Here is a 57,671-nt window from a genome sequence, read left to right on the forward strand (position 1 = left end):
AGGCTGAAAACGGACGACAACATTGTGGATGACCTACCGGATAAGACCGAGGTCATTCTCACGGTGGACATGACACCAGAGCAGGCGGCGCTGTACCGCGCCTACGTCAATAGCATGCAGGCCGCGCTCGAGGATGCCCAAGGTATGGCCAAGCGCGGGCTTGTGCTGTCCGCGTTGACCAAGATTAAACAGATCTGCAACCATCCGGCGCACTTCCTTGGCGACGACTCCCCAGTCACTCTCAAGGGGCGTCACCGTTCCGGCAAGGTTGCAGAACTCATGCGCCTCATCGGCGAGGCCCAGGACTCCGGGCAGCGCATGCTGATCTTTACCCAGTACCGTGCGTTCGGCGACATTCTCGCGCCGTTTTTGAGCGAGTATTTTGGCACCAAAATCCCGTTCCTGCACGGTGGCGTGAGCAAGGCAGGCCGCGACCGGATGGTGGAAGAGTTCCAGCGCGAGGACGGCCCGCCGGCGATGGTGCTGTCCCTCAAAGCGGGTGGAACTGGTCTGAACCTCACCGCCGCGTCCATAGTTGTGCACATGGACCGCTGGTGGAACCCCGCAGTGGAGAATCAAGCCACTGACCGTGCTTTCCGCATTGGCCAGCGCAAGGACGTCTCCGTGTACAAGATGATTACAGCGGGCACGATGGAGGAATCCATCCAAGACATCCTCGACGGCAAGACCCAGCTGGCATCCGCCGTTGTTGGTGAGGGCGAGGGCTGGATCACGGAGCTGTCCACGGAGGAACTGGCCATGCTGATGAGCTACCGCGGCAACCCTAGCGTGTAGGAAAGAAAGGAGAAGGCGAATGTCTGATAACAACGAATCCAAGCGGAAGCTTCGCACCCACACTCGTGACAATGTCATCTTCGCCAACTTTGGCAACAAAACCCGCGTGCGCGGGGCAGATTCTCCTTCCGCTTCTCCTGCAGGATCTGAAAGCGCATCTGGGCCGGCGTCGGTGGAAACGCGCGACCGCGGTTTCTCCCCGGCGGCGCAGCGCCTGCGTCAGTTTGTGCGGGAGAACACGGATGAAGGCCGCGTGAAGCGGGGCAGGGACTACTACCGCAATAAGCACGTGCTTAACCCGCGCATCGGGCACGGCTCTATTTCCGCTGACGTGGCGGGATCCCAGAACTTGCCGTTCCAGGTGTCCATCACGTTCCCCTACCGCAGCACAGATCAGCTGGCCGAGGTAACAAAAGAACTGGCAGAGACCACCGGTGGTGTGGCGCTTGCCCGCGCTGGCAACCTGAGTGAAGCCATGCTCGATAACCTCTTGGCGGATACGGCCAGCGACCTTCGCTTCCGGTGCGACTGCCCAGACCACTCCCACTGCTGTAAGCATGCGGTCGCTGTGGCCTACCACGCTGCGGATATGATGGGCGCCGATCCTGGGCTGGTCTTCGGTTTGCGGGGCCTGAACCTTGTCTCGCTGGAACACTCCGTCGCGATGCAGGCGCGCAAGATCTCCGCCGAACGAGCCAAGGGCAGCCATGAGGGTTTCTGGAACGGCGCTGATCTGCCTGACCTGCCGGAGCCAAAGAAGGCCCCGGCGCTGGAGGATTCTGATGAGATGCTGCTTCACAAGGCCATGCGCATGTGCTCCCTCACCAGTGTCGATGAACTCCGGGCGGTAGCTGATATCGAAGACATGTACGACTTCCTGGTTAACAAGAAGTAGTAGTTGCGCCCCGTGTGTCGGGTGCTCGTGCTATCAATGGCTGTATGACTGTCACATTCCTGCACACCTCCGATCTCCAGATTGGCATGACAAGGAAATTCCTTGACGCTGATGCCCAATCTCGTTTTGAGCAATCTCGCATTGACGCCATCCGAACGCTGGGGAAAGTTGCTGCAGAAAACAACTGTGACTTCATTGTCATGGCGGGTGATGTTTTTGAACACAATTCCCTAAGCCGCCGCACCTTTGGCCGTGCCTTGGAGGAACTCAAGCGTTTGCCGGTGCCGGTGTACATCCTTTCCGGCAACCATGACCCACTGGTGGCAGATTCGCAGCTTCTTCAGCTGGGGGACTCCGCAGGCGAGAATGTGGTGGTATTCAAGGATTCTCAGCCTCTGAGCTTGCGCACCCGTGCAGGTGAGCAGGTAGAGCTGGTGGGCGCGCCGCTGCTGGCCAAGTACGCCACTCATGACGTGGTGGCCGCAGCCTTGGACGGCCTCACTCCGGTAGACCATGTGAGAATCTGCGTGGGGCACGGCCAAGCGCAGGCTCGGCACAATGAGGTCAAACCGGACCTTATTAATCTTGACGTGGTCACGGAGGCCATTTCCCGCGGGGTTATTGATTACCTCGCGCTGGGGGATACCCACTCGACGCAGCAGGTGGATTCCGCAGGCCACGTATGGTTTAGTGGTGCGCCGGAAACAACGGATTTTGTGGAGCTATCCACCGGCGGCGGGGAGAACAACTCGGGCAATGCGCTGGTGGTCTCCATTACCAAGTCCGCGGGCGAAGCCGCAAGCGTGGAGGTTACCGAGGTGCCGGTGGGCACCTGGGTCTTTGAAGCCCCGGTGGTAGAGATCAACAGCATGGCGGACGCACAGGAGTTCGTGGCATCGCTGGAGGCATACGAGAGTAAGCACACCACAGTGATCAAGTACGCCTTGGTGGGCACCGTGGATGTTGCCACGGCGGAGTACCTCGAGCGCGAGGTTGCGCGCCTGCAGCCGGTATTTGGCGCTCTGTACGAGCGCGAGCGCCTCATGGACCTGCACCTGGAGCCTACAGACGATGACCTAGACAACCTTGGGCTCGGGGGATTCTTCAGCTCGGCGCTCGCAGAGCTGATTGACCATGCCACAACGGGGGAGCATGAAGCCGCCCGCAGCGTGGAGGACGTAGCCCATGACATCGCGGCCGCTCACGAGTCCAGCACCGCCGATGACGCAGCAGACGTGGATGAGGCAGCGCCGGAGCTGTCTGCAGCACAAAAACATCAGCGGGCCGCCCGCGATGCCATCAATCTGCTTTTCCGTCTGAGCAAGCAATCCTAAGAAGGCTGCGAGGTTACCCAACATGCGAATTCACTCACTTACTCTCAACAACTATCGCGGTGTTGAATCCCTGAGCCTTGACGGGCTCCCAGACACCGGCGTCATTGTCATCAGCGGCAATAACGAGCAAGGCAAGTCCACGGTATTGGAGGCCCTAGACAACGTGCTCCATGTCAAGCACAGCTCTACCAGCCAGTCCATCCGTGCCACTCAGCCACGTGGTAAGGACGTGGGGCCACAGGCATCCATCACGGCCACCATCGGCCCATACACCTTCACCCTCTCCAAGCAGTGGGTACGCAAGTCATCCTGCACTCTGGAGATCACGGCACCTAAATTTGAGCAGTTCACTGGCTCCCGGGCGGAAGACAAACTAGCCAGCATCATCGCGGAGCACCTAGACGCCGCCCTGCTGAAAACCCTCTTTGTGGAGCAAGGTGAACTAGACCCTATCTTTGATGCTGCTGGCATCCCCACCCTTGCTACGGCTTTGGATGCTACTGATGACGGCAGCGGATCCACGCAGGATGACACCGGCATTGTGGACAAGGTGGCCACGGAGTATCACCGCTACTTCACCAAGGCGGGGAAGAAGAATACTGCGTACAAGGAGGCCGAGAGTGCGGTGGACCGTGCCCGCGAGAAGCTGGCAGAGGCCACCCGCACCTACAACGAGGTCCAAAACTGGGTGAGTGAGATTGAGCAACTCACCGCCCGCCGTGATGACTACGCGCAGCGCCTCCCCGTCGCGCGAGCTGAGCTGGAGGAGGCCGCACAGGCCCTCACGGTGGCGGAATCCGCCAAGAAGCAGCTTGACGACGCCGAGCTCAAGGCCTCTGGGGCTAGGGCTGCTCTGGAACGCATTACCGAACGCATTGTTGATCGTGAAGCCATCAGCAAGGAGCTGGAGAAAATCCACGCAGCACACGCCACCGCGCTCAGCGCGGTGGAGGAAGCTCAGGTTGCAGCTACCGCAGAAGAACAAGACATCGCTGCTGCCACCGAGGCCATTAACTCGACCTTCGCCGCGGAAGAAACTGCAAGCGAGGAATTAAAGAAGGCACGCCTGAGTATTGACCGCGTTGCCGCTCACGAACAACTGGTGGACCTGAAAAACACCAAAGCTCAACTTGACGAGCTTGACGAAAAAACAGTGGTGGAGTCCGTCCCAGAGGTCACCAACGCCATGGTCTCCGCTGTCGAGGAAGCCACAACTGCGCTCACGGTCGCGACCAAAGTATTTGAGCAGTCCGCTACCGAAGTTTCGCTGCGTGCTAATTCCGCCCAGGACATCACTGTTAACCAGGCTACGGTGGCCGTGGGCACAGAGGAAACCTCCATGTACCTTGACGGTGAAACCACCATCACCATCAACGGGGTGGACGTGCGCATTACACCAGGTGGCTCCAGCGACCCGCGCCGCGATGTGCAGGAAGCGCAGAAAAAGCTAGAAGCGCTACTGTCTGAACTGGAATGTGAATCCCTAGCACAGGTGCGGGCGCGCCGGGATGCGTATGCGGAGCATGTTCGCGAACAAGAAGCGCTCAAGAAGGACCGAGCCCGCATTCTTGGCGAGCACACCGCCGAGTCCCTCAATGCAGCCATCGATGAACTCGAGGGGACGCTGGAGGGCGTCGATACAGCGACATTGCCCACCGCGGCGCAAGCCAAGGCTGCGGCGGAGCAAGCTCAGGCAGCAGTGGACGCCATCCGCCTCGAGCGTGAGCAGCTGCGCGCGAGAAACGCAGGGCTAATGGCAAAGCCAGCAGGGCAGAAGCTCACTCGTGCAGTGACTGAGCTGGAGTTTGTTTCTGACAACCTAGCGTCCGTGACGGCCAAGTTGGAGGCAGCAGAAGCCAAGGGTGCCCTATCTGAGCTGATTGCCCAACGCGAAAGTGCTGCCCAGGACGTCGACGATGCGGGCCTGCTCGTGGCTCAGGCAAAGGAACACTTCGCTGCCGCGGACTTTGACACCGCTGCGATGGTTCACGCCGGTGCTCGGGCAAACGTGGATAACCTGACTGCGGACTTGGATAAGGCCACGATCAGTCTCACCAAATTCGAATCCTACGTGGAAACCTCCGACGGCAGCGCCGAGGACCTCGAGCGCGCCAAGGTGGCTCTTTCCCACGCTGAGTATGCACTGGCATCCTTGGAGCGACGCGCCACGGCAGCGCAGCTTCTCTACACCACCTTAACTGCCCACCGTGATGCCGCCAGGCGCAAGTACTCGCAGCCATTTGCTGACCAGCTGGCTAGGCTTTCTCGCCCCGTGTTCGGCTCTGATGTCTCCTTCGAACTCAATGAGGACCTCAAGGTTTCTTCCCGCATTGCCGGCGGTACTGAAATCCAGGTCAGCGAGCTGTCCGGTGGTGCGCAAGAGCAGCTGGCGATCATTGCTCGGTTTGCCGTTGCCGGCCTGGTGCAAGAATCTGGCGCCATGCCAGTATTCATCGATGACGCGCTGGGATCCACCGATGCCTCTCGGCTGAAGGTCATGGGCTCTGTCTTTGCGGAGGCTGGCAAGCACTCGCAGGTGTTTGTCGTCACCTGCCTGCCGGAGCGTTACAACTACGTAGCCGGCAAACATGAGTACCGCATGGCGGATATCACAGGCTAAAAAGATTCCGACGGTAACGGTTCGTGGCCGCTACCTGCTCGAACGTAGCGTAGAACGGTGTGGCTAGGAATTGTCAGAATCTAAAACGATTCGGTAAAGTCCTTGCCATGTCAAATAGTGGTAGCAAGCCGCGCTGGCTTAATGAGGATGAGATGAACCTATGGCGGCTCATCCTCGCTGCCAACCGCCACCTCGATCGCGCCATGGATGATTCCCTCCAAGCGCACGACGGCATGTCCACCCCGGAGTATGCGGTGTTAGTGGCGTTATCTGATGCAGACACCCATCAGCTACGCCTGCGCGATCTGTGCGAGGAACTAGAGTGGGACCGCTCCCGCACGTCCCACCAGATCACGCGCATGGTTAAGCGCGGATTGGTCAAAAAAGTCCGCTGCGTAGGTGACGCCCGCGGCGTATTGGTGGAGATCACCCCAGAGGGGGAGGAGAAACTCCGCAGGGCGGTACCAGCGCACGTCGAGACGGTTCGAGAGGTCGTTTTTGACCACCTCAACTATGATGACATCCCGCAAATCACCAAGTTCTTCGAAGGCATATTGAGCACGAAGCGGTCGGGTGAAAAGTAACTGTCCCGGAATGACCGATCCGCGGTAATTCCGGTGAGCACCCGTTGACTCCTGCGTACCCTGTTGGTTTCTTCACACTTATCTGCTTTGCCTTGCAAAACTAAAATGGCGCGAGTAACGTCCTAAGTGCCTCACGGTGTTGGCGTCCCAGCCCACCGTTTCCTTAGTTCTCTTGAAAAGGTACTTTTGTGAAGAAGTTCATGAGTATCGTTGCCTCAGCAGTTATTGCTCTCACTGGCATGTTCTCAACACCCGCAATTCCCCAAGCGCAGGCTTGGGAAGGCTCCACAGTCCTGCTAGGGGACTCCGTTTTTGCCAACCCTGCTTACTCGCAGGTCAAAGGAAACGGAGTCACAAGCTCTAATCAGCTTTCCTCTCTACGGCACACCGCTTACTCAAAGCCAGGGAAGCCATCACCTCACGGTTGCACCCAAGGAGCGCACACCGTATCCACGCGTTTGGCATACGTTTACGGACATAAGACCGTTAATTACGCGTGCTCGGGCGCGTCAGGAATCGAACAAACCGGCAAGAGACACCTTAATTCTCAGGTAAACCATGCTATTAGTTCCGGAGCCCTCAATAGGGGAACGCGAAACGTCATGATCATGGTGGGCCTCAATGACTTTTTCATAACTATCAACCGAGCTGACAAGCGGACACGCTTCATCAGTGCAATGACCAAGAACGTTAATCGCGTGAAAGCGGCGGCTCCCAATGCCCGCATCACCTTCGTTAGCTACCCTGCGTTTTCCGCTTCCAACGGCGCGCTGTGTCCGGTACGTACGGGAACGATCAACCCTAACTCACTGGGAGTAAACCTGGTACCGCACTTCTTCAAGACTGTAGAAGATCAGGCGAACAATGCGATGTGGACTGTTTCTCAGAAAACCGGAACGCGTTTCTATAACTTGAGTGCTGACTCCTTGTCTCACAACATGTGTGCTCCTAATTCTCGTCGGTGGATTGCAGGAGTTGTTGAGTACTCTCAGCCTCACAACCTGTCTAACCACTTGACTCACGCGGGGGTCAACGGAGTAGCAGACCTTCTTCACCGCAAGGTTCTCTCATAAAACCGCGGCCTACCAACCCCTGACAATTAGTTGGGGGTTGTTTTCTGCAACCACGGCTAGCCACGTGGGTGACACTACCGCTAACGCGCGCACCTAACGATGGCGGCATAAAAGCCCTGATGCGTTCGCAGGCGCCACGCAGGGCTAGGGAACACCTCGCCGGGAATAGCTGATCGTGCGCAGGGTTTGCACTCATCGCACCCCGCAGTGCTAGAATTACACCGTTGTATTGTGCAGCTCGAAAACTAGTTTTGAACAGCGCAAATACTTCTGCCCTTGTAGCTCAGTGGATAGAGCGCTGGTTTCCGGTACCAAAGGTCGCAGGTTCGACTCCTGTCAGGGGCACCATTGTCATCAATCAATACTTGATGAATACACCGGCGGGTTCAAATGTGCTCTGAACCCGCCGGTTTCTTGGTATGTGGGTATTAGTGGTCAAACGGCCCTGGGGCTCAGGCACATCGTATAGGTGAGCGCTTACGGCGAAGCCCCAGCGCGCACGGGTGGTAACTCGTGCGCGCCGGGGCAGTAGAGGATCCGGGTCGTGGGGTGTTAGTCCACGATGATCACAATGAGGCGCCGAGGCCCATGGACGCCTTCAACGCGGTTGAGCTCGATGTCACTGGTAGCTGAAGGGCCAGAGATCATGGTGATCGGGCTGTGATTGCCGCCGTTGTGCGCAGGGTTGAGCTTTTTAATCATCTCCGGCACGCCGTACACCACCGTGTCCATGTCTACGATGCAGACGTGGCAGTCCGGGACCAAGGTGAGGGCGCGCCGCCCGCAGGCGGGGCCTGCCTGCAGGCAAATGGTGCCTGTCTGGGCGCTGGTCACGGTGGATGAGGTGACTACGGCGTCGACGTCGTTAAGCAAGCGCGGGTCGCGGTGGTTATCGTCAGCGGTGAACGTGGCCTCGCTTTCGCTGAACAACTCAGCGTGCAGGCCCGGCGCATAGGTAACATTGCGCGCGTCTTGTTCGGCCAGCGCCTCCGCGATGGCGTGCGCTTGGGTGTCTTTCGTGGCCGTTTTGACGATCGCCTTATAGTCCTCAAGGCGATCAATCAGAATCTCCTTGAGCTGCTCGCGGGAGTAATCGTGGGTGGTGTGGTACTCGCGCGTCACCGGGTAGCCGCTGTCAAGGATGTTTTTGTCCATCTGAGACAGCGCGTGAGCGTTTCGAATACGGTCGAGGATGTCCTGTTTGGCACTCATCGTTACTTCTCCTTGCGAGCAGCTGCTTCGTTGCGGGCGTTGCGCAGCAGTTCCTGAGCATCATCACTATCGAACCACGCGCGGAAGGACTTCTTTGGCGGTACGGCGGTATCGCGAACGTCAGTCCAGCCGGACAGGAAGCTTGGCAGGTGAGTGATCTTGCCATCAAAACCGCCGAGCAGGCGACCCATGAAGACCACGTTGGTGACGGCGTTCCACAACGTCGCGTTACCCCACGCCATCTGCATGGATGCCATGATGGCGCCTTCGATCTTTGGCTTGTGCTCTTTCACCTTCTGGTGGCGCAACTCCAGCAACGCATCCGTGATAGGGATCTTGACCGGGCATACCTCATTGCATCGCCCGCACAGGCTGGACGCGTAGGGGAGGTAGCCGTTCGGGTCATGGGAATCATTAATGCCCGTCAGCTGCGGAGTAAGGATCGCGCCAATAGGGCCTGGGTAGGTGGATCCGTAGGCGTGTCCGCCGGCGCGCTCATACACCGGGCACACGTTCAGGCAGGCGGAGCAGCGGATGCATTTGAGAGCCTCGCGGCCAATCTCGTTGGACAGAGCGGCGGTGCGGCCGTTATCAATGAGCACGATGTGGAAGTTTTGCGGGCCGTCACCTTCTGTCACACCAGTCCATAGGGAGGTGTACGGGTTCATGCGCTCGCCGGTAGATGAGCGGGGGAGAAGCTGCAGGAAAACCTCATAATCTTGGAAGGTTGGAAGGATCTTCTCAATGCCCATCACGGAGATGAGTGTTTCCGGCAGGGTGAGGCACATGCGGCCGTTGCCCTCTGATTCCACGATGGTGACGTGGCCTGTCTCAGCGATGCCAAAGTTAGCGCCGCAGATGGCAACCTTGGCCTTCATGAACTGTTCGCGCAGGAAGTTGCGGCTGGCCTCAGCAAGCTCTGCGGGTTCGCTGGACAACGTCTCGTCCGTGTTTGGCATCTCGCGGATGAAGATGTCGCGGATTTCTGCGCGGTTGCGGTGGATCGCCGGCACCAGAATGTGCGACGGCTTATCATGGCCAAGCTGCACAATCAGCTCAGCCAGGTCGGTCTCGCGGGCCGTGATGCCTACCTTCTCCAGCTGCTCATTCAGCGCGATTTCTTGGGTGGCCATGGACTTGATCTTGACCACGTCCTTCTCGCCGGTGTCCTGCACTAGCTTTGCGACGATCTCCCCAGCTTCCTTGCCGTCACGGGCCCAGTGCACGTGACCGCCGCGGGCGGTCACCGCCTTTTCGAACTGCTCGAGCAGTTCCGGTAGGCGTGCGAGCACGTCACGCTTGATGCCAGAACCCGCCTCGCGCAGGGCCTCCCAATCATCAATCTCATCAATGACGCGCTGGCGCTTGGCGCGAATGGTTGTGGTGGCTTTCAGCAAGTTTTTGCGCTGGGTGGCATTCTGCAGCCCATCCTGTGACGATGTAGGGAAAGGCTCAGTGCCACGCAGGTGGGAGAGGTCTGAGGCACGCGGCGGCATTGTTGGGGTACCAAGCATCGTGGTCATAGTGAAGCCTCCTTAGAGTAAGCAGCAGACGTAGGGGTCCAAGGATGCTCCTTTGTGGACGCCAAAATCTCGGCGATGTGGATCGCGCGCACGCCGCTGCGCTGGCGTGATAGTGAGCCCACAATATTCATCAGGCACGAGGAATCGCCGCCGGTGACGAACTCGGCGCCGGTGCTGACAATGTTGCGACACTTGTCGCTGACCATGGCCTGGCTAGTGGGGGCGTTCTTGAGCGAGAAGGTGCCACCAAAGCCGCAGCACTCCTCCTTGTTGGGGAGATCAACCAGTTCTAGTCCCTCTACCTTGCTGAGTAGCTGGTAGGGGCGATCGCCCAATTTGATGAAGCGGAGGCCGTGGCACGAGGGGTGGTAGGTGACCTTGTGCGGGAAGAATGCGCCTAGGTCATCTACGCCCGCGATGTCGATAAGAAATTCCGGCAGGTCATAAGACTTCTTCGCGGCGGTGCGCGCGCCGTCTTCTAGTGCCTTCGAGCCGTAACGGTGAGCGACGTGCTCGTGCTGCTCGCGGACCGCGCCGATACATGACCCGGACGGGGCTACCACGTAATCAATGCTTGGGTCACTAAACGCATCTACGTAGTTCTCAATCAGCGGAATGGCTTCCTTTTGGTAGCCGGTGTTGACGTGCATCTGCCCGCAGCAGGTCTGGGCTGTAGGGAACACGACCTCGTATCCCAATCGGGAGAGTATCAGCGCTGTAGCTTTGGATGCATCGGGGAACATGGCGTCCCCAATGCAGGTGGAAAAGAGCGCAACTTTCATGAGTTTCCTCCAAGTTGGCGGTAGGGGATTTCTATGAAGCTAATACCAAACACCGCTAATTGTATACAGACGGGAAAAGGCCTAGTTATGTTTTTGGGGAAGATTGTGGCCCGCTACCGCTACCATCCAAAGAAGTGCCTGCAAATTGTATACAACTGTGAGAAACGTCTCGCTTAATCGATTTGCGCTGGAGATATCTGACTTTGTTACGCTCAGCTCAGAGACCTGTGATCACGCGCAGCGGCCTTAACCCGCCACCTTGTGAGAAAAACTTGATAGCAAAATTGAATGATTGACATCAAAAAAACGGATGTAACCCTACGTAGCTGGCAGCGATGGATTGACACGCTGCCCATCAGGGCGGGTTATGTGCGATTACACAATCTCCTTTCGGTCTAGGTTGCATCATCGCCCTAGCCGCTGAACGTACAGGGGCTGATTCCTCCATGTCTTTTACACTGTCCACCACTGCCGTGGGATCCAGCGTAGGCCTGACATCGCTGTGCGCGGTTATGCCATTAGTCGCCTTCTTCGTGTTCCTCATGGTCTTTAAATGGAAGGCCCATTGGTGCGCGCTCGCGTCAGCACTCATCGCACTCGTGGTAGCCATTGGGCTCTTTGACATGCCCGCCACGTTAGCGGGCCTGTCCTTCACCCAAGGCGTGGCCTTCGGATTGTTCCCCATTGTCTACATCATCTGGATGGCGGTGTGGATCTACGACATCACCGTCGCATCAGGCCGCTTCGAAGACTTACGACGCATCTTCAACTCGCTCGGCAAAGGTGACCTGCGCGTCCAGGCCATGATCATCGCATTCGCCTTCGGTGGCCTGCTTGAAGCGCTCGCCGGTTTTGGTGCGCCCATCGCGATTATCTCCGCCATGCTCGTGGCCATTGGCGTCAAACCACTGCGCGCCGTCACGGTCACGGTTGTTGCCAACGCAACCCCCATCGCATTCGGAGCCATGGGCATCCCCGTTACCACATCCGCGCTGTTAACGGGCCTAGACGCACAAGCACTCGCCTCTACGGTAGGCAGGCAGCTAGGCATAGTCTCCCTCATCATCCCATTCTTGCTCGCCTTCATTTTGGATAAACGAAGGGGGCTGGCACAGCTGTGGCCCATGTGCCTAGTGCTCGGATTCTCCTTCGGACTGGGGCAGTTTGTTGCCTCCAATTACTTCTCCTACGTACTCACAGACGTCGTGGCCTGCCTGCTTGCTCTCGCCGCCGGCGTGGGTTTCCTCAAGATCTGGACCCCTTCCATCCCAGAGGAAATGCATGGCCACTCAGTCATGGGGGAGGGCGCAAGCAACCCAATTACCGGCCGTGCCGCCATCCTCGCCCTGTTCCCGTACCTGCTTATCGTTGGCGTATTCGCCTTCACCAGCCTCTGGCGCATTGGGATAGACGTACCTGCCTTGCTGGCCGGAACCTCTGTCCAGGTAGGCTGGCCTGGCCTTCATGGACACATCCTTGACGCGTCCGGTCAAGTAGTGAGCAGCACACTGTTCACCTTCAACTTCTTGTCCACTCCGGGAACCGTTCTCCTTGGCTGCGGCCTTGTAACCGCGCTGGTCTACCACTTGGCAGATACCACGGAGTATGAGGACCTTTCCTTCATGGACGCCATCCGCATCATGGGCAAAGGTGCTTACACGATGCGCTACTCAGCGCTGACAATCGCCGCTGTCATGGGCCTGGCGTACGTCATGAACCTGTCTGGCCAAACCGCCGCCATGGGTGCTTTCCTCGCGGGCGCCGGAACAATCTTCCCGTTGATTTCCCCAACGTTAGGCTGGCTAGGCACATGGGTCACTGGTTCCGCTACCTCAACTAACGCGCTCTTCGCCCAAATGCAGGCCAACACTGCCCACGCCATCAGCGTAGATCCACATCTATTAGTGGCAGCCAATTCATCCGGTGGCGGTATGGCCAAGATGCTCAGCCCACAGACTCTCACCATCGCAGCAACCAGCGTTGGCGCGCCCGGAACGGAAAACAAAATTATTCATAAGGTATGGGGCTATTCCTTTGGTTTGCTCATATTCGTCTGCCTGTTGGTATACCTGCAGTCCACCCCAGTTCTTGGTTTTATGGTTGTAGGGCTAAACTAACGAGCTATGACTCCAGCCGATCTTTCAGTTCTTATCAAAGACACCGCAACCAAAGTTTTAACCTCCCGCGATCTCGACGCTTCAGTGCTGCCTGCTGAGGTAGTAGTGGAGCGTCCGCGCAACCCCGAGCATGGTGACTACGCCACCAACGTTGCCCTCCAGGTGGCTAAGAAGGTTGGTATGAACCCTCGCGAGCTGGGCCAGGCTATCGCGGATGCGTTGGCTGAAGAATCCGGCGTTGAGTCCTGCGAGATCGCAGGCCCAGGTTTCATTAACATCCGCCTAGCTGCAGACGCGCAGGGACAAATCATTGCACAGGTGCTCGAGGCCGGTTCCGCTTTCGGCAACGTGGATATCTACGCGGGCCGTAAGGTAAACCTTGAATTTGTTTCGGCTAACCCAACCGGCCCCATTCACCTAGGCGGCACCCGCTGGGCTGCTGTGGGTGACTCACTCGGCCGTGTGCTCGAGGCAGCCGGTGCGGACGTGACTCGCGAGTACTACTTCAATGATCACGGACGCCAGATCGACCGTTTCTCCAACTCCCTGATGGCGGCCGCCAAAGGCGAGCCGACCCCAGAGGACGGTTACGGCGGAGATTACATTCAGGAGATCGCCCAGGCCGTCGTCGAGAAGCAGCCGGACGTTTTGTCCCAGGATCCTGAAACCATGCAGGAAACATTCCGCTCCATCGGTGTCGACATGATGTTCAGCCACATCAAGGAATCCCTCCACGAGTTCGGCACAGACTTTGACGTCTACTTCCACGAGAATTCCCTGTTCGAGTCCGGTGCAGTGGACAAGGCTATTCAAAAGCTCAAGGACAACGGCAACCTGTATGAGAACGAGGGTGCCTGGTGGCTGCGTTCCTCCAACTACGGCGACGATAAGGACCGCGTGGTCATTAAATCCGACGGCGACGCCGCCTACATCGCCGGTGACATCGCCTACGTTGCAGACAAGTTCGACCGCGGCCATGACCTGCTCATCTACATGCTCGGCGCGGACCACCACGGCTACATCTCACGCCTGCGCGCTTCCGCCGCGGCGCTGGGATACGAGTCCGACAATGTAGAGGTACTCATTGGCCAGATGGTGAACCTCGTTCGCGATGGCAAGGCCGTGCGCATGTCCAAGCGCGCCGGCACCGTCATCACCCTGGATGATCTGGTGGAGGCAATCGGCATCGATGGCGCCCGCTATTCCATGATCCGCTCCTCCGTGGACTCATCCCTAGACATTGACCTGGGCCTGTGGGCGTCCCAGTCCTCCGACAACCCTGTGTACTACGTCCAGTACGGCCACGCTCGCCTGTGCTCCATCGCGCGCAAGGCCGCTGAACTTGGCGTTACCTCCGAGGCCCCTGACTTCGGTCTGCTCACCCACGAGCGCGAGGGTGACCTCATTCGCACATTGGGCGAGTTCCCTGCAGTGGTCAAGGCCGCCGCAGAGCTGCGCGAGCCACACCGCGTGGCACGCTACGCCGAGGACCTTGCTGGTACTTTCCACCGTTTCTACGATCAGTGCCAGATCCTGCCTAAGGCAGGGGAGGCCGCCCAGCCAATTCACACCGCCCGTTTGGCGCTGGCTTCCGCTACCCGACAGGTGCTGGCCAACGCACTTGGACTCGTTGGCGTCACTGCCCCAGAACGCATGTAGGACATCATGACTGAAAAGAAGTTCGACTTCAACGGCCTGCCAGCACATGTCTGGCCACGCAACGCCGCGCGCGACGAGGACGGCGTGGTCTCCATAGCTGGCTGCGCACTGCCTGATCTGGCCACAGAATACGGCACCAATCTCATGGTGGTGGACGAGGATGATTTCCGTTCCCGTTGCCGTGACATGGCCGAAGCCTTCGGCGGAGGCGAGTATGTCCACTACGCCTCCAAAGCGTTTCTGACTTCCCGCATTGTGCGGTGGGTCAAGGAGGAAGGCCTGCACCTTGACGTGGCATCACACGGTGAGCTGCGCGTGGCACTCCACGCCGGCTTCCCCGCGTCTGATATCACAGCCCACGGCAATAACAAGAGTGACGCTTACCTTGACCTAGTCATCAACTCCGGTGTTGGTTGTCTGGTGCTGGACTCCCACCAGGAACTTGCCGACGCTTCCCGCGTGGCAGGGGAGCTGGGCAAAGTCCAGAACGTGATGGTTCGCGTAAAACCAGGTGTGGACGCCCACACCCACGAGTTCATCGCAACCAGCCATGAGGACCAGAAGTTCGGCTTCTCCCTCGCCTCCGGCTCCGCCTTCGAGGCTGCGCAGAAGGCAATTGCCGACGAAAACCTGAGCCTCATTGGCCTCCACTGCCACGTAGGTTCCCAGGTCTTTGACGCCGAGGGCTTTTCCCTCGCGGCCGAGCGCGTGCTCGGCCTGTGGGAGAAAATCCTAGAGGAAACCGACGCCGGCGAAGAGTTCTCCACCCTCGACCTTGGTGGTGGATACGGTATTGCTTACACAGAGGACGAGCAGCCGCTAGACGTTAAGGCTGTGGCCGCCGATCTTCTCAAGCGTGTGCGTTACCACGCCTCACTGCTGCGCCTTGACCCGCCGCGGGTGACCGTGGAACCAGGCCGCGCTATCGCAGGCCCAACCACTGTTACCGTCTACACCGTGGGCAACGTGAAGGATGTCCACGTCACCGATGATTCTTTGCGCCGCTACATCGCAGTGGATGGTGGTATTTCGGACAACATCCGCCCGATGTTGTACGAAGCTGAGTATGACTTCCGCGTAGTTAACCGCAAGGTACACGGCAAGGAAGTTGATTCCCGCGTGGTGGGCTCGCACTGCGAGTCCGGCGATATTCTGATTAATGACCGCAAGCTTCCTAATGACATTGCAGTAGGCGACCTCGTGGCAACCCCTGCCACCGGCGCATACTGCTACTCCATGAGCTCGCGCTACAACATGATGATGCGCCCTGCCGTGGTCTCCGTGAAGGATGGTAAGGCATCCTTGATGGTTCGCCGCGAGACCATTGAGGATTATCTCGCATTGGAAGCAGAGGATTAATCGCACTAGGCGCGCACCTGTAGCCGTAGCACCTTGTGGTGTTACGGCTGTTGTGTGTTGTGGGTGGGGGTTATCCGAAGATTTTTCTGCAGCCACCGAGCATGGCGAGCGGGTGCTGGTTTCTTCGATCCGGTAACCCATAAGCGGATACCCAGTACGCGAAGGGCCCGCGTTTTTCAATGTGACCGTGGATTGTGGTCCACCAGTCATCATCGTTGATCCCGTTGTGGTAGGCACACAGCGGCACCAAATTCTTGATGTTGGTGTCGCCACCGTTTTTCCATGCCACCACGTGGTGGAGTTGGCAGTCATCGAACGCCACCGTACAACCTGGTGCTACGCAGGTGGGGTTTTCCGCGAACGCCGCAAACCGTTGTTTCTGGTTGGCGAACCGTTGTGTGCGGAACATGTTGAGGGTGCCTTCTTCTTCATCCACCAAGGCAACCAGCCCGTAGTCTGCTAGTAGGCGTTCTAGGTATTCTTTATCGGATAGGACGGTGCCATCAGAACACACCACTTTGATGCCGTCACCTTTACCGCGGATGATCTTGGCGTGTTCTTCAACGGGAACAACCACCAGTGGTGTGTAACCACCCTGGGGCACGTGAGCGTCGCCGCGAAGGAGTTCGGCGAAGGCTTCACCCCGGGCCTGATTCTTCGTTTTGTCGGAGTCTTGTTCCATGATGGTGGCAACAGCGTTATCCAGTGAACGGTTGATGTCGGCGAGTTGTGCTTGGGGTGCGGTGAAATAGAGGGTGCCCATGCCGTCTGCACCCCGCACAATACGCATGGCGACCTTGCGTCTGGCGGGTGGTTGTGTCAGTTCTTTCACCCGCTTGAGGGCGAGTGTGTTGATCACCGCTGCGGGGCGTTTCTTGTTGGTGAGTTCGCGCCAGAGGACCCATTGTTCGCGTTCAGTAGAAAGTTTTTCTACGTGCCGGCGGATCATGGTGAGTACGGAGAGGGAGAACCCGTGTTCAATGGCTGCTTCGAGGGTGCGGCGTTGCTGGAGACGGTAGCGAGTGGTGCCGTAGAGCCAGGCGGCGGTACCAATCAACTCTTTTGCGTCGCGTGGGGCGATGGTGTCAAACTCCCAGTGTTTGCGGCCGTGGAATGCGCGCAGCAGGATGGCACCGCTTCCCATGGTGGTGAGGTAGTTGGTGAGTGCTGCGTGTTCATCGGTCATGCCACCAACGCTAAACACAAAATCAAGGGCTGAAAAGTAGACCCTCTAAAACCCTGTGGATAACCTAAACCGGAAGCGAAAGTTATCCACAGGGTTGTTTCTAGCTGGGGTTTTACTGGTGGAGGGGATGTGGCTTGGCAATGTCCTTGCGTCCGTGGACGAGGTAGTAGAGCACGCCGCTAAGAGCAACGAGGCCAGCCATGATCAAGTACATGGAGTTGTATCCAATGGCGGTGACGATCAGGCCCAAAACGATTGGCCCGAAGCCTACGCCAACGTCCAGAAGAAGGAACATAGTGGAGATGCCCACGCCCATCTGAGCTAGTGGCACCAAACGTACGCTGATTGCTTGGGATGCTGGCATGAGGGTGCCGTACCCGAGTCCGGTCAGGGCGCCGGAGACGATGACGTGCCATGTCTGGTGGGCGCTGGCAAGGAGGACGAGGGCGAGGATGAAGGAGACAACGCCAAGGGCGATCACGAGGTTATCGCCCTTCTTATCCTGAAGCCGGCCCAACACGAAGCGCATGATCAGCATGGTGATCGCGTAGGCGATGAAGAAGTAGGAAGCGCCGGTGGTGAGGTCAGCATCTTGGGCATAGGAGTTGAGGTAAGTAATGACGCTCGCGTAAGCCATGCCGATGAACATCATGAATATGCCGATGGGGATCACGTTAGGGTGCACAATCGCAGCCAGGCTGAAGCGCTGGCCATGTGGGCGCTGCTCCGGCGGGAAGGGGAGGAACAGTGCAATAACCATGCCAACTACTGCAAATCCCGCGGAGGTGGCGAACATGGTGGGGTAGCCGTAGCTCTGAGAAAGGGCGACACCCAATGCGGGGCCAATGGCGGTTGCTAGTGTTGGTCCCAGCGCGAAGTATCCGGTGCCTTCGGCGCGGCGATGAGCAGGGATGGAAGCTTGTGCCACTGCCATGACAGCAGTTGATGCGAACGCATAACCTGCGCCGTGAAGGAGACGAACCAGGATCAACAGGAAAAGTCCGTCTGCCACAAGGTAAGCGAAGGAGCTCACCACCACTATGACAAGTGAGAACAGCAGTGTTCGGCGTTTGCCCACTCGGTCAACTATGAAGCCAGCGCTGCAGCGAGCGATGGTGCCACCAATAACGAATGCACTTGAGGCGAGCCCGCCCATGGTTTCTGAAGCCTGAAATTGGGAGACGGCGTATAACGCCATCGTCGTGATCGACACGTAGAACGTGAGAAATTGGCTGAAGTTGATGAGCCAAGCCAGCGTAAAGGCCGGTGTGAGTAGCTTGTCAGGGTGTGACGTAGTAGAACACCTTCTTCATGAATTAGTGGAATGCACAAAACCAGCAGCCGGAGGGTGTCTGGCCACTGGTTGGTAGTACTGGGGAGTGAATGTGTATACAACCTTACGCTTGCGTTGTCCTGTTGCAGAAGTTTGCAGGCGAACGCGCTTGCCCGTCTCTAAGGAGAAAGGCGTGAATATATTGGGGATGATGTGCAATTTGGGGTCGCGTTGAGCTGGGGTTTTAGGTTACAATTACGGACTTGTATCCTCTTCGCGCTGCTATTTTCACCAGGCCACTAAGTATTGGGTGTTTTAGTACGCGGTGTGGTTGGGTATAAAGGAATAAAAATTAGACCAAAAACATGAGTTGCCATCGGTGCAGCCGCCAACAGCAGGGAGCAATATGACCACCTCCTCAACCAACGAGACCACCTTCAAGCCAGGTAAGGGCGCAGGCGAGCCAGTCGGTATTGCGATTCTTGGTTACGGCACCGTGGGCAGCCAGGTGCTGCGTCTTCTCACGGAGAACGCAGAGGCCTTTACTCACCGTGCTGGTGGGCCTCTGGAGGTCAAGGGCGTTGCGTGTTCCAACAAGGAAAAGCACGGGGATTCTCTCGCTGCTCAACTGGGAATCCTTACTGATGACGCCCGCAGCCTGATCGCTCGTGACGACGTGGACTTGGTAGTGGAGGTTATCGGCGGCATTGACTACCCGCGTGAACTAGTGCTGGGTGCGCTGCGCAACGGCAAGTCCGTGGTCACCGCCAACAAGGCTCTCGTTGCGGCGCATTCAGCGGAGCTTGCGGATGCCGCTGATGAAGCCGGCGTTGACCTGTACTTCGAAGCCGCAGTGGCTGCGGCAATTCCTGTCGTCGGCCCGCTGCGTCGCTCCCTGGCCGGTGACCAGGTGCAGTCCGTTGCCGGCATTGTCAACGGCACCACCAACTTCATCCTGGATGCTATGGACTCCACCGGTGCTTCCTACGAGGACATGCTCGCGGAGGCAACCCGCCTGGGTTACGCAGAGGCAGACCCAACCGCGGACGTCGAGGGCTATGACGCGGCCTCCAAGGCCGCGATTCTCGCGTCCTTGGCGTTCCACACTCGCGTCACCGCAGATGACGTTTACCGCGAGGGCATCTCATCGATCACCGCCGACGACATCAACGCAGCAAAGGCGTCCGGCTGCACCATCAAGTTGCTGGCCATCTGTGAGCGCCTGGTGGACGAGAACGGCAACGAGTCCGTTTCCGCGCGTGTCCATCCAACCCTGATCCCACGCTCCCACCCGCTGGCTTCCGTGGATAAGTCCTTCAACGCGGTATTCGTTGAGGCAGAGGCTGCAGGCCGGCTGATGTTCTATGGAAATGGTGCCGGCGGTAACCCAACGGCGTCGGCTGTTCTGGGCGACATCGTGGGTGCAGCCCGCAACAAGGTCTTCGGTGGCCGCGCTCCGGGTGAGTCCACCTACGCTAACCTGCCCATCGCTGATTTCGGCGACGTCCCTACCCAGTACCACATCGACATGGACGTAGAAGACCGCGCTGGCGTTCTGGCCACACTGACCAAGATCTTCGCAGAATCCACCATCTCCATCCGTACTGTGCGTCAGGAGAACCACGATGGCTCTGCACGCCTGATTGTGGTGACCCACGAGGCCAAGGAGCGTGACCTGTCCGCGACCGTTGAAAAGATCAAGGAGTTGGAGGCCGTCAAGCAGGTCAACTCTGTTATCCGTTTGGCAGGCGAGTAATCCATGTCGATTGAAATCCCAGTAGGCAAGAAGGTCAGTGTCACCGTTCCGGCATCCAGCGCTAACTTGGGTCCAGGTTTTGACACCTTGGGCTTGGCGTTGAGCCTGTACGACCGAGTTGAGGTAGAGGTCATCCCATCCGGCCTGGAGGTTGAAGTATTCGGCGAGGGCCAAGGCGAACTGCCCCTCGACGGCTCCCACCTAGTAGTCAAGGCCATCCGATCCGGCCTCAAGGCCGCTCACGTTCAGGTTCCTGGCCTGCGCGTGGTCTGCCACAACAATATTCCTCAATCACGTGGGCTCGGTTCTTCTGCGGCCGCTGCGGTAGCTGGTGTAGTAGCAGCTAACGGCCTTGCGGACAATGCATTGTCCGATGAGCAGGTGGTGCAGTTGTCTAGCGCCTTCGAAGGCCACCCAGATAACGCAGCAGCGTCTGTGCTCGGCTCTGCTGTGGTTTCTTGGACGGAAATCCCTGTAGACGGCCACACTGATCCGCAGTATAAGGCGGTTAGCATCCCGGTACACGAGTCCATTCGTGCGACCGCGCTGGTGCCTGATTTCCACGCATCTACAGAAGCCGTGCGTCGTGTGCTGCCGTCTGACGTGACCCACGTGGACGCACGTTTCAACGTATCGCGTGTGGCTGTCATGACCGTAGCTCTCCAGCAGCATCCAGAGCTGTTGTGGGAGGGCACACGTGACCGCCTGCACCAGCCGTACCGTGCGGATGTTCTTCCCATCACGGCTGAGTGGGTCAACCGCCTACGTAACCGAGGATTTGCCGCCTACCTGTCCGGCGCTGGCCCAACCATCATGGTGCTGTCTACCGAGCCTGTGGATGAGAAAATTCTTGATCAGGCGCGGGAAGAGGGGCTGCGCGTGATGGAGCTTAACGTAGCTGGCCCCGTCACGGTGGAGAAGGCCTAATCTTCTAGATGTGAGCAACAAAAAATCGCTGCCAGTCTAAAGAACTGGCAGCGATTTTTCCTTGTTCGGGTACTAGTCCTCTCGGTCGCCCGTGGCGCCGGAAGGCTCGGAGTTGCGAGAAGGGGGTGCTTGGTTATCATCGCTGTCTCGCTGGCCTGGGCCTTTGAGCGCGATAACCTCGAAGTCCCCGTCGGCTAGGTGCTTGCGTAGGTCGATCTTGTCGAACTTGCCCACGGAGGTTTTGTCAATGCTGCGCACGAATGTCCAGTACTCTGGCAACATCCATGCGGGGAATGTGTCGCGGAGTTTGTCGCGCAAGCGTTCGGCCGTAGTGGCGTCGGGGGTGATGCCGTCGGCGAGGACGGTGACTGCTAGAGGGCGCTCACCCCACTTTTTGTCTGGGTAACCAATCACAGCACACTCCACCACCACGGCAGCGGCCATGATCTCGTTTTCCAGGTAGGTGGAGTAGACCCACTCGCCGCCGGAGCGGATGACGTCACGTGCGCGGTCGCGAATGTTGAGGTATCCGTCGGCGGATACGGAGCCTACGTCACCGGTGCGGAGCCAGCCGTCTGCAGTGAAAAGCTCATGTGCGTCATCTACTTCCTCGTTGCGGAAGGTGTGTGCAACGCCACCTTCGTCTTCGGTGGCGGAATGGAAGTAGGAACCCGTAATCCATGGGCCACGGACCTGGATCTCGCCGTCGTTGCGGTCCGTAGACTGCTTGATCTGGCCATCCTTGACCACTCGGTATTCCACCGATGACGGGAAGCGGCCTTGGCTATCGCGATACGCCTTGCGGGCTTCACCGGAGGCTCCTGATGGTGGACGGGCAACCGTGACCACGGACAGGGTTTCCGTCATACCCCACACCTGGACGATGTCTACGCCGTATCGTTCCTCCCACAGCTGGGTGAGCACCGGCGGTACGGCAGAGCCGCCCACAAAGATTTCCTGCAGGCTCATTCGTTCTGGCGCGTTGCGCATGTAGTGAACCATCAGCTGGATCCAGATGGTTGGCACGCCGTGCGCTGCGCGTGGGTGCGACGTAGCAATGATCTTGGCCAACTGGGCGGCGGAGACGTCAGAAGAGGGGAACACCAGCGGTGTGCCTGACATGAACGCCGCAATAGGAACGCCCCAGCTGAGGACGTGGTAGATGGGAACGCAGCACAGGAAGGTCTCACCATGTGCGATGGCCAGGGAGTCTGTGGTGCGCAGTGACAGCGCGTGCATGTACATGGAGCGGTGGGAAAACGCCACGCCCTTGGGGGCGCCGGTGGTGCCGGTGGAGTAGACCAGTGCTGCGGCGGTTTTTTCATCCAGCTCTGGCCACGGGTATGCGGTGGAGCGCCCGTCTAGCAAGGATTCGTAGGAGTAGCACTCTAGCCCCTCTGGCATGAATGAGCGTGCCTCGGTGTGGGGGCCCAAGCCAATGAACACGACGGCGCGCACGCTTGGGCATCCGCCGGCCAGCACCTCGCCCAATTTTTGGGCGAGCCGGGGGTCTGCGATGATGACTTCGTCGGAAGCGTGATTAATGATGTGCCGGATCTGATCAGTCATCAGCTGCTTGTTGAGCGGATTAAACACGGCACCCATACAGGACACGGCGAACAGAGCCTCGAGGTGCTCGGCGCAGTTGTACATCAACGTGCCAACTCGCTGGTCGCTGGTTATTCCCAGCTCATCACGCAGTGCGAATGCCAAGGCTCCCGCGCGGGCGCCGATATCGCCGAACGTGGTCTCGTCGGGTTCGTCTGCCTCCCATGTGGTGATCTTGGTGTCGGCATGAACTTTGGAGCCGTATTTTAAGATTCGCGACAAGCTTAGGGGAACGTCCTGCATTGTAGACAGCATGCGTTCAAGCTTAATATCAATCGACCTCAGTGTGGTGCTCATGCTACTAGGGCGTCGCGTTTGGTGGCGCGACTGAAGAAAGGGCTAAAGAAAACAATCAATCCACGGCGCGCCCACGAGGGCAAAATTGGGCGAAGGCATGTTGTTTGCGCTAGAATGACAGCCGAGCTTTAGGCATGTGTTTGACTGTTAACACTTCTTCTCACGGAGCGGAACGCTTCTCACCTTTTAGCTTTTAAAGCGTGTGACATTCACAGCTTTCCCGCATCACTGCTTTTTGTACCATGTGCCGGCAGCAAGCCCGTGTGAGAATCGCATGCCGTACTAAAGCCAGCACCCTCGATGAATAACAATCTCTTGTCCATGCACGTTGATGGGCAGAAAGCCGCACCCGAGGCGGATGTGCGCTTGTGGCGCGCAGCTTTTTAGGCCTTGAGCGCTTTTTGTTAGCACTTCTCGCGTGGCCGTAATAAGAGCATCAATATGGTGGAAGACCCATTGTGAGAGTCTTCCTTTGCTTCATAAGCAATGAAAGGACATCTGTGGCTAATACAGATAACGGCGCACAGCGTAACCTTGCTGCCCTGCGCCTGCCGGAGCTGCGTAAGATCGCGTCCGAGATGGGCCTTCGTGGCACCTCCGGTTTGCGCAAAGGTGACTTGATCGCAGCTATCACCGGCCAAACAGGACAGGCGAGTGAAGCTCCTTCCGCGCCGAAGGCTCGTACCCGCCGTAACGCGCCTAGCGCGCAGAAAGCTGAGCAGGAGGAGGCAGCTGCATCGAAGTCTGAGGATGCTCAGCACGAAGCCGGTGCTGAGTCCGCTTCTAAACCTCGCCGCCGCCGTGCTGTGAAGACCGCAGCTATCACCCCTGAACACCATGAATCCTCTGATTCCGTTGATGCTGAGGCTACCGAGTCAGTTGCACAGGCCGCTAGCGAGAGCGATGAAGAGTCTGGCCGCCCATCCCGTCGTGCTCGTCGCGGATCCCGCGGTGGCGCGAAGCGCGGGGACAATGATGCGAAGGATAACTCCGACGAGTCTGCTGAGCAGTCTGACGCCCAGGCTTCATCTGAAGAAGACGGCGGTGAGGACGAGGAGCGTCGCTTCGAGTCCCGTTCCCAAGCTCGCCGTGCTCGCCGCAACCGCGCACGCCGCGAGCAGCGCGAGCAGCACGGCGATGACAACGAGGACAACAACTCGGCAGCCGAGGCCGGATCTGATTCCGAGTCCCATGAGTCTTCAGACGACCGTCATGACCGCCGCGAGCGTCGCAACCGTGGTGACCGCGAGCGCAACAATGAGTCCCACAATAATGAGTCCGCCGACAACACTAACGAGGACGAGTCTGGCGACAACAATGACCGTGGCCACCGCAACAACCGAGGTGACCGCGATGATCGTAATGACCGCGGTGGACGTCGTAACCGCCGCGGACGCCGCGGCCGTGACCGCGGAGATCGCGAGGGTCGTGAGAATAACGACAACAACCAGAACGACGGCGGCAAGGAGGAAGACCTCCAGCCAATCGCCGGCATCTTGGATGTCATTGATAACAACACCGCTTTTGTTCGCACCACCGGTTACCACGCGGGTCCTGCTGACGTATACGTAAACAACCAGATGATTCGCCGCTTTGGTCTGCGAGCAGGCGACGCCATTACCGGTATGGTTCGCATGCGTGGCGAAGGCGGCGGCAACAACTACCGCGGCAACCGCGGCAACCGCAACCGTCAGAAGTACAACCCGCTGGCTCGCGTTGAGAGCGTCAACGGCATGACGGTCGAGGAAGCTAAGGCGCGTCCAGAGTTCTCTAAGCTGACCCCGCTGTACCCTAACCAGCGCCTGCGCTTGGAAACTGATCCCAAGATCCTGACTACCCGCGTGATTGACCTGATCATGCCAATTGGTAAGGGCCAGCGTGCGCTGATTGTGTCTCCACCAAAGGCTGGTAAGACCACGATCCTGCAGAATATTGCTAATGCCATCACCACCAACAACCCAGAGTGCTACCTGATGGTTGTGCTGGTAGATGAGCGTCCGGAAGAAGTCACGGACATGCAGCGCAGCGTGAAGGGCGAAGTCATTGCCTCTACCTTCGACCGTCCACCAGGGGAGCACACTGCCGTGGCGGAACTGGCCATCGAGCGCGCAAAGCGCCTGGTGGAGCAGGGACAGGACGTGGTGATCCTGCTGGATTCCATCACCCGCCTGGGCCGTGCGTACAACAACTCATCCCCAGCGTCCGGCCGCATTCTGTCCGGCGGTGTTGATTCCAACGCGCTGTACCCGCCAAAGCGCTTCTTGGGCGCTGCCCGCAACATTGAAAACGGCGGATCACTCACCATCATCGCCACTGCGATGGTGGAGACCGGTTCTGCTGGTGACACCGTGATCTTTGAGGAATTCAAGGGAACCGGTAACGCTGAGCTTAAGCTGGATCGTAAGATCGCTGAGCGCCGAGTGTTCCCAGCCGTGGATGTAGCACCATCTGGTACCCGCAAGGATGAGCTGCTGCTGGCTCCTGAAGAGGCCAAGGTCATGCACAAGCTGCGTCGAATCCTTTCCGCACTGGATTCCCAGCAGGCTATTGACCTGCTCATCAAGCAGCTGAAGAAGACGAAGTCCAACGGCGAGTTCCTCATGCAGATGGTATCTTCCCAGCCGCTGGCTGAGTTGGAAGAGGACGAGTAATGGCAAGCGAAGTATCGGCAGTAGATGACATCGTCTCTGAGTACCAGGGCATTGAGGCCCAGATGGCTGACCCAGAGACCATGGGCGATCAGGCCCTGTTCCGTAAGCTGTCTAAGCGTTACTCTGAGCTGCAGCCAATCATCAACGTCAATAACGTTCTGGTCAGTGCCCGCGAGGACATTGAAGTTGCTCGTGAGATGGCGTACGAGGACAAAGAGTTCGCAGCCGAAGTAACCCGCCTGGAGCAGGTTATTGAGGAGAGCGAGGAGAAGCTGGCTGACCTTCTGGCGCCGCGCGATCCGCATGATGGCGATGACATCGTCATGGAGGTTAAGGCTGGTGCCGGTGGCGAAGAGGCTGCCTTGTTTGCAGGTGAGTTGGTGCGCATGTACCAGCGCTACGCTGACAAGAACGGCTTTAGCACCGAGGTGCTGGACTCCTCTGAGTCAGACCTGGGCGGCGTAAAGGACATCACCTTGTCCATTCGATCCAAGCAACCATCCCGCGATGGCGCATGGAGCGTGTTCAAGTTCGAGGGTGGCGTGCACCGCGTCCAGCGTGTGCCGGTCACTGAGTCCCAGGGCCGCATCCAGACCTCCGCGGCAGGTGTGCTGGTGTATCCAGAGCCTGATGAGGTAGGCGAGGTCGAGATCGATGACAAGGACATCCGCGTGGACGTCTATCGTTCCTCAGGTAAGGGCGGTCAGGGCGTTAACACCACGGACTCCGCTGTGCGTATCACCCACCTGCCAACCGGCATTGTGGTGACCTGCCAGAAGGAACGCTCCCAGATTCAGAACAAGGCTCGTGCGATGCAGGTGCTGGCAGCGCGTCTGCAGGCATTGGCTGAGGAAGAGGCTAACGCTGAGGCAGCTGAGGGGCGCGCGGCGCAGGTTCGCACCATGGACCGCTCCGAGCGTATCCGCACCTACAACTGGCCGGAATCCCGCATCACCGACCACCGCATTGGCTACAAATCCAACAATTTGGATGCAGTTTTGGGTGGCGATCTGGATGATCTGTTTTCCGCCCTGCGTGCAGCCGAGCGTGCCGAGCGCCTAGAGGCTGAGTAATCTACCGTGACCTAACCCGCCTGATCTTTTCAGGCGGGTTTAGTTATGAGGAGACCCCATGACTGAGAAGCTTTCCCTTGCACTCGTCCGTGCCACCCAGATGCTTGCCGACGCCGGCTGCGCCAGCCCCCGCAACGATGCCCAGATCATCGCCGCCGAGCTCCTCGGCGTCTCCACAACGGAGTTGTTCCTGCGGGGCGACGCCCCCGCACCCGAAGGCTTCGACGCACTGATCGCGCGCCGCGCAGCGCGCGAACCCCTGCAGCACATCCTAGGCAAGGCATGGTTTGGCCCAGTGGAGCTTAAGGTGGGGCCGGGAGTGTTCATACCGAGGCCCGAAACCGAGGTGTTGGCGGACTGGGCTACGGCCAGCCTGGCAGCGCTGGGCGCTGCGAGGCCGACCGTGGTGGATCTGTGCACCGGTTCCGGTGCACTGGCGGCCTATATCGCGCACGAGATACCTGGGGCACAGGTTCACGCCGTGGAGTTGTCGGAAAGCGCGGCGGAATTCGCAGAAGCCAACTTTCGCAACAATGGTCTAGCTGTCAACCTTGTTCGTGGGGATGTTGCAGACCCAGCGATCCTCCAGGCACTGAATGGTGAGGTGGACCTAGTGGTTACCAACCCGCCGTACGTGCCAGAGACGTGTGACTTGGAGCCCGAGGTTTATCAGGACCCGCATATGGCTGTGTTTTCCGGCGAAGACGGGATGGAACTCATCACGGCAATGATGGATACCTGCGGAAGGTTGCTCAAGCCGGGCGGGCTCTTCGGAGTAGAGCACGATGACACCACCAGCGCGAAAGTTATTGCGGTGTGCGAGGCGTCGGGATACTTCGTAGACATCGATGCAATGGAGGATTTTACCGGCAGAAAGCGCTTTGTTACGGCACGGCGGAAATAGGGAAGCGGGGCGGTAAATATCGCTACCATGGGGCGAAGGGGTAAACTACAAAACCTAGCTCGGCGCTGAATATATCTCAGTGTCACCCATGCACAGGACCAAGCTTGGAGCTTTAACTACAGTGAGCAGAATTTACAGTTGTGAAAACCCAGAAGAGCGCGCAGCAGGCCTGCGCGCTGCAACAGCGGCCGTGAAGAATGGCCGTCTAGTGGTTTTGCCTACGGATACTCTATACGGCCTAGGCTGTGATGCCTTCGATAACAATGCCGTGGCTAGCCTGCTCGCCACCAAACACCGCGGGCCAGACATGCCCGTTCCAGTTTTGGTGGGCTCCTGGGACACCGCGCGTGGTCTGGTGGCTAATTACACAGAACAGATGCGAACCCTGATTGAGGCATTCTGGCCCGGAGGCCTCTCGCTCGTGGTGCCACAGGCGCCAAGCCTGCCATGGAACCTCGGTGATACACGAGGCACCGTCATGCTGCGCATGCCTCTACATCCAGTAGCTATCGAGCTGCTGCGTGAAACCGGACCAATGGCGGTGTCGTCTGCAAACATTTCTGGACAAAAGCCAGCCACCACCGCTCAAGCAGCCAAGAATCAACTGGATACGGCAGTGACCTGCTACCTTGACGGTGGCGAAACACCAGTAGGCGTCGCGTCTACCATCATTGACCTCTCCGGCCGGACACCAAAGATCCTGCGAGAGGGCGCTATCAAGGCTGCCCGTATCGCTGAGGTCCTTGGCATGCAAGAAGAAGATTTGCGCTAAATATGGGTGCGGGAGCAGGCGTAGCTGGCGTGCCGATGCGAGAGTTGGGGCTTGTCCTTCTCGTAGCGGCTGCTTTGACGTACTTGCTCACCGGCGTAGTTCGTTACGTAATGATCCGCAGCGGTCAAGTAGCGGAGATCCGTGCTCGTGACGCCCATACCCAGCCCAAACCGCAGGTTGGTGGCGCCGCTATGTTCACCGGTTTTTTCTGCGCGGTGATCCTTGCAGATCAGCTTCCGGCGTTGACCCGAGGGTTTATGCCCATCACACCGGAAATGAAGGCGGTTCTGTGGGCCGCATTCATCATTGTGATCGTGGGTGTACTTGATGACATCTTCGAGATGGATGCCATCACCAAGCTAGTGGGGCAGCTGCTGGCAGCGCTTGTGATGAGCCTGATGGGCATCAACTGGACCATCCTTTATTTGCCCTTTGGTGGCGGAACCACGGTCATTCTGGATCCAGTAGTGTCCACCATCGTCACAGTACTGTTCACTGTGACCTTGTTAAATGCCATCAATTTTGTGGACGGTCTTGATGGTTTAGCTTCTGGCCTCGGAATGATCGCAGGCATGGCTATCCTGGTATTTTCCATGACCATTCTTTATGACCAAGGCGGAATGGTATCAGCATATCCGCCGGCCATTATCGCTGCGGCGCTGGTGGGAATTTGCGCTGGTTTCTTACCCCACAACTTTGAGCCGGCACGAATCTTCATGGGCGATTCCGGCGCCATGCTCATTGGACTGCTGCTGGCAGCGGCATCGACATCTGCGAGCGGCAAGATCAACATGAGCCTATACGGCACAGTGGACATGGTTGCGCTGATGTCGCCAATCATTGTGGTGGTAGCGGCCGTATTTGTTCCGCTTCTAGATCTGGTGATGGCGGTAGTGCGCCGCGTGAGTGCCGGCAAGTCCCCGTTCTCCGCCGATAAAAAGCATTTGCACCACCGGTTGCTCTCATTAGGACACACCCACCGCCGCGTGGCTCTCGTGCTTTACGTGTGGGTGTCTGTAGTCGCCTTCGGCGCGGTTTCGTTCTCCATCGTGCCAGTGCCATTCGCAATCGCGGGAGTGGTGGTTGGAATTGTCATGGCTGTAATCTTGACTTGGCGGCCTGTCATGCAGGCCAATAGGAAGAGTTCCACCGTAGTCGTAGACGTGCCGCCAGCCTAAGGCGCGAGTACTTAGCTAGAAGCTACCTAATTGAGTAGTATTGCAACCCAATTGACTAACACACTCTTGTAAAAGGAATCTCCATGACCAATGCCGGGTTATCCGCAGGCAAGCCGGAACAGTCACAGTTCGATGACCACCGTCGTCCGCTGCTTCGTGCACTAAAGTTTGGCTCAGTTGCTCTGATCATCATTTCCCTCATGTCGCTGGCTATCTGGGGCTGGTTGCGTGATCTGCCAGGCATCTGGGGTGTACTCATAGGCGCGGCCATCGGTGGTGGCTTCGTACTCTTTACTGCCCTGAGCGTTCTGCTGACTGCCAACACTTCTGCCTCCACAACCGGTGCAGTCGTCCTGGGCGGATGGTTGCTGAAGCTCGTGGTCCTCATCATTGTGCTAGTTCTCATCCGCAACGAGGACTTCTATGATCCGATGGCGTTCTTTGTCACCGTCGTCTTAGCCCTAGTAGTCACCTTGGGCACTGAAGTCTACGGGGTCATCACATCCAAGGTCACCTACGTTCAGCCATAAAGGTCAGAATGTATACAACGGCGCATCCAAATTCGGGGGTGCGCCGTTGTTTTGTATGTACAAAGATCATTAAAAAGCGAGTACAGAAATGGAAAAATTTCCGAATATGTGCATAGAACAAGGACGAGGGTGTGGCCTTCGGGTGTGCCGAATACGGGGCGGTTACCCCTATTCGTGTTGCTGTGATTGAGCTTACAAAACAAAGTTTGTACAGCTTAAGCGCCATAAACCAATGGGTTGGGAAATGGGGTAGAAGATGGGCTGTGATCAGGTAGTCGAAAGCATATTTCGCCTGATAATCTAACCGGTGGGTTATCCGGGGAATTAGTCCCAGGGCGTGAGAGCGTCCGAGCGACGAAGACCTTCCCCGGCTGGGTCCCCTGTAAGTGTCATGCTGATGTGCGACGGAATCCATGACGGTTACAGAGAGTTTTATAGACGTCCATCGCACCGATTAAGCAGCGGTGTTTAATCGGCCCGAACACGGGAGAGAACGCTGAGCGTTACACTACTTTCCATGAAGGGTGAATTTCATGCACCCAGTTTGGAACACGAATTTTTCCCGGGAACCTTCTGGCTGCAAGATGTAGCCAATGGTTGGTTCGCAATCGACCGTCTGATGTTCGTCCGCCTGCTGATGACGCTGGTCCTCGTGATCTTCTTTGCAGTCGCAATGCGCAACCCGAAGCTCGTACCTTCTGGTCTGCAAAACGCTGCTGAGTACCTCTTGGACTTTGTCCGCATTCACATTGCCGAGGACATCCTCGGTAAGAAGGAGGGTCGCCGGTTCCTTCCGGTTATCGCGACCATCTTCTTCGCAGTTCTATTTATGAACTTGCCTGCGGTCATTCCTGGCCTCAATATCTCGCCTAACGCACGAATTGGTATGCCACTCGTGCTGGCGCTGTTCGGCTACGTAGCATTCATCTATGCAGGTGCAAAGCGATACGGCTTCTTCAAGTACATCAAGTCCTCGGTGGTTATTCCTAACCTGCCACCAGTACTTCACATTCTTGTTGTGCCACTGGAGTTCCTCTCCAACTTCATCCTGCGTCCGGCTACTCTGACTATCCGTCTTATGGCCAACATGCTCGCAGGACACCTGATTCTGGTTCTGATCTTCGCTGCCACTAACTTCTTCTTCTGGCAGATGAACGGTTGGACCGCGCTGTCCGCTCTTACTCTTGTAGGCGCGGTTGCGTTCACGCTGTTCGAGTGCTTGGTCATTTTCCTGCAGGCGTACATCTTCGCCCTGCTGTCGGCCGTGTACATCGAATTGTCGCTGCACGCAGACGAACACTGACCCCGCAAAAGCGGATTAAAAAGTCTCTAAAATACACATACTCACTCGGTTAAAGAAAGCCGAGTATCTAGAAAGGGAACGACACTCTCATGAACGAAGTCATCCTTGCTCAGGGCACTGGTCTTGAAGGCTCCATCGCAACCGTAGGCTACGGCCTCGCAACCATCGGCCCAGGCCTTGGTATCGGTATCCTCGTTGGTAAGGCTCTCGAGGGCATGGCACGTCAGCCTGAGATGGCTGGCCAGCTGCGTACCACCATGTTCTTGGGTATTGCATTCGTTGAGGCTCTTGCCCTCATCGGCCTGGTTGCAGGCTTCATCCTTTAACATCCGACAACACACGAAAGTCCGAGACACTTATGACGAACGTCATTAATTACCTTGCAGCTGGAGGTGCAGAGCCACTTCCGCTGGAAGAGAGCCCAAGCGTCCTCCTGCCTGCTGGCTATGACATCTTCTGGTCGATCGTCGTGCTCGTTGTCATTGGAATTCTCTTCTGGAAGCTCGTTCTTCCGAAGTTCCAGGAAGTCCTTTCCGAGCGTGAGGACCGTATCAAGGGCGGCATCGACCGTGCTGAAGCTGCACAGGCTGAGGCAAAGGCTGCACTTGAAAAGTACAATGCTCAGCTCGCAGAAGCTCGTGCTGAAGCAGCAGAGATCCGCGAAGAAGCCCGCGCTAAGGGTAAGCAGATCGAAGCTGACTACAAGGCAAAGGCTACCGAGGAGAGCAACCGTATTATCGAGTCTGGTGAGAAGCAGCTTGCAGCTCAGCGTGAGCAGGTTGTAGCAGAGCTTCGCCAGGAAATGGGCCAGAACTCCATCACTCTTGCTGAGCGCCTGCTCGGAGACCAGCTCTCCGACGACGTCAAGCGCTCCGGCACCATTGATAAGTTCTTGTCTGAACTGGACACCGTCACTCCCGCAGGAAAGTGAGCACCATGCACGCAGCAAGCCGCGAAGCCCTAGCACAGGTCTCAAGCCACCTGGATAGCGCACTATCCGTTGATGGCGTAGACCATGTTGCTGAAGCTCTGCGCACCGGCTCTGAGCTTTTCGAGGTAGTAGATGCCCTCGACAGCGATCGCACTCTGCGCATCGCTGTTGCAGACCCATCCTCTACTGCAGAGAAGCGTGCCGGCATTGTGTCTGCTGTGTTTGCCGATAAGGTGTCACCATCCACCCTCGAGGTGCTGAAGTCCGCATCTGGCCTGACTTGGTCCAACCCACGCGAATACCGCGAGGGCTTGGTCAAGCTTGGTCGTCGCGCACTGCTTCGCAGCGCTGAACAGCAGGGCCAGCTTGGACAGGTAGAGAACGAACTGTTCTCACTGTCTCGCATCCTTGAAAAGGAACAGCAGCTGACCCTTCTGCTCGATGATCGCAGCGTAGATGGCCCTCGTAAGCGTGATTTGTTGGCAAAGGTGCTGTACGGCAAGGTCACCTCAGTGACCGAAGCCCTTGCACTCCAGGTCATTGGTCGTCGCGAGGATAACGCAATTGATGACATCGCAAACCTTTCCAAGGAAGCCGCTGCACTGCAGGGCCGCGAAGTTGCAACCGTTACCTCTGCTGCGCCTCTCAATGACGGGCAGATTCAGGCACTGGCACAGAAGCTAGAGCACATTTATGGTCGTGCGATGAGCATCCACTCTGAGGTTGATCCCAGCCTCCTCGGTGGTTTGGTCATCCGTGTTGGCGACGAAGTAATTGATGGATCCACCTCGGGTAAGCTCGAGAAGCTCCGTCACGCCTTCGCCTAACGCGACAGAAAACAAAGTTAAGAAATTGCTGGAAGAAACTACCGAGAGCAGGAAGAACATGGCGGAGCTTACGATCTCCTCCGATGAGATCCGTAGCGCGATTGCGAACTACACCTCGAGCTACTCCGCGGAGGCCTCCCGTGAGGAGGTCGGCGTGGTCATTTCCGCAGCTGATGGTATTGCCCAGGTATCTGGTCTGCCTTCAGTTATGGCAAATGAGCTCCTCGAGTTCCCAGGCGGCGTCATCGGCGTCGCACAGAACCTCGACACCGACCGCGTCGGCGTTGTAGTCCTGGGCAACTACGAGTCCCTTACCGAAGGCGACGAAGTAAAGAGGACCGGAGACGTCCTCTCTATCCCGGTCGGAGATGCATTCCTCGGCCGCGTCATCAACCCATTGGGTCAGCCAATCGATGGTCTGGGCGCAATCGAGAAGGAAGAGGACCGTGTCCTCGAGCTGCAGGCACCATCCGTGCTGCAGCGTCAGCCTGTCGAAGAGCCAATGCAGACTGGCATTAAGGCTATCGACGCAATGACCCCAATTGGTCGCGGTCAGCGTCAGCTGATCATTGGCGACCGCAAGACTGGTAAGACTGCAGTCTGCATCGACACCATCTTGAACCAGAAGGCAAACTGGGAGTCCGGCGACAAGACCAAGCAGCTGCGCTGCATCTACGTCGCAATCGGCCAGAAGGGCTCCACCATCGCAGCAGTGCGTAAGACCCTGGAAGAGCACGGCGCTCTGGAGTACACCACCATCGTGGCAGCTCCTGCGTCTGACTCTGCAGGCTTCAAGTGGCTGGCCCCATTCGCGGGCGCAGCACTTGGTCAGCACTGGATGTACCAGGGCAACCACGTTCTGGTTATTTACGATGATCTGACCAAGCAGGCTGAGGCTTACCGTGCTATCTCCCTGCTGCTGCGTCGTCCACCAGGACGCGAAGCTTACCCAGGTGACGTCTTCTACCTGCACTCCCGTCTGCTGGAGCGTGCTGCAAAGCTCTCCGACGACATGGGTGCTGGCTCCATGACCGCTCTGCCGATCATTGAGACCAAGGCAAACGACGTTTCCGCCTTCATTCCTACCAACGTAATTTCCATTACCGACGGTCAGGTATTCCTCGAGTCCGACCTGTTCAACCAGGGTGTCCGCCCAGCTATCAACGTTGGTGTTTCGGTTTCCCGTGTTGGTGGTGCAGCACAGACCAAGGGTATGAAGAAGGTTTCCGGTTCCCTGCGTCTTGACTTGGCTGCATACCGCGATCTCGAGGCATTCGCAGCATTCGCATCTGACCTGGATGCAGCTTCCAAGAAGCAGCTCGAGCGTGGCGCACGTCTCGTCGAGCTTCTGAAGCAGTCTGAGAACTCTCCACAGCCTGTAGAGCACCAGATTATCTCCATCTGGCTCGCCGGCGAAGGCCACTTCGACAACGTTCCCGTCGAAGACATCCGTCGCTTTGAGGCTGAACTGATTGAAAACCTCGAGTCCACCCAGCCTCAGGTTTTCGAGCAGATCGCTGGCGGCACTGCGCTGTCTGACGAGTCTCAGCAAACTCTGGTTTCCGCAACCGAATCCTTCAAGAAGAGCTTCCAGACCACTGATGGCACCCCAGTCATCAATGAGCCTGAGGTTGAAGCACTTGCTGCAGGTGAGGTTAAGAAGAACCAGCTGAAGGTCAAGAAGTAAAGTTTTACAGCTTTACTTGATTACCCATCAAGGAAAAGAAGGGAGGCGAAAAGATCCATGGCTAATCTTCGTGAACTGCGAGATCGCATCAAGAGTGTGAACTCCACTAAGAAGATCACTAAGGCCCAGGAGTTGATCGCGACTTCGCGCATCACCAAGGCCCAAGCCCGGGTCGAGGCTGCTCAGCCTTACGCCACCGAGATCCACAATGTGATGGAGCGTCTGGCCTCAGCTAGTTCCCTAGATCACCCGATGCTTCGCGAGCGCGAGGGCGGCAAACGCGCCGCTGTGCTCGTGGTGTCGAGTGACCGCGGCATGGCCGGTGGTTACAACTACAACGTCTTCAAGAAGGCTGCCGAATTGGAAAAGCTTCTTGAAGAGTCCGGCTACGAGGTTGTTCGCTACGTCACTGGTAACAAGGGTGCAGGCTACTACAAGTTCCGCGGCGCTGAAGTTGCGGGCGTGTGGTCTGGCTTCTCCCAGGATCCATCGTGGAAAGAAACTCATGACGTTCGCCGTCACCTGATTGACGGTTTCAACGCTACCTCTGACGGCACTGCTAAGTGGCGTAACGGCCTCACCGGCCCAGAGGGAGAGCCAGTTCAGGGCTTTGACCAGGTACACGTTGTGTACTCTGAGTTCGAATCCATGCTGACCCAGACTCCAGTAGCTCACCAGCTTCTGCCGATCGAGCCAGTCATTGAGACTGAGAAGATCGAGCAGTCTGAGGACGGTATCGTCGGCAAGGTCGACGGCAACCCTGAACCTGACGTCGACTTCGAGCCGGATGCGGATACTCTGTTGGACGCACTGCTTCCAAAGTACGTATCTCGTAGCCTGTACTCGATCTTCTTGGAGGCTTCCGCTTCCGAGTCCGCGTCGCGTAGGAACGCTATGAAGTCTGCAACTGATAACGCAACAGCCCTTGTTAAGGACCTGTCCCGCGTGGCCAACCAGGCCCGTCAGGCGCAGATTACCCAGGAAATCACAGAGATTGTCGGTGGCGCTGGCGCGCTCGCCGAAAGCGCAGAAAGTGACTAGATTATGACCACAGCTCTTGAAGAGCAGAACACGCAGGCTGCTTCTGCAGCTGGTCGCGTAGTGCGCGTCATCGGTCCGGTCGTTGACGTGGAATTCCCACGCGGCGAGCTGCCGGCACTGTACAACGCGCTGACTGTTGAGGTCACCCTCGAAGCAGTCGCAAAGACCATCACCCTCGAGGTTGCTCAGCACTTGGGCGACAACCTCGTTCGTGCGGTCTCCATGGCTCCAACCGATGGTCTGGTTCGCGGCGCAGCCGTAACTGACTCCGGTAAGCCAATTTCCGTCCCAGTCGGTGACGTCGTTAAGGGCCACGTCTTTAACGCTCTCGGCGACTGCCTCGACGAGCCAGGCCTTGGCCGCGACGGCGAGCAGTGGGGCATCCACCGCGATCCACCACCTTTCGATCAGCTCGAAGGTAAGACCGAGATCCTCGAAACCGGTATTAAGGTTATCGACCTGCTGACCCCTTACGTTAAGGGCGGCAAGATTGGTCTGTTCGGTGGTGCAGGTGTTGGTAAGACCGTTCTCATCCAGGAGATGATTACTCGTATCGCACGCGAGTTCTCCGGTACCTCGGTCTTCGCAGGTGTTGGTGAGCGTACCCGTGAGGGCACTGACCTCCACCTCGAAATGGAAGAAATGGGCGTTCTTCAGGACACCGCCCTCGTGTTCGGCCAGATGGATGAGCCACCTGGAGTTCGTATGCGTGTGGCTCTGTCCGGCCTGACCATGGCGGAGTACTTCCGCGATGTTCAGCACCAGGACGTGCTTCTGTTCATCGATAACATCTTCCGTTTCACCCAGGCAGGTTCTGAGGTTTCGACCCTTCTGGGCCGTATGCCATCTGCAGTGGGCTACCAGCCAACCCTGGCTGACGAAATGGGTATCCTCCAGGAGCGCATTACCTCTACCAAGGGTAAGTCGATTACGTCTCTGCAGGCGGTTTACGTCCCTGCTGACGACTACACCGACCCAGCTCCTGCAACCACCTTCGCTCACCTGGATGCAACCACCGAGCTTGACCGTGGCATTGCTTCTAAGGGTATTTACCCTGCAGTGAACCCGCTGACCTCCACCTCTCGTATCCTCGAGCCAGGTATCGTCGGCGAGCGTCACTACAACGTTGCACAGCGCGTTATCGGTATTCTCCAGAAGAACAAGGAGCTTCAGGACATCATCGCCATCCTTGGTATGGACGAGCTTTCTGAAGAGGATAAGATCACCGTTCAGCGTGCACGTCGCCTGGAGCGCTTCCTGGGCCAGAACTTCTTCGTCGCAGAGAAGTTCACCGGTATCCCAGGCTCCTACGTGCCACTGAGCCACACCATCGATGCCTTCGAGCGCATCTGCAACGGTGACTTCGACGCTTACCCAGAGCAGGCCTTCAACGGTCTGGGTGGTCTGGATGACGTCGAGGCTGCTTACAAGAAGCTGACCGAGAACTAAGGAGAGGCACATGGCTGACATCACCGTAGAACTGGTCTCCGTGGAACGTATGCTCTGGTCCGGCCAGGCAAGCATTGTCACCGCACAGACCACCGAGGGTGAGATCGGCGTGCTGCCCGGCCACGAGCCAATGCTCGGCCAGCTGGTCGAGAATGGCGTCGTGACCATCCGTCCGATCGACGGTGACCGTAAGGTTGCCGCCGTTCAGGGTGGTTTCCTCTCCGTTACTAAAGAGAAGGTCACCGTCCTTGCTGATTACGCAATTTGGGCTGACGAGGTTGACTCCTCTGCAGCTGAGCGTGATCTGCAGGCAGATGATGAAGTGTCGAAGGCACGCGCCGAGGCTGAACTGAAGGCTGTACGTCGCAGCTCTGAGTCCTAGGACTCGGGGGCTCGAGTTAGCCCACAGTACTTAAAAGAAGGGTCTTTCCCTCCGCTACATGGAGGGAAAGGCCCTTCTTCTTTTGTGTCTCTTGTGCGGTTGGGGGAGTGCGGGGTAGCAGATGAGCTGTGTGTTTATTTTTGTGGGGTGGCTAGCGCCTTTCCATGTTTTACGTAGGCTGTGGACGGAGTAATATTTATTCACATCAGCGGCTCTGGTGGGCCGCAGGATGCATGAAAGTTCAAAGTAGCCGGCTAGCGGTTGGCCCAACGTAGCTTAAGAGGATGTGCACCACAGTGAAGTATGTACTCATTGCACTCGTAGTTGTCTTTGTATTGCTTGCTGTGCTCGCGGGCTGGCGCTTTGCTGCGATTCGCTCCCGCGGTACGTCCATTTTGATTAGGAAGCTCCCCGCTGCTGGAGTACATGGCTGGCGTCATGGCGTTATCCAGTACAAAGGGGAGCGTTTACTTTTTTTCAAACTCCGTTCGTTGGCCCCTAGCTCAGATGGTGAGTTTCTTCGGACTAGCATTGAGATCAAGGGGCATCGTGAGCGCACGAGCGCAGAAGAGGATGTCTTTAGTACGCCAAAGATCCTTCAATTTTCTCATGATGGCGTTACCTACGAAACAGCTATGAGTCCGCACGCGGAAATGGCTTTTACCGCGTGGGTTGAGTCCGCTCCTGATTCACGAATGTCCAAGATGGATCCTAAGGAGCTTCTTCGGAAGATGAACAAGGACAATGAACGCTAAGCAGCGTCATGGTTTCTTTATCGGCAGTCTGGCAATGACTGCCCTTTTTTTATACCCGCGTGCAGGGAAAGTTCGAGGGAGTGAGTGCGGTGCGTTATGGTTTAGGGCATGCGTTTAGTCATTGCTCGTTGTTCAGTGGATTATGTTGGTCGCTTGCAAGCTCATCTGCCTATGGCGGATCGGTTGCTCCTTGTGAAGGCGGACGGTTCTGTGTCCGTGCATGCAGATGACCGCGCTTACAAGCCGCTGAACTGGATGACACCTCCTTGTACTCTCACTGAAACTGAGGTCGTTCGTGAGGAGGGCTCGAACGACTCCACTGTGGGCCTGTGGGTGGTGGAGAACAAGAAGGGGGAGCAGCTGCGGATTACCATCGAATCAATCCACTCGGATATGTCTTACAACTTGGGAGTGGACCCTGGTTTGCAGAAAGACGGCGTTGAGGCGCACTTGCAAGAGTTGCTGGCGGAGCACATTGAGACTTTGGGCGCTGGGTACACTCTCGTTCGTCGCGAGTACCCTACGGCTATCGGGCCGGTTGATATTCTGTGCCGTAACGCAGACGGAGCTACTGTGGCGGTCGAGATCAAGCGACGTGGTGGAATCGACGGCGTCGAGCAGTTGACTCGTTACTTGGAGCTGCTCAATCGTGATGAGCTCTTGGCTCCCGTTCACGGTATCTTTGCGGCGCAAGAGATTAAGCCGCAGGCTAAGACTCTGGCAAAGGACCGCGGGATCGAGTGCGTTATATTGGACTATGACGAACTCCGCGGTATCGAGTCTACTGAGCTACGCCTGTTCTAAATGGGACGCAAGAATAGACGCCACAACGTACCATCGCGCTCTCTCCCACGTGATGGTGCGGTGTTTTACGGCACCCAAGAGGCTGAGGGGCCCAGCTGGACGGGCGGTGAGATTTACCTCTATCGCCACATGGGGTCGCATGCGGCGGTAAAGTTTTATACCTGTCCTGGATGTAATCAGAACATTCCTCCCGGCATTGCTCACATTGTGGCGTGGCCAAGGGACTATGGCCGCGGTGCGGAGGATAGGAGACACTGGCACAGGCCGTGCTGGGATCATCGATAAGCATGAAAAAACCGCAGATCCTACGATCTGCGGTTTTGGCGTCTTACTTGACCGGCTGGGTAAGCTCCAGCAGTACGCCACCGGCATCCTTTGGGTGAACAAAGTTGATCTTTGCTCCACCGGTGCCCCTCTTTGCTTCTGGGTAGAGGAGGCGGATGTTGTTATCCACGAGGTGCTTGGTTAGCGCCTCAATATCAGAGGTGCGTAGGCACATCTGCTGCAGGCCAGGGCCCTTCTTGCCAATGAACTTCGCAATGGTGGAGTCCTCGTTCAGCGGAGCCAGCAGCTGAACCATGCCGTCGGTTTCGCCCAGGTTCTTAGGGCCGATCATGGCCTCGACAACGCCCTGCTCCTCGTTGGTCTCCTGGTGGTGGTTTACCCAACCGAACGCCAGTCGGTAGAACTCGACGGCCTTATCCAGATCAGGAACAGCGATGCCTACGTGGTCAAGGCAGTCAACGAGCTCGTGTGGAATTTCGATGGAAGAAATATCGTTACTCATACCTTCCAAGTGTAATAATCGTGCAGTCATCCTGCATTAAATTATGGGAAAAGACCACTGTGATCCTCGTAGCAGGCCCACGCACGCCCGATTGGTCGTAAGCTAGGGGCATGTTGATTGCATTTTCTGTTGCACCAGCCACTACCGAAAGCCCAAATGCGGAGATGGCTGACGCTGTCGCGGAAGCAGTGCGAGTTGTCCGCGAGTCTGGGCTGCCGAACGAAACCAACGCAATGTTCACCTTGGTTGAAGGCGAATGGGATGAGCTCATGGACGTAGTAAAGCGTGCCACGGACGCGGTCCTTGCTGTATCACCTCGAGTGTCGCTGGTACTCAAGGCGGATATCCGCAAGGGGTACACCGGCCAGCTAACGCAAAAGGTGGAGTCAATTAACAATCGCCTCGGGGATCCGGCTTAAAAAACCTGCGCCGTTTTGGCTAAGCTGGGGGAAGTATTTGCGCCCTATATTGGTGGGCCGTGATGACAACAAGTGCTGAACTAGGAGACGATCAAACTCGTGACTACGCCAAACAGGTTTACTGCAGGTGCTATTGACTTGGGCGAGGTTAAGGCCAGAGCAGAGGCAAAGGCGGAAGCAGAGGCGCGCGCGGCGGCCGGTGGCGCTACCGGAACAGGTACTGGTGGCGGGGTAGCGCTGGTTGCGGATCTCACCATGGACAACGTTGAGGCGGAGTTGATCAAGCGTTCCGCTCAAGTTGCGGTCATCGTTCTCATTGGCACCGCCCGCAGTCCTGAGTCTGAGCAGTTGAAGTCTGACTTCACACAGCTGGCCCAATCAGCTGGTGGTCGCTTTGTGTTCCGCTACATCGACGCTGATTCTCAAACCCAAGTTGCTCAGATGTTTGGCATCCAGGGGCTGCCAACTGTCGTTGCTCTTGCCTCCGGTCAGCCGATTGCTAACTTCGAGGGCGGTCAGCCTATTCAGGCGTTGCAGCAGTGGACTGCCGCGGTGATCAAGGCGGTAGGTGACCAGCTTCCGGGGCTTCCCACTCAGCCTGAAGGTGAAGATGACCCGGCAGAGCCTAGTGATCCCCGCTTTGCTGCTGCCGGAGAGGCCCTGCAAGCAGGCGACTATGACGGTGCAATCGCTCAGTACGAGGACATCTTGGTTCACGAACCAAAGAACAAGGAGGCGTTGCAGGCACGCGACTCCGCAAAGCTTCTGAAACGCCTTAACCAAGACGGCGGTTCGGCCAACCCTATTGCGGACGCTGATGCGGATCCGCAGAACAAGGATAAGGCTTTTGCGGCCGCTGATGCTCACATTGCGGAAGGCAATCCAGAGGCTGCGTTTGACCGCTTGATAGCCCTGATGGCAACCAGCGCGGGCGATGAGAAAGCTGCCATTAAAGACCGACTGCTGGAGCTGTTCGCGCTGTTTGATGCCACCGATGCCCGTGTGATCACTGCCCGCTCCAAGATGGCGAGCGCGCTCTTTTAACCGGCTCTAGATCCGAATTTTCGACAATCCTGTGCCTTCATCGGGCGCAGAACCGCTCCCTTCTAGTTGGAAACAATTAGTGGGGAGCGTTATGCATCCTGTGGTCTGGCGGCATTTATGTGGTTGTATTGAGGCATGAGAATCTACGCCAACGCGCGTGTACACACGCTGAAATCTCCTACGGATGTTTCATGAGGCACTTCTTGTCGACGCCGGCAAGGTGGTGGCGGTGGGCACCGTTGCGCAGCTCAAAGAGCGCGCCCCCGGCGCGCCGGAGGTCGATTGTGGCGGCAAGGTAGTGATTCCTGGGCTTGTCGACGCGCACATTCATGCGCTTTCCACCGCGGCCACGTTGGATCAGGTTGATCTTTCGTCAGCGCGCACCCTGCCGGAGGCAGTGGGCTTGATGGTTGATTATCACCGTACGTTGGCTCCTGGCCGGTGGCTTCGGGGTGGCAAGTGGGACGTGAACAAATGGAGTGACGTTGATGCGCCCAATAGGGCGCTGCTCGATGAGCTGATTCCGGACCGGCCAGTGGCTGTGTGGTCTGTGGATCTGCATACGCTCTGGCTCAATGGTGCCGCGCTTGATGCTGTGGGCATTGATGACGAAACCCCAGATCCGCGTGGTGGCCGTATCGTACGCGATGAATCTGGTCGTGCTACCGGCGTGTTGCTGGAGGATGCGGCTACCCTCGCGGAGCGCCAATTCCCGGTGGAGCCGCTTGATGAGCGCATACAGCAGATGAACCGAGCGCAGCGGGAGTGGTTGGCGCAGGGCATCACGGGAGTCCATGATTTTGACGGCAACGCCTCCCGTGAGGCGTGGGAAGGGTTGCTTAGCGCAGATCAGCTTCGGCTGAAGGTAGTGAAGTACCTGCGTTTGGATGAATGGGATTGGGCCAAGGAGTCTGGTTGGCGCACGGGGGACCGAGTAACCGACCGCTTCATTAAGGGCGGTCTCAAGCTGTTTTCGGACGGGGCGTTGGGATCACGCACCTGCCACATGTGCCACCCGTTTCCGCAGCCACGGGTGGATGGCACTGCCAATTATGGGTTGCCTATTGCCAGCCAAGACGTATTGGTGGAGCAGATTGCTGAGGCGTACTCGCATGGCATTGGCGTGGCGATCCACGCCATTGGCGATCAGGCGAACAGAGATGTACTGCGGGCGCTCCAAAAAACGGCAGGTGAAGCGCCGGTTGCCCCTCGTGTGGAACATGTTCAGTTCATCCAAGAAAGCGACATCCCTGTGATGGCACAACTAGGCGCTGTTGCGTCCATGCAGCCGCGGCACTGTATTTCGGATATTCCGCTCCTTCCGATGGTGGAGAACAACCCCGGGCTGGTGGCGTACCCATGGAAGCAAACCCTTGCTGCCGGTATACCGTTGGCGTTTGGTTCCGATGCGCCGGTGGAACCCACTTCTCCATGGGCAGCGATCTATGCAGCTATGACTCGGGCGGATATTTCGGGTGATAAGTCCACCTCGTTCCAGCCACAGAACAGGATTAGTGCTTACGACGCACTGGTGGCGCATACCGCTGGTGCTGCACGTGCCGCTGGTTTAGCGGGCGAGACCGGAATGATTGTTCCAGGCATGGATGCGGATTTCATTGTTATTGATAGCAATCCGTTTACAGATCCTGGCGATTCGGAAGAGTCCTTGTTTGCTGTCGCAGAATCCGTCCGGGACACCACGGTGGAACTCACCGTGGCCGCGGGCGAGGAAGTCAGCTAGTCCACGGCATATTGCCGCGCTGGGGTTCAAGGGCCAAATAAAAAATGACGCTGGCAGGTCGCCAGCGTCATTTTTAGTTTTGACTACGTGGGATTAACCAACCCAGCGGTAGTACTGCGCACTCATCGCAGGGATCTGCAAGGTGATTGAGTGCGGGTAGCCGTCCCAGCCGGTGTCCCAGGCAGTGACGGTGTCCTCGAGAATGTTGTTTGCGCCGTTGTAGACGCCAGCATCGGTGTTGAGGATGCACTTCCAGTTGCCGGATTCAGGAACGCCCAGCTTGTAATTGCTTTGACCGTTTCCGCCAAAGTTGAAGACGCACAGGATCTTTTCGCCATTTGAGCCGTAGCGCACAAAGGAGAGGATGTTGTTTTCTGCGTCATCGGCCTTGGTCCAGCTGAATCCGGCAGGATCGGCGTCCTGGGTGTACAAGGCAGGGGAGTCAGCGTAAGTCTTGTTCAGGTCACGGACGAGGTTGCGCAGGGTGTCGTGGTATTCGCCCTCCCAGCCTACGGTGTCGTCCCAGTCAATGGAGCGGCCCTCTGACCATTCCAGGACTTGACCAAACTCCTGGCCGTGGAACAGCAGCTTCTTGCCTGGGTGTGCCCACATGTACGCAAACAGGGTGCGGAGGCCGGCGGCTTTGTTCCAGGTATCGCCCGGCATGCGCTCCCACAAGGAGCCCTTGCCGTGTACTACCTCGTCGTGGCTGAAGGGGAGCACGAACTTCTCGGAGTACTGGTAGACCATGGAGAAGGTGATGTCGCCGTGGTGGTAGGAGCGGTGGACTGGGTCGAGTGAGAAGTACTCGAGGGTGTCATTCATCCAGCCCATGTTCCACTTCATGTTGAAGCCCAGTCCACCCTGATCGGTGAAGGCAGTAACGCCAGGCCACGATGTGGACTCTTCGGCGATGGTGAGGATGCCCTTGTGGTGTTTGTGCACAGTGGCGTTCATTTCCTGCAGGAACTGAACGGCCTCGAGGTGTTCGCGACCACCGTACTGGTTCGGTAGCCACTCACCCTCATTGCGGGAGTAGTCCAAGTACAGCATGGACGCAACGGCGTCAACACGCAGGCCGTCAACGTGGAATTCTTCCAGCCAGTACAAAGCATTAGCTACGAGGAAATTGCGGACCTCGTTACGGCCGAAGTTAAAGACGTAGGTGCCCCAGTCCTTCTGCTCGCCACGGCGCCAGTCTGGGTGCTCGTAGAGTGCCTGCCCGTCGAAGCGCGCGAGCGCGAAGGAATCCTTAGGGAAGTGGGCGGGAACCCAGTCCACGATCACGCCGATGCCTTCGGCGTGGAAGGCGTCGATAAGCTCACGCAATTCGTCAGGGTTACCCCATCGTGACGTTGGTGCGTAGTAGCCAGAGACCTGGTAGCCCCAGGAACCGCCGAATGGGTGCTCGGCCACGGGGAGGAACTCGACGTGAGTGTATCCCATCCACTTGACGTACTCCACAAGCTCCCGAGCGAGGTCCTTGTAGGAAAGACCCTGTTTCCACGACCCCAAGTGGACCTCGTAGACGCTCATTGGCTCGGCGTTGTAATCCTTGGTGGCACGCTGTTGCATCCATGCGGAGTCTTTCCACTCGTAGGAGGACTCCGTGATGATGGAACCGGTTGCTGGTGGCACCTCGGCGCGACGCGCCAGAGGGTCAGCCTTGTCAATGCGGTGGCCTTCGCTGGTGTGAATAGCGAACTTGTACACGTCGCCCTCACCGAGGTTAGGGATGAAGATCTCCCAAATGCCAGACGCTCCCAGAGATCGCATGGGGTACTGGTTAGGGTTCCAGCCACAGAAGTCACCGATGACGGCAACACCCTTGGCGTTAGGCGCCCACACAGCAAAGGACGTACCGGTCACGTCACCGTAGGTGCGAATATGGGATCCCAGCACCTCCCAGAGGCGCTCGTGGCGGCCTTCACTGATGAGGTGTATATCGATTTCACCAAGAGTGGGCAGGAAAATATATGGATCTGCAGTTTCCGTGACGTGGCCAAAGTCCCAGTCCACCCGAAGGCGGTACTCAGGGCATTCGCCCAGGTCAAGCACCACACCAAAGATGTCATCGCCAAGAGGCTGCATTGGGTAAGCATCATTACCAATGAGAACGTCCACGCTTTTTGCGCCAAGTTGGCGTGTTCGGATGAGGGAATGATCAGCGTCAATCTTGTGCCAGCCGTAGAACCCGTGCGGGTTGTGGTGTTGGCAGTGGACGAGTCGGCCGTGGTCCTCGGCTGGAATCGTCAGCGGGCTGTGATCGTAAGACATGACCATCCTTTTCGCGTTTATCTAGTGAAACTAAAAGCTTTGTTTGCGCCGAGTGTAAAAGCACTCACGCCTTATCAACGACGCTACCGGAGTAGCGCAGCACGGGCAGCGAAAATCAGTGTGAAATCCGGCCTAACTAGGGTGACGTATGGGACATTTATCATTGCCGTGAGCTGCACGATCTTGGATGCGCCCCTCAGGCATTCACGGCGGCGTAAATTGGCTACCAAATTGCCGTTTCATCGCCGCAATTTCCTAAAACGCCTGTCGATTTCTCTCGCCGCAGGAAGCCAGAGGCCGGCACCACGCAAACAGTGGTGCCGGCCTGAGCTAGCTAGGGGCTAGTGCCTTAGTTGCTGTAGTTAGGGTGCGTGCGCCACGTGAGGCGGTCACGTAGTTCTTCAGGAACGTCTGGCAGCGCGAAGATGTGCGCCACGTCCTGATGCGGATCGAGGCGGACAAAGTTGTGCTGGCCCCAGGTGTACTCGGCACCAGTAAGGAGATCCTTGACCTGGAACTGGGCGTCGTTGTTTCGGCCGATGGCACCCAGATCCAGCATCACGTTTGCTTCCTGCGCGTAATTCGGATCAAGGTTTACTACCACGAGAACCGCGTTGCCGGATACCGGATCAATCTTGGAGTAGGCCAGGATTTGGTCGTTGGTGGTCTGGTGGAAGTTGATGAAACGCAGCTGCTGCAGTGCAGGATTGTCGCGGCGGATCTTATTCAGCGCGGTGATGTATGGCTCCAATGAATCACCGGATGCGAGTGCTGCCTCGAAGTCACGTGGACGCAGTTCGTACTTCTCGGAGTCCTTGTACTCCTCCGAGCCGTGTGCCACTGCCTCGTGCTCGTAGAGCTCGTAGCCGGAGTACACGCCCCACAGTGGAGACATGGTTGCCGCAAGGGCTGCGCGGATGGCAAACATCGCGCGGCCGCCGTATTGCAGGGAGGCGTGAAGAATATCTGGGGTGTTGACAAACAGGTTCGGGCGGAAGACGTCGGCCATGTCTGCGATCTCGGTGGCAAACTGTTCCAGCTCCCACTTGTTGGTCTGCCACGTGAAGTAGGTGTAGGACTGGCTGAATCCCACCTTGGCCAAGCCGTAGAGGCGGGCTGGCCGGGTGAACGCCTCAGCGAGGAAGATGACTTCTGGGTTCGTCCTGTGGATTTGAGCGATCAACCATTCCCAGAAATTAGCCGGCTTGGTGTGCGGGTTGTCCACACGGAAGGTGGTGACACCCAGATCGACCCAGTGCTTAACCACGCGGTAGATCTCTTCGTAGATCTTCTTCGGGTTGTTGTCGAAGTTCAGCGGGTAGATGTCTTGGTACTTCTTTGGTGGATTCTCAGCAAAAGCGATGGTGCCGTCTGCCAGTACGGTGAAGAACTCTGGGTACTTCTTCGCCCAAGGGTGGTCAGGCGCTGCCTGCAGAGCGAGGTCCAAGGCGATCTCAAGATCCAGTTCCTTGGCGCGCTCCAGCAAGGCCACGAAGTCCTCGTCGGTACCTAGTTCTGGGTGGCAGGCGTCATGACCGCCGGTTGCTGCGCCGATAGCCCATGGGGAGCCTACGTCACCGTCTTCGGTGACGAGGGTGTTGTTCTTGCCCTTGCGGTTTACCACACCAATTGGGTGGATTGGTGGGAAGTAGACGGTGTCGAATCCCATGCGGGCGACGCGGTCGAGCGCGGCCGCGGTGGTGGCGAAGGTGCCGTGGACTGGGTTGCCATCTTCATCCCAGCCTCCGGTGGAACGTGGGAACAGTTCGTACCAGGAGTTCACCAAGGCGTCGCGACGCTCCACCTTGACCACGTGCTCCTTCCCGCGGGTCAAGAGCTCGCGCAGCGGGTGGGCTTCCAAGATGGCGGTGACCTCAGTGGACAGGGCCGGTGCTACGCGGGTGCGCAGGGGCTCGTCAGTGCGTAGGGTCTTGGCTACGTCGGTGAGCTGCTTGCGCGCTGCCTTATCCTTCACGCCCATGGCGGCCTTCTCAAACAGCTGTGCGCCGTGCTCAATGTCATTAGCAAGCTCAGCAGGGGACTGGCCAGCCTCAATCTTGGCGGTCACAGCATGACGCCACGTAGCCATGGGGTCACTCCATGCGTCTACTTGGAAAGTCCATTCACCGGCAACGTCAGGAACAAAAGCGGCGTGCATGAGATCCTGATCCATGAAGTCACGGGTCATGGTAACCATAGTTCCCTTGGCGGCAGACGATCCCTTAGGGCCTTGCACGTTCAAGGTGGCGTTAATGGCGTCATGTCCCTCGCGCCAAATCACTGCCGCGACAGGAACGTATTCACCAACCACGGCCTTGGATGGGTAGTTGCCACCGCCTACCAGTGGGCGGACATCTTCAATGGCTAGTCTTCCGGTCACAGTACTTCTGGCTCCTTAGTTTGCGCGGGACAAATATTTGCGCGGTACAAGTAATTATTCGCTTTTGATATGTGGTTACTTCACGCGGTTGCCTTGGGGCGTGCCACAGTGCACACACTTCCAGACTACCGAGCCGAAGGTGAACTGACAGTGAAAGCCTGGATAAATCTGCGTACACCGGTGTCCGATACGTCACGGGGCAGGAGGGAAGATGCCCTAAAGAAAACCGCTGTGCGGGTTTAATGCCATGGGCGAGAAATAGGTTGTAATCTTTTGGGGTAAGCAAACTATACGTACTCAGTGGAGGCATCTGCCGTGGTGGCCAATCAGCCAGTGGAAGAACAGCGCAATGAAGATCTTCTGATTGATTTTGAAGACGTCACCTTTGTCCGCGAGGGCAACACCTTGCTTGGTCCGCTGACGTGGCAGGTGGAGTTGGACGAGCGGTGGGTCATTGTTGGCCCGAACGGGGCTGGTAAGACCACCTTGATTCGCCTCGCGGCAGCGGAGGAGTTCCCGTCAGGTGGTCGCGCCTGGATTATGAATGAGCGCGTGGGCAAGACCGATATGCGCGATCTTCGCACCATGATTGGTATGAGCTCCGCCGCGCTGGGTAATCGTATTCCAGCCAATGAGAAGGTGGAGGACCTTGTCGTCTCGGCGGGATATGCCATCTTGGGGCGCTGGCGCGAGGAATACGAGGCACTAGACCTCGAACAGGCCTCTGACATCCTAGAGCAGGTAGGTGCTATGCATTTGGCAAAGCGTCGCTGGGGCACGTTGTCTGAGGGTGAGCGCAAACGCGTGCTCGTTGCCCGCGCACTCATGACAAATCCAGAGTTGCTGCTTCTCGACGAACCCAGCGCCGGCATGGACTTGGGCGGCCGCGAGGACTTGGTGGGTTACTTGGGGGAGCTAGCCATGGATGCGGATGCTCCTGCCATAGTCATGATCACCCACCACGTGGAAGAAATCCCCAACGGCTTCACCCACGCGATGTTGCTTGATGAGGGAACGGTGGTGGCCCAAGGTTTGATCGATGACGTTCTTACCAGTGAGAACCTCACCAAGGCATTCCACCAGCAGATCTCCATCGATAAAATCGATGGGCGCTACTTCGCTCGTCGCACCCGCGTGCCCGGTAAGCACCGCGCATAGGATCGCATACCTTAGCGGGGCTCGAGACGAGCTCCGCACTATGCCCGCTGACGCCGAAGGGAGGTGGAATACATGAAAGGTAAGTACTTAGGTATCGGTGGCCGCAAGCTCGCTGCCACCGTCATCATGGTGCGTGACTCTGACACTGGCATTGAGGTGTACGTCCAAGAACGGGTCAGCTCCATGCCCACCTATCCAAACGCCACTGTATTCCCTGGCGGTGGCGTGGATCCGCGTGACTTTGAAGAGCCAGTAGACGCCGATCACTTAACCTACACGGGCCCGAAAAGGCAAGAGTGGGCAGAAAAGCTTGGCGTGAGCTCTCAACAAGTGCGCGGGCTACTCTTCGGCGCAGGGCGTGAATTGTTCGAAGAAACCGGGACCCTGCTGGCCTCCCACGCTGATGGCAGCCCCATTCCGGACGTGTCCGTGTACCATCCGGAGCGCTTGGCACTGGAAAGCCACCGCAAGTCCTTCACCAAGGTATTGATGGAAAACGATCTCGTCCTGCGCGGAGATCTTCTGCACCCGTTCATGCATTGGGTGACTGGAGATGATGAAGAGCACCGCTTTGATGCCTTCAGCTTTCTCGCCATCGCGCCAGAGGGCCAAGATCCAGACGGCAACACCCGCGAAGCCGCATCCACGGGCTGGTTCGATCCCAACATCATCCTTGACGGTTGGCGCGCAGGCCTACTGCGTTTGGTCATTCCAACGTGGGGCCAGCTATGGGAGGTCTCCCAATACAACAACGTCAAGGATTTGCTGGCAGCGTTCGAGAATCCTGACATGTCGCCCATCATCGGAAGCCCCCGCAACCACCCGCACTACCGCGAGTTCTACACCTACAAACCGCCCACACGGTTCTAACGCACTACACTCTTCAACGTGAGTTTTAGCGCGCAAGAGATTAACTTCTTCATCACCCACCGCGAGCGCATCCACGAGGTAGCCGCGGATCTTTCACTGACCCCCACAACGTCGCTGAAAGATGCCGAGGTCTTGCGTAAAGAATTCGGGGACTTCGGCCGCGCCGTCATGGAACTAGTCACGGCTCAGCGCAAAAACGCGACCAAGCTCCCCGCGGGCTGGCTCCTCTCCGCTGAGGCCGCACAGCAGGCCACACCGTTCGTCGTTGCCCAATACCGCGCGAGGAAGATCGCAGACTACGTCCGACGTGACCCAGGCGCCCCGCAGCTGGTCCATGACGTCACCTGTTCCATCGGCACCGAAGGTGCCGCCATCGTGGCCGAAGGCCTGAACTACCTGGGGTCCGACCTGGCCCAGGACCGCCTCCTCATGGCCCAGGCCAACGTCGGCAAGAATGCCACCTTCATGCGTGCCGACGCCCTCACCCCCGCACACACCGCCGCCGCCATCATCGTGGCGGACCCAGCCCGCCGCTCCGGCGGGCGCCGCATCCACACGCCAGAGGACCTGCTCCCGCCACTGCCGGATCTGATCGCCGCATGGCCCACATCACCTGTGGCTATCAAATGCGCGCCGGGGCTAGATTTCAGCGACTGGGACGGCCTTGTCAGCGTGGTCAGCGTAGACGGCGGCGTCAAAGAAGCCTGCCTATACAGCGCATGCTTCGCAGCCGGCGAAACCCGCGAAGCAGTAATGATCTCGCGCGATGGGGAAGTAGATCGCATCACGGACCTAGACGCAGAACCAGACTCAGTGGGCGCAGGTGAACCGGGCACGTTCATCATCGACCCAGACGGTGCCGTAGTGCGCGCCGGGCTGGTCAAACACTATGCCTCCCGCGAGGGTCTGTGGATGCTGGATGAACGCATTGCCTACTTGACGGGTGATCGCATCCCCGCGGGCCGCAGCGGCTTTGAGTTCCTTGAAATGGTGCCACTGAAGAAGCTGAAGCACGCTTTGGCAAAGTATGACGCCAAGAGCGTGGAAATCTTGGTGCGTGGCGTGGACGTGGACCCAGATCAGCTGCGGAAGAAGCTGAAGCTTAAGGGCACGAAGCCCATGGCTGTGGTGATCACCCGAATTGGCACTCAAGGAGTGGCGCTGATCTGTAATGAGCGATCTTTTGCCAGTTCAGAGTAATTAATTACCAGTAATCTAGACCACTTGGTCTTACATTACTAGACTGGTTCACTATCGTTTGCTCCGTGGCGAGTGGGCGTGAGACGACCACTCGGCGTGGAAAGTGGCCAAAATATTTTTCAAGTGCAACAATGGCCGAGGAAATAGCGAAAGTAGTTTAGAGGAAAGGTAAGGCGTTAAGCAGATGCCTGCAATCGTGGCCCTGGTAAAGAACGTTCCAGACACATGGTCCACTCGATCACTCGAGTCTGATTACACCCTTGATCGTGACAATGTGGACAACGTGATCGATGAGATCAACGAGTTCTCCGTTGAGCAGGCACTTCGCCTTCGTGACGATAACCCAGACGCCGGCTACACCGTCGTTGCTTTGTCCGTGGGCACTACCGCATCCGAGGATGCACTGCGCAAGGCGTTGGCAATGGGCGCGGACTCCGCTGTGCTCGTTACTGATACTGCACTAGCCGGTTCTGATGTACTCGGCACCGCGTGGACCATCGCTGGTGCACTCAACACCATCGATGACGTCGCTCTAGTTGTTGCCGGCAATGCGTCTTCTGACGGTGCCATGGGCTCGCTTCCGGGCATTCTTTCTGAGTACCGCCAGCAGCCTGCACTAACCAATTTGAAGACCGTCTCCCTCGAGGGTTCCCTGGTCAAGGGCATTCGGGAGACTAATGATGGTGACTACGAGATCGAGGCGCCACTTCCGGCGATCGTGTCCATTACTGACAAAGCTGATAAGCCACGTTTCCCTAACTTTAAGGGCATCATGGCGGCCAAGAAAGCTGAGATCACTCACCTCGAGCTCGCTAACATTGGCGTGACCGCTGAGCAGGTTGGTCTGGGGCACGCAGCTACTGCCGTGACCGCAGCGAATCAGCGTCCAGCGCGTGAGGGCGACGAGCCGATCCGCACCGATGCAGCGACCGCAGCGGCGAAGATCGTGGACTTCCTCGAGCAGGAAAACGCTCTGTAAATAACCACTCGGCCAATACTGACTTCAAGGAAAGATAATTCTTATGACTAACGCATACGTTCTGGTCGAGCACGCCGACGGCCAGGTACTTCCAGCTACCGGCGAGCTGATTACCGCAGCCCGTGTATTTGGAGATGTGACCGCCGTTGTTGTTGGCGCCAGTGGCGTTGAGCAGGCACTGGCACCAGCACTTGCCGAGCTGGGCGCCACCAATATTGTTGCTGCAGTAGCCGCTGATGCTGCAGAGCGCATTGTGATCCCAGAGACTGATGCCCTGAGCATGCTTGCTGCCCAGACTCCAGCGCCAATCCTGATTGATGCCGGCGCCCACGGCAACGAGATCGCTGGCCGTTTGGCAGCACGCCTCGCATCTGGTGTCCTGTGCGATGTCGTTGGCGTCAACGCTGACCGCACCGCCAACATGTCCATCTTTGGTGACTCCATCGAGGTTTCCGCAGCGGTGGGTGGCGCAAGCCCTATCTATACCCTGCGCCCAGGTGCAGTCACTGCCCAGCCACAGGCTGCAGCAGGTACCGTATCCTCCTTCGACCTCCCAGCGAGCGGCGTCAAGGATGTTAAGGTGACGGGCTTTACCCCAGCGGAGAAGGGTGATCGTCCTGATCTCGCACAGGCCAAGATTGTGGTCGCTGGTGGCCGTGGCGTGGAGAGCGAAGACAACTTCCACTCCCTAGTGGAGCCTCTAGCTGACTCCTTGGGTGCTGCCGTTGGCGCTACCCGTGATGCCGTTGATCTGGGTTGGTACCCACCTCAGTATCAGGTTGGTCAGACAGGCGTGACTGTATCCCCAGACGTCTACATTGGCTTGGGTATTTCTGGCGCAATCCAGCACACCTCGGGCATGCAGACTGCCAAGAAGATCATTGTCATCAACAACGATGAGGATGCGCCGTTCTTCCAGATCGCGGACCTAGGAATCATCGGTGACATTCACGAGATCGCGCCATTGGTGACCGAAGAGATTACCAAGCGCAAGGCCTAGAAAAACTCTCCTCAGCACCCCGCAATCATCCGCGGGGTGCTTTGTCACGAAAGTAGTCATGACGATTTATCTCGATCACGCAGCAACAACGCCGCTTCGCGACGTAGCAAGGGACGCCTGGCTTGATGCCTCCACGGCCGTGAACCCAGCCAGCCAGTACGGCTCCGGCCGCCGCGCCCGCGGCCAGTTGGACACCGCCCGCGAAACCATTGCGGAGCTGCTTGGTTGCGAACCCATCGAGGTCATCTTCACCGCGTCCGGCACCGAGGCCGACAACATTGGTGTGGCTGGCCAGTTTTACGCCCGCAGCGCGCAGCACGGCAACCGGGTGGTCAGTACACCCATCGAGCACCCTGCGGTGATGGACACCGTCAACGCCCTGCGCGGTGCAGACGTGCACTACCTGCCCGTGAGCAAATCCGGTGTGATCACTGACCTCACACCTCTAAAGGAGCCTGCGGCCGTAGCCACCTGCATGTGGGCGAACAACGAAACCGGCGCAATCCAGCCCGTTGAGGACGTTATCGCCGCAGCACGTGCAACCCATACCCCAGTACACGTGGACGCCGTTCAGGTGGTGGGGCATAGGCACGTCAACTTCCACGAACTGGGGGCTACAACTCTGGCCGCGTCTGCCCACAAGTTCGGTGGCCCCCGCGGCGTTGGTATCCTGCTGGCCAAGCGCTCACCCGCGCCACAAGGAGTCATCTTTGGTGGCGGCCAGGAGCGAGGAATCCGATCGGGCACAGTGGATGTGGCCGGCGCCGTAGCCACCGCCGCTGCGTTAACCGAGGCAGTGTCCGAGATCGACGCGGAAGAATCCCGCCTGCGTGCACTGCGTGATCAGCTACGACGTGCCATCTCATCGGGCGTTGACGATGTCGTCTTCCACACCCCTGAGGGTGACCAAAGCTTGGCCTCCCACCTTTATATGTCTTTCCCCGGTGCGGAGGGGGACAGCCTCATCATGCTTCTTGACCACAAGGGGATCGAGGCCTCGGCGGGGTCGGCCTGCCACATGGGCGTCAACCGCGCGTCTGAGGTACTGCTGGCCATGGGCGTGGACGAAAAGACTGCCCGTGGCACCCTACGTCTGACGTTGGGCCGCACCACGACGCAGGAGGATATCGCAGCGGTTGCTGAGGTACTACCTGAGGTGGTCCGCCTAGCGCGGCTTGCGGGCATGGCCTAAGGCGCAGACCAACTCCGCGAGAGACACTTACGTTGTTTTAAGTTTCATCGTGGCGTGCAGTCCCCGCCGCCGCAAACTTTTTAGTCCAGCCCTCACCCTTGTACTGGGCAGGCACAGCCCCGCCCAGCAGTTCGCGGGCCATAGCGTCCGCGTCCTGCCCCGCGGGCAAGGCGCTTTCCGACGCTAACAAGATGATGTTTCCGTAGCGGCGGCCCTTGAGCATCGCGGGGTCCGCAATCACGGACACATGGCCAAAGACCTCCTCGAGGCCTTTGATCTCAGCGTGAGCCCCCTTGAGATCAGAATGGTCACCACAGTTGGCCACGTACAGGCCACCCGGCGCTAGTGAGTTCTTACACAATTGGAAGAACTCTACCGTGGTGAGGTTGTGTGGTGTCTCGGCACCTGCGAATACGTCTCGAATAATGATGTCACGGCTTGCCGGCACAAAGGTCTCGGTTACTGCGCGGGCCTCGCCTTGCCTGATTTTAAGTTGGGGTGAGCGGGGGAGATCGAACCAATCGCGGACCAGCGTTCCCAACGCGCCATCGAGTTCAACCACCGTATTGCGTGAGCCTGGATACTTGGCAACGATGTAGCGTGCGATAGAGCAAGCGCCGCCGCCTAGATGCGTGACGCGTAGTGACTCCGGGTTAAGGCGACCAGGAATCCAGTGGTTGATCGCGGCGACAATCCATCGCATGTATTCGTACTCAAGTGTGAGTGGATCCCCGGCAATGTGGCTGGACGGTACACCGTTGACGAGCACCTCCCACGCGCCGGCGAGGTAACCGTCGGGACGCAGCTCAACGCTGCCTGTGTCGGTGGGGTAAGCACCGGCCATCGGGCCGGTGGTGCGTGGTGCCTCAGCGGTTTGTTTGCTCGCGCGTTTTCTACCCATGGAAGCCAAAGATACCGCGGGGTAGCGCGGGCTTACAATTACACACATGGAAACGTGGGACGTATAGGACATCAACCGCCAGCGCACTGGTGAGGTAGTGCCACGAGGGCGCATTGTTGCCGACGGTCACTTCCATGTGGTCGTCCACCTGTGCATTTTTGACACCCAAGGGCGCTTGTTGATCCAACGGCGCGTAGACAATAAGGAAACATGGCCCGGCCGGTGGGACTTCTCCCTAGGCGGGTCCATCATCCGGGGAGAGACATCCGCCCAGGGCCTTGCGCGTGAGGCCCAGGAAGAATTGGGGCTTGACTTGGATCCGAGCTCACTGCGACCGGCTTTTACAACGAATTTTCCTGCAGGCTTTGATGACTTCTACATCATTCAAGCAGAGCCAAAACTGGATGCTCTGGCGGTGCCTAACAATGAGGTAGCAGAGGTACGCTGGGCTAGCTTGGACGAGGTAATCAAGCTACTCGAATCCGGTGATTTTATCTCTTACCGCGAATCCGTGCTTCGATTCATCTTTGATTTCGTTGGCCACCCAGACATCTTTGTGCAGGAACCGCAATGGCGGTGAAATAGCTTGAACGCACCTGCCGTTGTAGCATAGGCAAGGTTTGACCCCAACATAGAAGGAGCAGAAATGCGCGTACTGGCAGCAATGAGTGGCGGTGTGGATTCAGCCGTGGCGGCTACCCGTGCCGTGGAAGCAGGCCACGAGGTTGTGGGTGTCCACTTAGCGCTGAGCCAAGACCCGCAGGCCGTACGCGAATCTTCCCGTGGCTGCTGTTCGCTTGAGGACTCCGCAGATGCTCGCCGCGTGTGCGACAAACTTGGCATCCCGTTCTATGTGTGGGACTTTTCTGACCGCTTCAAAGAAGATGTGATCGATGACTTCGTGGACTCCTACGCCCGAGGCGAAACCCCTAATCCCTGCCTGCGGTGCAACGAAAAGATTAAGTTCGCGGCACTTTTGGAACGCGGCATCGCCCTTGGATTTGATGCCGTGGTCACCGGGCACTACGCGCAGCTAACCCAGCCAGCAGACGGCGGTGACGGCTACCTGCGCCGCGCAGTCGACCCAGATAAGGATCAGTCCTACGTGCTCGGCGTGCTTGGCCAGCACGAGATTGCCCATTGCATGTTCCCAGTAGGTGACACTAAGAAGCCACAGATCCGCGAGGAGGCCGCAGCCCACGGCTTCTCTGTAGCTAAAAAACCAGACTCCTACGACATCTGCTTCATCCCAGACGGCAATACACAAGCATTCCTGGGCAAGCGCATTGGTCTGCGACCAGGCATGATCGTGGATACACAGGGGCAGGCGCTCAAGGAGCACGACGGAGCATTCAACTACACCATCGGCCAGCGCAAGGGCCTAGATATCAAGCAACCCGCAGCTGACGGCAAGCCCCGCTATGTCACAGACATTGACGCCACCACTGGCACCGTCACCGTAGGATCGCGCGAGGACCTGTCCGTCACCCATATCACTGCAGACCGCTTGAAGTACCTCCACCCAGCTATGGATGGGTACTTCGATGCGGAGGTGCAAGTACGCGCACACGGTTCGGTAGTGCCATGCTCAGTGGTGGTTGACCGTGACAACGACCGCATGGAGCTTGAACTGAAACAGCCACTTTCCGGTGTCGCTCGTGGTCAGGCGGCGGTGATCTACCTGCCTGATGACGGTGGAGACATCGTCTTGGGATCCGGCACGATCTGCGCCACCGGGCGCTAATCCGGGGCACGCTCATGGTCGCTTTTAACTTGGGGCCACTGCCGGGAACTAGCATCGCTGAGGCAGCGGATGTTATCGCCAGCGAATGCCTAGTGCGTACCATCCCGCACCTGCCACAACGTGGTCTGCTCGATGACGCTAACGCGCACACCTTCGCACTCATGCCTGAACTGCCCATTGACAAAGGCCCCCGCAGTTGGCGGCTCACAACTCGGCCTCAGACTCTGACTCGGCGGATGTGGGACTTAAAAGAACGCGACCTCGATACACTCGAAGAGCTGTGGGGCAGTGCGGAACACCTGATTTTTGCAGTTCAAGGCCCGTGGAGTCTATCGACCACCATCGAACTTGGAAACGGCCACAGGGCGGTCACTGATTCTGGTGCACTACGCGATATCACTGAAGTGTTTACCGGTGCGCTCGTTCGTCATGTGCACAACCTGCGCCGGCGGTTTGGGGCAGAGGTTGAAATAATTATTAACGAGCCCCACCTCAACGCATTGGCTGCAGGCGAGGTTGAAGGCACCTCAGACTTCGATGAAATTAGGCCACTCCACGTGAAGACACTCGGCGAACGCCTCCACGGTGTCAACGAGCAGTTGGCCAAGGATGGTGTGAGTATGGTGCGTCTTGGTCTGTTCGGGCCTCATCCGCTTCTAGAAGCAGCACGCATCAGTGAGGTGCCGAGTGTG

The 57,671-nt window shown here is 57.8% G+C and carries 50 protein-coding genes and 1 tRNA gene (2 of these 51 running past the window's edge); 41 read left to right on the forward strand and 10 right to left on the reverse strand.

Going from position 1 to position 57,671, the window contains the following annotated elements; genetic code table 11:
- The 7 genes from ACXM2N_RS04840 to ACXM2N_RS04870 all read left to right on the forward strand — a co-directional run.
- On the forward strand, positions 1–795 hold the 3' portion of the coding sequence (locus ACXM2N_RS04840; RefSeq protein WP_458490552.1) for a DEAD/DEAH box helicase. Its footprint begins 2,457 nt before the window's first position; the window shows 795 of its 3,252 coding nt (coding positions 2,458–3,252); the start codon falls outside the window, past its left edge; it ends in the stop codon at positions 793–795.
- 19 nt (positions 796–814) lie between these two features.
- Positions 815–1,690 carry a hypothetical protein gene (locus tag ACXM2N_RS04845; protein ID WP_458490554.1) on the forward strand — a complete coding sequence of 292 codons (876 nt, stop codon included), beginning with the start codon at positions 815–817 and terminating at the stop codon, positions 1,688–1,690.
- Positions 1,691–1,734: 44 nt separating this feature from the next.
- Entirely contained in the window at positions 1,735–3,024 is a 1,290-nt protein-coding gene (locus tag ACXM2N_RS04850; RefSeq protein WP_458490556.1) for a metallophosphoesterase family protein, read from the forward strand.
- Between the two features lie 22 nt (positions 3,025–3,046).
- Complete coding sequence (locus ACXM2N_RS04855; RefSeq protein ID WP_458490558.1) at positions 3,047–5,644, forward strand: AAA family ATPase; 2,598 nt, start codon at positions 3,047–3,049, stop codon at positions 5,642–5,644.
- A gap of 107 nt (positions 5,645–5,751) precedes the next feature.
- Positions 5,752–6,228, forward strand: a complete 477-nt coding sequence (locus tag ACXM2N_RS04860; RefSeq protein ID WP_458490560.1) for a MarR family winged helix-turn-helix transcriptional regulator — start codon at positions 5,752–5,754, stop codon at positions 6,226–6,228.
- 188 nt (positions 6,229–6,416) lie between these two features.
- Positions 6,417–7,301: a GDSL-type esterase/lipase family protein gene (locus ACXM2N_RS04865; RefSeq protein ID WP_458490562.1), complete on the forward strand. Its 885-nt coding sequence runs from the start codon at positions 6,417–6,419 to the stop codon at positions 7,299–7,301.
- A 272-nt stretch (positions 7,302–7,573) separates the two neighbouring features.
- Positions 7,574–7,649: transfer RNA gene (locus ACXM2N_RS04870), tRNA-Arg, on the forward strand.
- Positions 7,650–7,853: 204 nt separating this feature from the next.
- Here the strand turns inward: ACXM2N_RS04870 and ACXM2N_RS04875 are convergent.
- The 3 genes from ACXM2N_RS04875 to ACXM2N_RS04885 are packed head-to-tail and all read right to left on the reverse strand — an operon-like array spanning position 7,854 to position 10,818.
- Complete coding sequence (locus ACXM2N_RS04875) at positions 7,854–8,513, reverse strand: LutC/YkgG family protein (protein ID WP_458490564.1); 660 nt, start codon at positions 8,511–8,513, stop codon at positions 7,854–7,856.
- A gap of 2 nt (positions 8,514–8,515) precedes the next feature.
- A complete protein-coding gene (locus ACXM2N_RS04880; protein ID WP_458490566.1) occupies positions 8,516–10,036 on the reverse strand; it encodes a LutB/LldF family L-lactate oxidation iron-sulfur protein in 1,521 nt (506 codons plus the stop codon).
- A complete protein-coding gene (locus tag ACXM2N_RS04885; protein ID WP_458490568.1) occupies positions 10,033–10,818 on the reverse strand; it encodes a (Fe-S)-binding protein in 786 nt (261 codons plus the stop codon). The genes ACXM2N_RS04880 and ACXM2N_RS04885 overlap by 4 nt, the downstream gene beginning before the upstream one ends.
- 446 nt (positions 10,819–11,264) lie before the next feature.
- Here ACXM2N_RS04885 and ACXM2N_RS04890 point away from each other — a divergent pair, with 446 nt between their 5' ends.
- The 3 genes from ACXM2N_RS04890 to lysA are packed head-to-tail and all read left to right on the forward strand — an operon-like array spanning position 11,265 to position 15,953.
- Complete coding sequence (locus ACXM2N_RS04890) at positions 11,265–12,935, forward strand: L-lactate permease (RefSeq protein WP_458490570.1); 1,671 nt, start codon at positions 11,265–11,267, stop codon at positions 12,933–12,935.
- A gap of 6 nt (positions 12,936–12,941) precedes the next feature.
- Positions 12,942–14,594, forward strand: coding sequence for an arginine--tRNA ligase (gene argS, locus ACXM2N_RS04895; RefSeq protein ID WP_458490572.1), 1,653 nt, complete (start codon positions 12,942–12,944; stop codon positions 14,592–14,594).
- 6 nt (positions 14,595–14,600) lie between these two features.
- The gene (gene lysA / locus ACXM2N_RS04900; protein WP_458490574.1) at positions 14,601–15,953 is read left to right on the forward strand and encodes a diaminopimelate decarboxylase; all 1,353 of its coding nucleotides are present in this window, start codon (positions 14,601–14,603) and stop codon (positions 15,951–15,953) included.
- 70 nt (positions 15,954–16,023) lie between these two features.
- Here lysA and ACXM2N_RS04905 read toward each other — a convergent pair whose 3' ends face one another.
- Both ACXM2N_RS04905 and ACXM2N_RS04910 read right to left on the reverse strand, forming a co-directional pair.
- Positions 16,024–17,139: an HNH endonuclease signature motif containing protein gene (locus ACXM2N_RS04905; RefSeq protein WP_458490576.1), complete on the reverse strand. Its 1,116-nt coding sequence runs from the start codon at positions 17,137–17,139 to the stop codon at positions 16,024–16,026.
- Between the two features lie 112 nt (positions 17,140–17,251).
- Positions 17,252–18,352 carry an MFS transporter gene (locus ACXM2N_RS04910; RefSeq protein WP_458490578.1) on the reverse strand — a complete coding sequence of 367 codons (1,101 nt, stop codon included), beginning with the start codon at positions 18,350–18,352 and terminating at the stop codon, positions 17,252–17,254.
- Between the two features lie 466 nt (positions 18,353–18,818).
- Between ACXM2N_RS04910 and ACXM2N_RS04915 the strand changes: the two genes are divergently transcribed.
- Complete coding sequence (locus ACXM2N_RS04915; RefSeq protein ID WP_458490580.1) at positions 18,819–20,168, forward strand: homoserine dehydrogenase; 1,350 nt, start codon at positions 18,819–18,821, stop codon at positions 20,166–20,168.
- Positions 20,169–20,171: 3 nt separating this feature from the next.
- Positions 20,172–21,095, forward strand: a complete 924-nt coding sequence (thrB, locus tag ACXM2N_RS04920) for a homoserine kinase (RefSeq protein ID WP_458490582.1) — start codon at positions 20,172–20,174, stop codon at positions 21,093–21,095.
- Between the two features lie 72 nt (positions 21,096–21,167).
- Here thrB and ACXM2N_RS04925 read toward each other — a convergent pair whose 3' ends face one another.
- On the reverse strand, positions 21,168–22,958 hold the full coding sequence (locus ACXM2N_RS04925; protein WP_458490584.1) for a long-chain fatty-acid--CoA ligase: 1,791 nt from the start codon (positions 22,956–22,958) through the stop codon (positions 21,168–21,170).
- A 542-nt stretch (positions 22,959–23,500) separates the two neighbouring features.
- On the opposite strand from ACXM2N_RS04925, the gene rho reads away from it, so the two are divergent.
- The 17 genes from rho to ACXM2N_RS05010 all read left to right on the forward strand — a co-directional run bounded on the left by rho (position 23,501) and on the right by ACXM2N_RS05010 (position 39,572).
- Positions 23,501–25,651 (forward strand): transcription termination factor Rho, encoded by a 2,151-nt coding sequence (rho, locus tag ACXM2N_RS04930; protein WP_458490586.1) that lies wholly within the window; start codon positions 23,501–23,503, stop codon positions 25,649–25,651.
- Positions 25,651–26,724, forward strand: coding sequence for a peptide chain release factor 1 (prfA, locus tag ACXM2N_RS04935; protein ID WP_458490588.1), 1,074 nt, complete (start codon positions 25,651–25,653; stop codon positions 26,722–26,724). Before rho ends, prfA begins: the two co-directional genes overlap by 1 nt.
- 58 nt (positions 26,725–26,782) lie before the next feature.
- Positions 26,783–27,628 (forward strand): peptide chain release factor N(5)-glutamine methyltransferase, encoded by an 846-nt coding sequence (gene prmC, locus ACXM2N_RS04940; RefSeq protein WP_458490590.1) that lies wholly within the window; start codon positions 26,783–26,785, stop codon positions 27,626–27,628.
- Positions 27,629–27,749: 121 nt separating this feature from the next.
- Positions 27,750–28,400, forward strand: coding sequence for an L-threonylcarbamoyladenylate synthase (locus tag ACXM2N_RS04945; protein ID WP_458490592.1), 651 nt, complete (start codon positions 27,750–27,752; stop codon positions 28,398–28,400).
- A gap of 2 nt (positions 28,401–28,402) precedes the next feature.
- Entirely contained in the window at positions 28,403–29,578 is a 1,176-nt protein-coding gene (locus ACXM2N_RS04950) for an MraY family glycosyltransferase (protein ID WP_458490594.1), read from the forward strand.
- A gap of 83 nt (positions 29,579–29,661) precedes the next feature.
- Positions 29,662–30,108 (forward strand): hypothetical protein, encoded by a 447-nt coding sequence (locus ACXM2N_RS04955; protein WP_458490596.1) that lies wholly within the window; start codon positions 29,662–29,664, stop codon positions 30,106–30,108.
- Between the two features lie 517 nt (positions 30,109–30,625).
- Positions 30,626–31,411, forward strand: a complete 786-nt coding sequence (gene atpB / locus ACXM2N_RS04960; RefSeq protein ID WP_458490598.1) for a F0F1 ATP synthase subunit A — start codon at positions 30,626–30,628, stop codon at positions 31,409–31,411.
- Between the two features lie 89 nt (positions 31,412–31,500).
- Positions 31,501–31,737, forward strand: coding sequence for an ATP synthase F0 subunit C (locus ACXM2N_RS04965; RefSeq protein WP_458490600.1), 237 nt, complete (start codon positions 31,501–31,503; stop codon positions 31,735–31,737).
- Between the two features lie 32 nt (positions 31,738–31,769).
- Complete coding sequence (locus tag ACXM2N_RS04970; RefSeq protein WP_458490602.1) at positions 31,770–32,342, forward strand: F0F1 ATP synthase subunit B; 573 nt, start codon at positions 31,770–31,772, stop codon at positions 32,340–32,342.
- A 5-nt stretch (positions 32,343–32,347) separates the two neighbouring features.
- The gene (locus ACXM2N_RS04975) at positions 32,348–33,169 is read left to right on the forward strand and encodes a F0F1 ATP synthase subunit delta (RefSeq protein ID WP_458490604.1); all 822 of its coding nucleotides are present in this window, start codon (positions 32,348–32,350) and stop codon (positions 33,167–33,169) included.
- Positions 33,170–33,227: 58 nt separating this feature from the next.
- The gene (gene atpA, locus ACXM2N_RS04980; RefSeq protein ID WP_458491016.1) at positions 33,228–34,856 is read left to right on the forward strand and encodes a F0F1 ATP synthase subunit alpha; all 1,629 of its coding nucleotides are present in this window, start codon (positions 33,228–33,230) and stop codon (positions 34,854–34,856) included.
- Between the two features lie 57 nt (positions 34,857–34,913).
- A complete protein-coding gene (locus ACXM2N_RS04985; protein WP_458490606.1) occupies positions 34,914–35,897 on the forward strand; it encodes a F0F1 ATP synthase subunit gamma in 984 nt (327 codons plus the stop codon).
- A gap of 3 nt (positions 35,898–35,900) precedes the next feature.
- Positions 35,901–37,346 carry a F0F1 ATP synthase subunit beta gene (gene atpD, locus ACXM2N_RS04990; protein WP_458490608.1) on the forward strand — a complete coding sequence of 482 codons (1,446 nt, stop codon included), beginning with the start codon at positions 35,901–35,903 and terminating at the stop codon, positions 37,344–37,346.
- A gap of 10 nt (positions 37,347–37,356) precedes the next feature.
- Entirely contained in the window at positions 37,357–37,728 is a 372-nt protein-coding gene (locus tag ACXM2N_RS04995) for a F0F1 ATP synthase subunit epsilon (RefSeq protein ID WP_458490610.1), read from the forward strand.
- Between the two features lie 296 nt (positions 37,729–38,024).
- Positions 38,025–38,483 (forward strand): DUF2550 domain-containing protein, encoded by a 459-nt coding sequence (locus ACXM2N_RS05000; protein WP_458490612.1) that lies wholly within the window; start codon positions 38,025–38,027, stop codon positions 38,481–38,483.
- Between the two features lie 108 nt (positions 38,484–38,591).
- Positions 38,592–39,287, forward strand: a complete 696-nt coding sequence (gene nucS / locus ACXM2N_RS05005; protein ID WP_458490614.1) for an endonuclease NucS — start codon at positions 38,592–38,594, stop codon at positions 39,285–39,287.
- Entirely contained in the window at positions 39,288–39,572 is a 285-nt protein-coding gene (locus ACXM2N_RS05010; RefSeq protein ID WP_458490616.1) for a hypothetical protein, read from the forward strand.
- Between the two features lie 43 nt (positions 39,573–39,615).
- Here ACXM2N_RS05010 and mce read toward each other — a convergent pair whose 3' ends face one another.
- Complete coding sequence (gene mce, locus ACXM2N_RS05015) at positions 39,616–40,074, reverse strand: methylmalonyl-CoA epimerase (protein ID WP_458490618.1); 459 nt, start codon at positions 40,072–40,074, stop codon at positions 39,616–39,618.
- Between the two features lie 110 nt (positions 40,075–40,184).
- On the opposite strand from mce, the gene ACXM2N_RS05020 reads away from it, so the two are divergent.
- From ACXM2N_RS05020 to ACXM2N_RS05030, 3 genes are all read left to right on the forward strand, one after another.
- Positions 40,185–40,493, forward strand: coding sequence for a thiamine-binding protein (locus tag ACXM2N_RS05020; protein WP_458490620.1), 309 nt, complete (start codon positions 40,185–40,187; stop codon positions 40,491–40,493).
- A gap of 99 nt (positions 40,494–40,592) precedes the next feature.
- Positions 40,593–41,537, forward strand: coding sequence for a tetratricopeptide repeat protein (locus ACXM2N_RS05025; RefSeq protein ID WP_458490622.1), 945 nt, complete (start codon positions 40,593–40,595; stop codon positions 41,535–41,537).
- Positions 41,538–41,721: 184 nt separating this feature from the next.
- Entirely contained in the window at positions 41,722–43,278 is a 1,557-nt protein-coding gene (locus ACXM2N_RS05030) for an amidohydrolase (protein ID WP_458490624.1), read from the forward strand.
- 93 nt (positions 43,279–43,371) lie between these two features.
- On the opposite strand, the gene glgB is transcribed toward ACXM2N_RS05030, so the two are convergent.
- Positions 43,372–45,555: a 1,4-alpha-glucan branching protein GlgB gene (gene glgB, locus ACXM2N_RS05035; RefSeq protein ID WP_458490626.1), complete on the reverse strand. Its 2,184-nt coding sequence runs from the start codon at positions 45,553–45,555 to the stop codon at positions 43,372–43,374.
- A gap of 349 nt (positions 45,556–45,904) precedes the next feature.
- The gene (locus tag ACXM2N_RS05040) at positions 45,905–47,935 is read right to left on the reverse strand and encodes a maltotransferase domain-containing protein (protein WP_458490628.1); all 2,031 of its coding nucleotides are present in this window, start codon (positions 47,933–47,935) and stop codon (positions 45,905–45,907) included.
- Between the two features lie 300 nt (positions 47,936–48,235).
- Here ACXM2N_RS05040 and ACXM2N_RS05045 point away from each other — a divergent pair, with 300 nt between their 5' ends.
- The 6 genes from ACXM2N_RS05045 (at position 48,236) to ACXM2N_RS05070 (ending at position 54,334) form a co-directional block, all read left to right on the forward strand.
- A complete protein-coding gene (locus ACXM2N_RS05045) occupies positions 48,236–49,093 on the forward strand; it encodes an ABC transporter ATP-binding protein (RefSeq protein ID WP_458490630.1) in 858 nt (285 codons plus the stop codon).
- A 72-nt stretch (positions 49,094–49,165) separates the two neighbouring features.
- Positions 49,166–49,963 carry an NUDIX hydrolase gene (locus tag ACXM2N_RS05050; RefSeq protein WP_458490632.1) on the forward strand — a complete coding sequence of 266 codons (798 nt, stop codon included), beginning with the start codon at positions 49,166–49,168 and terminating at the stop codon, positions 49,961–49,963.
- A gap of 18 nt (positions 49,964–49,981) precedes the next feature.
- Complete coding sequence (locus ACXM2N_RS05055; RefSeq protein ID WP_458490634.1) at positions 49,982–51,163, forward strand: THUMP-like domain-containing protein; 1,182 nt, start codon at positions 49,982–49,984, stop codon at positions 51,161–51,163.
- A 184-nt stretch (positions 51,164–51,347) separates the two neighbouring features.
- A complete protein-coding gene (locus ACXM2N_RS05060) occupies positions 51,348–52,142 on the forward strand; it encodes an electron transfer flavoprotein subunit beta/FixA family protein (protein WP_458490636.1) in 795 nt (264 codons plus the stop codon).
- A gap of 43 nt (positions 52,143–52,185) precedes the next feature.
- On the forward strand, positions 52,186–53,142 hold the full coding sequence (locus ACXM2N_RS05065; RefSeq protein ID WP_458490638.1) for an electron transfer flavoprotein subunit alpha/FixB family protein: 957 nt from the start codon (positions 52,186–52,188) through the stop codon (positions 53,140–53,142).
- A gap of 58 nt (positions 53,143–53,200) precedes the next feature.
- Positions 53,201–54,334 carry a cysteine desulfurase family protein gene (locus ACXM2N_RS05070; RefSeq protein ID WP_458490640.1) on the forward strand — a complete coding sequence of 378 codons (1,134 nt, stop codon included), beginning with the start codon at positions 53,201–53,203 and terminating at the stop codon, positions 54,332–54,334.
- 37 nt (positions 54,335–54,371) lie between these two features.
- Here ACXM2N_RS05070 and ACXM2N_RS05075 read toward each other — a convergent pair whose 3' ends face one another.
- On the reverse strand, positions 54,372–55,235 hold the full coding sequence (locus ACXM2N_RS05075) for a spermidine synthase (RefSeq protein ID WP_458490642.1): 864 nt from the start codon (positions 55,233–55,235) through the stop codon (positions 54,372–54,374).
- Between the two features lie 97 nt (positions 55,236–55,332).
- Between ACXM2N_RS05075 and ACXM2N_RS05080 the strand changes: the two genes are divergently transcribed.
- From ACXM2N_RS05080 to ACXM2N_RS05090, 3 genes are all read left to right on the forward strand, one after another.
- A complete protein-coding gene (locus ACXM2N_RS05080) occupies positions 55,333–55,815 on the forward strand; it encodes an NUDIX hydrolase (RefSeq protein WP_458490644.1) in 483 nt (160 codons plus the stop codon).
- A 66-nt stretch (positions 55,816–55,881) separates the two neighbouring features.
- Positions 55,882–56,979: a tRNA 2-thiouridine(34) synthase MnmA gene (gene mnmA / locus ACXM2N_RS05085; RefSeq protein WP_458490646.1), complete on the forward strand. Its 1,098-nt coding sequence runs from the start codon at positions 55,882–55,884 to the stop codon at positions 56,977–56,979.
- Positions 56,980–56,993: 14 nt separating this feature from the next.
- A protein-coding gene (locus ACXM2N_RS05090; protein WP_458490648.1) for a hypothetical protein crosses the window boundary here: on the forward strand, positions 56,994–57,671 show its 5' portion. Its footprint extends 318 nt past the window's final position; only the first 678 of its 996 coding nucleotides appear in the window; its start codon is at positions 56,994–56,996; the stop codon falls past the right edge of the window.

The sequence above is a fragment of the Corynebacterium sp. ZY180755 genome, assembly GCF_054331495.1.

What these genes read in the sequence shown, in the direction of transcription:
- ACXM2N_RS04845 (WP_458490554.1), top strand. Translation starts at nt 815, where the DNA reads ATGTCTGATAACAACGAATCCAAGCGGAAGCTTCGCACCCACACTCGT.
- ACXM2N_RS04850 (WP_458490556.1), top strand. Translation starts at nt 1,735, where the DNA reads ATGACTGTCACATTCCTGCACACCTCCGATCTCCAGATTGGCATGACA.
- ACXM2N_RS04855 (WP_458490558.1), top strand. Translation starts at nt 3,047, where the DNA reads ATGCGAATTCACTCACTTACTCTCAACAACTATCGCGGTGTTGAATCC.
- ACXM2N_RS04860 (WP_458490560.1), top strand. Translation starts at nt 5,752, where the DNA reads ATGTCAAATAGTGGTAGCAAGCCGCGCTGGCTTAATGAGGATGAGATG.
- ACXM2N_RS04875 (WP_458490564.1), bottom strand. Translation starts at nt 8,513, where the DNA reads ATGAGTGCCAAACAGGACATCCTCGACCGTATTCGAAACGCTCACGCG.
- ACXM2N_RS04880 (WP_458490566.1), bottom strand. Translation starts at nt 10,036, where the DNA reads ATGACCACGATGCTTGGTACCCCAACAATGCCGCCGCGTGCCTCAGAC.
- ACXM2N_RS04885 (WP_458490568.1), bottom strand. Translation starts at nt 10,818, where the DNA reads ATGAAAGTTGCGCTCTTTTCCACCTGCATTGGGGACGCCATGTTCCCC.
- ACXM2N_RS04890 (WP_458490570.1), top strand. Translation starts at nt 11,265, where the DNA reads ATGTCTTTTACACTGTCCACCACTGCCGTGGGATCCAGCGTAGGCCTG.
- argS (WP_458490572.1), top strand. Translation starts at nt 12,942, where the DNA reads ATGACTCCAGCCGATCTTTCAGTTCTTATCAAAGACACCGCAACCAAA.
- lysA (WP_458490574.1), top strand. Translation starts at nt 14,601, where the DNA reads ATGACTGAAAAGAAGTTCGACTTCAACGGCCTGCCAGCACATGTCTGG.
- ACXM2N_RS04905 (WP_458490576.1), bottom strand. Translation starts at nt 17,139, where the DNA reads ATGACCGATGAACACGCAGCACTCACCAACTACCTCACCACCATGGGA.
- ACXM2N_RS04915 (WP_458490580.1), top strand. Translation starts at nt 18,819, where the DNA reads ATGACCACCTCCTCAACCAACGAGACCACCTTCAAGCCAGGTAAGGGC.
- thrB (WP_458490582.1), top strand. Translation starts at nt 20,172, where the DNA reads ATGTCGATTGAAATCCCAGTAGGCAAGAAGGTCAGTGTCACCGTTCCG.
- ACXM2N_RS04925 (WP_458490584.1), bottom strand. Translation starts at nt 22,958, where the DNA reads ATGCTGTCTACAATGCAGGACGTTCCCCTAAGCTTGTCGCGAATCTTA.
- prfA (WP_458490588.1), top strand. Translation starts at nt 25,651, where the DNA reads ATGGCAAGCGAAGTATCGGCAGTAGATGACATCGTCTCTGAGTACCAG.
- prmC (WP_458490590.1), top strand. Translation starts at nt 26,783, where the DNA reads ATGACTGAGAAGCTTTCCCTTGCACTCGTCCGTGCCACCCAGATGCTT.
- ACXM2N_RS04950 (WP_458490594.1), top strand. Translation starts at nt 28,403, where the DNA reads ATGGGTGCGGGAGCAGGCGTAGCTGGCGTGCCGATGCGAGAGTTGGGG.
- ACXM2N_RS04955 (WP_458490596.1), top strand. Translation starts at nt 29,662, where the DNA reads ATGACCAATGCCGGGTTATCCGCAGGCAAGCCGGAACAGTCACAGTTC.
- atpB (WP_458490598.1), top strand. Translation starts at nt 30,626, where the DNA reads ATGAAGGGTGAATTTCATGCACCCAGTTTGGAACACGAATTTTTCCCG.
- ACXM2N_RS04965 (WP_458490600.1), top strand. Translation starts at nt 31,501, where the DNA reads ATGAACGAAGTCATCCTTGCTCAGGGCACTGGTCTTGAAGGCTCCATC.
- ACXM2N_RS04970 (WP_458490602.1), top strand. Translation starts at nt 31,770, where the DNA reads ATGACGAACGTCATTAATTACCTTGCAGCTGGAGGTGCAGAGCCACTT.
- ACXM2N_RS04975 (WP_458490604.1), top strand. Translation starts at nt 32,348, where the DNA reads ATGCACGCAGCAAGCCGCGAAGCCCTAGCACAGGTCTCAAGCCACCTG.
- atpA (WP_458491016.1), top strand. Translation starts at nt 33,228, where the DNA reads ATGGCGGAGCTTACGATCTCCTCCGATGAGATCCGTAGCGCGATTGCG.
- ACXM2N_RS04985 (WP_458490606.1), top strand. Translation starts at nt 34,914, where the DNA reads ATGGCTAATCTTCGTGAACTGCGAGATCGCATCAAGAGTGTGAACTCC.
- atpD (WP_458490608.1), top strand. Translation starts at nt 35,901, where the DNA reads ATGACCACAGCTCTTGAAGAGCAGAACACGCAGGCTGCTTCTGCAGCT.
- ACXM2N_RS04995 (WP_458490610.1), top strand. Translation starts at nt 37,357, where the DNA reads ATGGCTGACATCACCGTAGAACTGGTCTCCGTGGAACGTATGCTCTGG.
- nucS (WP_458490614.1), top strand. Translation starts at nt 38,592, where the DNA reads ATGCGTTTAGTCATTGCTCGTTGTTCAGTGGATTATGTTGGTCGCTTG.
- ACXM2N_RS05010 (WP_458490616.1), top strand. Translation starts at nt 39,288, where the DNA reads ATGGGACGCAAGAATAGACGCCACAACGTACCATCGCGCTCTCTCCCA.
- mce (WP_458490618.1), bottom strand. Translation starts at nt 40,074, where the DNA reads ATGAGTAACGATATTTCTTCCATCGAAATTCCACACGAGCTCGTTGAC.
- ACXM2N_RS05020 (WP_458490620.1), top strand. Translation starts at nt 40,185, where the DNA reads ATGTTGATTGCATTTTCTGTTGCACCAGCCACTACCGAAAGCCCAAAT.
- ACXM2N_RS05030 (WP_458490624.1), top strand. Translation starts at nt 41,722, where the DNA reads ATGTTTCATGAGGCACTTCTTGTCGACGCCGGCAAGGTGGTGGCGGTG.
- glgB (WP_458490626.1), bottom strand. Translation starts at nt 45,555, where the DNA reads ATGTCTTACGATCACAGCCCGCTGACGATTCCAGCCGAGGACCACGGC.
- ACXM2N_RS05050 (WP_458490632.1), top strand. Translation starts at nt 49,166, where the DNA reads ATGAAAGGTAAGTACTTAGGTATCGGTGGCCGCAAGCTCGCTGCCACC.
- ACXM2N_RS05060 (WP_458490636.1), top strand. Translation starts at nt 51,348, where the DNA reads ATGCCTGCAATCGTGGCCCTGGTAAAGAACGTTCCAGACACATGGTCC.
- ACXM2N_RS05065 (WP_458490638.1), top strand. Translation starts at nt 52,186, where the DNA reads ATGACTAACGCATACGTTCTGGTCGAGCACGCCGACGGCCAGGTACTT.
- ACXM2N_RS05070 (WP_458490640.1), top strand. Translation starts at nt 53,201, where the DNA reads ATGACGATTTATCTCGATCACGCAGCAACAACGCCGCTTCGCGACGTA.
- ACXM2N_RS05075 (WP_458490642.1), bottom strand. Translation starts at nt 55,235, where the DNA reads ATGGGTAGAAAACGCGCGAGCAAACAAACCGCTGAGGCACCACGCACC.
- mnmA (WP_458490646.1), top strand. Translation starts at nt 55,882, where the DNA reads ATGCGCGTACTGGCAGCAATGAGTGGCGGTGTGGATTCAGCCGTGGCG.